48 protein-coding genes and 3 pseudogenes (1 of these 51 running past the window's edge) are annotated in these 57,164 nt (G+C 64.0%); 17 read left to right on the top strand and 34 right to left on the bottom strand.

Going from position 1 to position 57,164, the window contains the following annotated elements; all coding sequences use genetic code 11:
- The 3 genes from ACT2FV_RS14950 to ACT2FV_RS14940 form a co-directional block, all read right to left on the bottom strand.
- A protein-coding gene (locus ACT2FV_RS14950; protein WP_444504202.1) for a catalase crosses the window boundary here: on the bottom strand, positions 1–1,263 show its 5' portion. The gene continues 207 nt to the left of window position 1, outside the view; only the first 1,263 of its 1,470 coding nucleotides appear in the window; its start codon is at positions 1,261–1,263; its stop codon lies beyond the left edge, outside the window.
- 374 nt (positions 1,264–1,637) lie between these two features.
- Positions 1,638–2,570 carry a helix-turn-helix domain-containing protein gene (locus ACT2FV_RS14945; RefSeq protein ID WP_444504201.1) on the bottom strand — a complete coding sequence of 311 codons (933 nt, stop codon included), beginning with the start codon at positions 2,568–2,570 and terminating at the stop codon, positions 1,638–1,640.
- Between the two features lie 235 nt (positions 2,571–2,805).
- Positions 2,806–4,272, bottom strand: coding sequence for an efflux transporter outer membrane subunit (locus ACT2FV_RS14940; RefSeq protein WP_444504200.1), 1,467 nt, complete (start codon positions 4,270–4,272; stop codon positions 2,806–2,808).
- A 98-nt stretch (positions 4,273–4,370) separates the two neighbouring features.
- Between ACT2FV_RS14940 and ACT2FV_RS14935 the strand changes: the two genes are divergently transcribed.
- The 4 genes from ACT2FV_RS14935 (at position 4,371) to ACT2FV_RS14920 (ending at position 10,845) form a co-directional block, all read left to right on the top strand.
- Positions 4,371–4,988, top strand: a complete 618-nt coding sequence (locus ACT2FV_RS14935; RefSeq protein WP_151049994.1) for a TetR/AcrR family transcriptional regulator — start codon at positions 4,371–4,373, stop codon at positions 4,986–4,988.
- A gap of 76 nt (positions 4,989–5,064) precedes the next feature.
- Positions 5,065–6,186, top strand: coding sequence for an efflux RND transporter periplasmic adaptor subunit (locus ACT2FV_RS14930; RefSeq protein WP_444504199.1), 1,122 nt, complete (start codon positions 5,065–5,067; stop codon positions 6,184–6,186).
- Entirely contained in the window at positions 6,183–9,281 is a 3,099-nt protein-coding gene (locus ACT2FV_RS14925) for an efflux RND transporter permease subunit (RefSeq protein WP_444504198.1), read from the top strand. Before ACT2FV_RS14930 ends, ACT2FV_RS14925 begins: the two co-directional genes overlap by 4 nt.
- Positions 9,282–9,819: 538 nt before the next feature.
- Entirely contained in the window at positions 9,820–10,845 is a 1,026-nt protein-coding gene (locus ACT2FV_RS14920; RefSeq protein WP_151050000.1) for an IS110 family transposase, read from the top strand.
- Positions 10,846–11,114: 269 nt separating this feature from the next.
- Here ACT2FV_RS14920 and ACT2FV_RS14915 read toward each other — a convergent pair.
- Positions 11,115–11,423, bottom strand: a pseudogene (locus tag ACT2FV_RS14915) (IS3 family transposase); the annotation flags it as partial.
- Positions 11,424–11,495: 72 nt separating this feature from the next.
- A pseudogene (locus ACT2FV_RS14910) lies at positions 11,496–11,673 on the bottom strand (transposase); the annotation flags it as partial.
- A 195-nt stretch (positions 11,674–11,868) separates the two neighbouring features.
- On the opposite strand from ACT2FV_RS14910, the gene ACT2FV_RS14905 reads away from it, so the two are divergent.
- The 5 genes from ACT2FV_RS14905 (at position 11,869) to uvrA (ending at position 22,211) form a co-directional block, all read left to right on the top strand.
- Positions 11,869–12,177: an H-NS histone family protein gene (locus ACT2FV_RS14905; RefSeq protein ID WP_124627347.1), complete on the top strand. Its 309-nt coding sequence runs from the start codon at positions 11,869–11,871 to the stop codon at positions 12,175–12,177.
- Between the two features lie 106 nt (positions 12,178–12,283).
- A complete protein-coding gene (locus ACT2FV_RS14900; protein WP_059605477.1) occupies positions 12,284–13,198 on the top strand; it encodes a LysR substrate-binding domain-containing protein in 915 nt (304 codons plus the stop codon).
- A 185-nt stretch (positions 13,199–13,383) separates the two neighbouring features.
- Positions 13,384–14,658, top strand: coding sequence for a dicarboxylate/amino acid:cation symporter (locus ACT2FV_RS14895; protein ID WP_174909749.1), 1,275 nt, complete (start codon positions 13,384–13,386; stop codon positions 14,656–14,658).
- Positions 14,655–16,115 carry an amino acid racemase gene (locus ACT2FV_RS14890; protein WP_444504197.1) on the top strand — a complete coding sequence of 487 codons (1,461 nt, stop codon included), beginning with the start codon at positions 14,655–14,657 and terminating at the stop codon, positions 16,113–16,115. The genes ACT2FV_RS14895 and ACT2FV_RS14890 overlap by 4 nt, the downstream gene beginning before the upstream one ends.
- 201 nt (positions 16,116–16,316) lie before the next feature.
- Positions 16,317–22,211, top strand: coding sequence for an excinuclease ABC subunit UvrA (gene uvrA, locus ACT2FV_RS14885; protein WP_444504196.1), 5,895 nt, complete (start codon positions 16,317–16,319; stop codon positions 22,209–22,211).
- 86 nt (positions 22,212–22,297) lie between these two features.
- Here uvrA and ACT2FV_RS14880 read toward each other — a convergent pair whose 3' ends face one another.
- The 3 genes from ACT2FV_RS14880 to ACT2FV_RS14870 all read right to left on the bottom strand — a co-directional run bounded on the left by ACT2FV_RS14880 (position 22,298) and on the right by ACT2FV_RS14870 (position 26,071).
- Positions 22,298–23,239, bottom strand: coding sequence for an amino acid ABC transporter substrate-binding protein (locus tag ACT2FV_RS14880; RefSeq protein ID WP_444504195.1), 942 nt, complete (start codon positions 23,237–23,239; stop codon positions 22,298–22,300).
- 13 nt (positions 23,240–23,252) lie between these two features.
- The gene (locus ACT2FV_RS14875) at positions 23,253–24,560 is read right to left on the bottom strand and encodes a dicarboxylate/amino acid:cation symporter (RefSeq protein ID WP_059605468.1); all 1,308 of its coding nucleotides are present in this window, start codon (positions 24,558–24,560) and stop codon (positions 23,253–23,255) included.
- Positions 24,561–25,153: 593 nt separating this feature from the next.
- The gene (locus tag ACT2FV_RS14870) at positions 25,154–26,071 is read right to left on the bottom strand and encodes a LysR substrate-binding domain-containing protein (protein ID WP_444504194.1); all 918 of its coding nucleotides are present in this window, start codon (positions 26,069–26,071) and stop codon (positions 25,154–25,156) included.
- Positions 26,072–26,200: 129 nt separating this feature from the next.
- Between ACT2FV_RS14870 and ACT2FV_RS14865 the strand changes: the two genes are divergently transcribed.
- Positions 26,201–26,599 (top strand): RidA family protein, encoded by a 399-nt coding sequence (locus ACT2FV_RS14865; RefSeq protein ID WP_444504193.1) that lies wholly within the window; start codon positions 26,201–26,203, stop codon positions 26,597–26,599.
- Between the two features lie 169 nt (positions 26,600–26,768).
- Here ACT2FV_RS14865 and ACT2FV_RS14860 read toward each other — a convergent pair whose 3' ends face one another.
- From ACT2FV_RS14860 to ACT2FV_RS14850, 3 genes are all read right to left on the bottom strand, one after another.
- Positions 26,769–27,212: a hypothetical protein gene (locus ACT2FV_RS14860; RefSeq protein ID WP_444504192.1), complete on the bottom strand. Its 444-nt coding sequence runs from the start codon at positions 27,210–27,212 to the stop codon at positions 26,769–26,771.
- Between the two features lie 30 nt (positions 27,213–27,242).
- Positions 27,243–27,695 (bottom strand): pyridoxamine 5'-phosphate oxidase family protein, encoded by a 453-nt coding sequence (locus ACT2FV_RS14855; protein WP_444504191.1) that lies wholly within the window; start codon positions 27,693–27,695, stop codon positions 27,243–27,245.
- Positions 27,696–28,029: 334 nt separating this feature from the next.
- Complete coding sequence (locus ACT2FV_RS14850; protein ID WP_444504190.1) at positions 28,030–28,935, bottom strand: LysR family transcriptional regulator; 906 nt, start codon at positions 28,933–28,935, stop codon at positions 28,030–28,032.
- Between the two features lie 118 nt (positions 28,936–29,053).
- Between ACT2FV_RS14850 and ACT2FV_RS14845 the strand changes: the two genes are divergently transcribed.
- The 3 genes from ACT2FV_RS14845 (at position 29,054) to ACT2FV_RS14835 (ending at position 32,342) form a co-directional block, all read left to right on the top strand.
- Positions 29,054–29,644 carry a flavodoxin family protein gene (locus ACT2FV_RS14845; protein WP_151050046.1) on the top strand — a complete coding sequence of 197 codons (591 nt, stop codon included), beginning with the start codon at positions 29,054–29,056 and terminating at the stop codon, positions 29,642–29,644.
- A 70-nt stretch (positions 29,645–29,714) separates the two neighbouring features.
- Positions 29,715–30,770, top strand: coding sequence for an aldo/keto reductase (locus tag ACT2FV_RS14840; protein WP_151050048.1), 1,056 nt, complete (start codon positions 29,715–29,717; stop codon positions 30,768–30,770).
- A 132-nt stretch (positions 30,771–30,902) separates the two neighbouring features.
- Positions 30,903–32,342 carry a DEAD/DEAH box helicase gene (locus ACT2FV_RS14835; protein ID WP_174920283.1) on the top strand — a complete coding sequence of 480 codons (1,440 nt, stop codon included), beginning with the start codon at positions 30,903–30,905 and terminating at the stop codon, positions 32,340–32,342.
- 383 nt (positions 32,343–32,725) lie between these two features.
- Here the strand turns inward: ACT2FV_RS14835 and ACT2FV_RS14830 are convergent, their stop codons facing one another.
- From ACT2FV_RS14830 to ACT2FV_RS14800, 7 genes are all read right to left on the bottom strand, one after another.
- The gene (locus ACT2FV_RS14830; protein WP_059605444.1) at positions 32,726–33,010 is read right to left on the bottom strand and encodes a hypothetical protein; all 285 of its coding nucleotides are present in this window, start codon (positions 33,008–33,010) and stop codon (positions 32,726–32,728) included.
- Positions 33,011–33,099: 89 nt separating this feature from the next.
- Positions 33,100–33,315, bottom strand: coding sequence for a hypothetical protein (locus tag ACT2FV_RS14825; protein ID WP_082729005.1), 216 nt, complete (start codon positions 33,313–33,315; stop codon positions 33,100–33,102).
- 361 nt (positions 33,316–33,676) lie between these two features.
- Positions 33,677–34,768: an IS630 family transposase gene (locus ACT2FV_RS14820; RefSeq protein ID WP_108064618.1), complete on the bottom strand. Its 1,092-nt coding sequence runs from the start codon at positions 34,766–34,768 to the stop codon at positions 33,677–33,679.
- Positions 34,769–35,063: 295 nt separating this feature from the next.
- Entirely contained in the window at positions 35,064–35,276 is a 213-nt protein-coding gene (gene rpsU, locus ACT2FV_RS14815; RefSeq protein WP_082728854.1) for a 30S ribosomal protein S21, read from the bottom strand.
- A gap of 279 nt (positions 35,277–35,555) precedes the next feature.
- Positions 35,556–35,840: a hypothetical protein gene (locus ACT2FV_RS14810; RefSeq protein ID WP_124627369.1), complete on the bottom strand. Its 285-nt coding sequence runs from the start codon at positions 35,838–35,840 to the stop codon at positions 35,556–35,558.
- Positions 35,841–36,054: 214 nt separating this feature from the next.
- Positions 36,055–36,396 carry a hypothetical protein gene (locus tag ACT2FV_RS14805; RefSeq protein ID WP_170296447.1) on the bottom strand — a complete coding sequence of 114 codons (342 nt, stop codon included), beginning with the start codon at positions 36,394–36,396 and terminating at the stop codon, positions 36,055–36,057.
- A 145-nt stretch (positions 36,397–36,541) separates the two neighbouring features.
- Positions 36,542–36,745, bottom strand: coding sequence for a cold-shock protein (locus tag ACT2FV_RS14800; RefSeq protein ID WP_059599712.1), 204 nt, complete (start codon positions 36,743–36,745; stop codon positions 36,542–36,544).
- A gap of 1,099 nt (positions 36,746–37,844) precedes the next feature.
- Here ACT2FV_RS14800 and ACT2FV_RS14795 point away from each other — a divergent pair.
- The gene (locus tag ACT2FV_RS14795; protein WP_059599696.1) at positions 37,845–38,069 is read left to right on the top strand and encodes a hypothetical protein; all 225 of its coding nucleotides are present in this window, start codon (positions 37,845–37,847) and stop codon (positions 38,067–38,069) included.
- A 272-nt stretch (positions 38,070–38,341) separates the two neighbouring features.
- Here ACT2FV_RS14795 and ACT2FV_RS14790 read toward each other — a convergent pair whose 3' ends face one another.
- Positions 38,342–38,656 (bottom strand): hypothetical protein, encoded by a 315-nt coding sequence (locus ACT2FV_RS14790; RefSeq protein ID WP_059599695.1) that lies wholly within the window; start codon positions 38,654–38,656, stop codon positions 38,342–38,344.
- A gap of 914 nt (positions 38,657–39,570) precedes the next feature.
- Here ACT2FV_RS14790 and ACT2FV_RS14785 point away from each other — a divergent pair.
- Entirely contained in the window at positions 39,571–39,858 is a 288-nt protein-coding gene (locus ACT2FV_RS14785; RefSeq protein ID WP_444504189.1) for a hypothetical protein, read from the top strand.
- A gap of 132 nt (positions 39,859–39,990) precedes the next feature.
- On the opposite strand, the gene ACT2FV_RS14780 is transcribed toward ACT2FV_RS14785, so the two are convergent.
- From ACT2FV_RS14780 to ACT2FV_RS14735, 10 genes and pseudogenes are all read right to left on the bottom strand, one after another.
- Positions 39,991–40,332, bottom strand: a complete 342-nt coding sequence (locus ACT2FV_RS14780; RefSeq protein WP_059599690.1) for a cytochrome C oxidase subunit IV family protein — start codon at positions 40,330–40,332, stop codon at positions 39,991–39,993.
- 8 nt (positions 40,333–40,340) lie between these two features.
- Positions 40,341–41,048: a heme-copper oxidase subunit III family protein gene (locus ACT2FV_RS14775; RefSeq protein WP_124627380.1), complete on the bottom strand. Its 708-nt coding sequence runs from the start codon at positions 41,046–41,048 to the stop codon at positions 40,341–40,343.
- Positions 41,045–41,659, bottom strand: coding sequence for a cytochrome c oxidase subunit 3 (locus ACT2FV_RS14770; RefSeq protein WP_059599688.1), 615 nt, complete (start codon positions 41,657–41,659; stop codon positions 41,045–41,047). Before ACT2FV_RS14770 ends, ACT2FV_RS14775 begins: the two co-directional genes overlap by 4 nt.
- Complete coding sequence (gene ctaD, locus ACT2FV_RS14765) at positions 41,656–43,416, bottom strand: cytochrome c oxidase subunit I (protein ID WP_151051463.1); 1,761 nt, start codon at positions 43,414–43,416, stop codon at positions 41,656–41,658. Before ctaD ends, ACT2FV_RS14770 begins: the two co-directional genes overlap by 4 nt.
- Before the next feature lie 13 nt (positions 43,417–43,429).
- On the bottom strand, positions 43,430–44,584 hold the full coding sequence (locus tag ACT2FV_RS14760; RefSeq protein ID WP_444504188.1) for a c-type cytochrome: 1,155 nt from the start codon (positions 44,582–44,584) through the stop codon (positions 43,430–43,432).
- A 316-nt stretch (positions 44,585–44,900) separates the two neighbouring features.
- Positions 44,901–45,413 (bottom strand): hypothetical protein, encoded by a 513-nt coding sequence (locus tag ACT2FV_RS14755; RefSeq protein WP_444504187.1) that lies wholly within the window; start codon positions 45,411–45,413, stop codon positions 44,901–44,903.
- A 56-nt stretch (positions 45,414–45,469) separates the two neighbouring features.
- Positions 45,470–45,979, bottom strand: coding sequence for a hypothetical protein (locus ACT2FV_RS14750; RefSeq protein WP_059599685.1), 510 nt, complete (start codon positions 45,977–45,979; stop codon positions 45,470–45,472).
- A gap of 274 nt (positions 45,980–46,253) precedes the next feature.
- Positions 46,254–46,328: pseudogene (locus tag ACT2FV_RS14745) on the bottom strand (CoA transferase); the annotation flags it as partial.
- A gap of 18 nt (positions 46,329–46,346) precedes the next feature.
- The gene (locus ACT2FV_RS14740) at positions 46,347–47,141 is read right to left on the bottom strand and encodes an ABC transporter substrate-binding protein (protein ID WP_444504186.1); all 795 of its coding nucleotides are present in this window, start codon (positions 47,139–47,141) and stop codon (positions 46,347–46,349) included.
- A 111-nt stretch (positions 47,142–47,252) separates the two neighbouring features.
- Complete coding sequence (locus ACT2FV_RS14735; protein ID WP_059599683.1) at positions 47,253–47,546, bottom strand: antibiotic biosynthesis monooxygenase family protein; 294 nt, start codon at positions 47,544–47,546, stop codon at positions 47,253–47,255.
- A gap of 229 nt (positions 47,547–47,775) precedes the next feature.
- On the opposite strand from ACT2FV_RS14735, the gene ACT2FV_RS14730 reads away from it, so the two are divergent.
- Entirely contained in the window at positions 47,776–49,182 is a 1,407-nt protein-coding gene (locus tag ACT2FV_RS14730; RefSeq protein WP_444504185.1) for an HD domain-containing phosphohydrolase, read from the top strand.
- A gap of 78 nt (positions 49,183–49,260) precedes the next feature.
- Positions 49,261–51,033, top strand: coding sequence for a histidine kinase (locus ACT2FV_RS14725; RefSeq protein ID WP_444504184.1), 1,773 nt, complete (start codon positions 49,261–49,263; stop codon positions 51,031–51,033).
- Between the two features lie 18 nt (positions 51,034–51,051).
- On the opposite strand, the gene ACT2FV_RS14720 is transcribed toward ACT2FV_RS14725, so the two are convergent.
- From ACT2FV_RS14720 to ACT2FV_RS14700, 5 genes are all read right to left on the bottom strand, one after another.
- Positions 51,052–52,134, bottom strand: a complete 1,083-nt coding sequence (locus ACT2FV_RS14720; protein WP_151051319.1) for an extracellular catalytic domain type 1 short-chain-length polyhydroxyalkanoate depolymerase — start codon at positions 52,132–52,134, stop codon at positions 51,052–51,054.
- 325 nt (positions 52,135–52,459) lie between these two features.
- Positions 52,460–52,843 (bottom strand): GtrA family protein, encoded by a 384-nt coding sequence (locus ACT2FV_RS14715; RefSeq protein ID WP_124627419.1) that lies wholly within the window; start codon positions 52,841–52,843, stop codon positions 52,460–52,462.
- Positions 52,844–52,858: 15 nt separating this feature from the next.
- A complete protein-coding gene (locus ACT2FV_RS14710) occupies positions 52,859–53,902 on the bottom strand; it encodes a glycosyltransferase family 2 protein (RefSeq protein ID WP_151051303.1) in 1,044 nt (347 codons plus the stop codon).
- A 27-nt stretch (positions 53,903–53,929) separates the two neighbouring features.
- Positions 53,930–55,309 (bottom strand): glycosyltransferase family 87 protein, encoded by a 1,380-nt coding sequence (locus ACT2FV_RS14705; RefSeq protein ID WP_444504183.1) that lies wholly within the window; start codon positions 55,307–55,309, stop codon positions 53,930–53,932.
- Positions 55,306–56,544, bottom strand: coding sequence for a glycosyltransferase family 87 protein (locus ACT2FV_RS14700; RefSeq protein ID WP_444504283.1), 1,239 nt, complete (start codon positions 56,542–56,544; stop codon positions 55,306–55,308). Before ACT2FV_RS14700 ends, ACT2FV_RS14705 begins: the two co-directional genes overlap by 4 nt.
- Positions 56,545–57,164: the final 620 nt, after the last annotated feature.

The following is a 57,164-nucleotide window of genomic DNA, read 5'->3' as shown; positions in this document are numbered from 1 at the left end:
ATCGACGTCCACGCGGTGGTCCCAATGTGCGGCTTCGCCTTCGATTCGCAGCGGCGGCTCGTGAAGATCGGGCCGGACTTCCCACTCGCCGGAACTGTTCGGGTAGTAAGACGGTGTGCCGCCGAGGTTGTCGTCGGTGCGCATGGCGCCGTCGCGGTGGTAGCTATGGAAGGGGCACTTCGGCGCATTGACGGGAATGTGATTGAAGTTCACGCCCAGCCGATAACGTTGCGTGTCGCCATAAGAGAAGAGACGCGCCTGCAGCATCTTGTCCGGCGAAAAGCCGATGCCGGGCACGACGTTCGCGGGCGAGAAGGCCGCCTGCTCGACCTCGGCGAAATAATTGCCCGGATTGCGGTTCAATTCGAGTACGCCTACCTCGATCAACGGGAAATCGCTTTTCGGCCAGACCTTGGTCAGGTCGAACGGGTTGAACGGCAGAGACCTGGCCTCGTCGTCGTTCATCACCTGAATGAAGAGTGTCCAGCGCGGGAAGTCGCCGCGTTCGATGCTTTCGTAAAGATCGCGGCCATGCGTTTCGCGGTCCTTGCCCACGAGCTGCTCGGCTTCGCCGTCAGTCAGATTCGAGATGCCTTGCTGCGTACGGAAGTGGAACTTCACCCACGTTCGCCGATTGTCGGCATCGACAAGGCTGAACGTATGACTGCCGAATCCATGCATGTGGCGATAGCTGCGCGGTATGCCCCTGTCGCTCATGACGATCGTGACCTGGTGAAGCGCCTCCGGCAGGAGCGTCCAGAAGTCCCAATTGCTGTTTGCGCTGCGCAGTCCCGTGCGCGGGTCGCGCTTGATCGCGTGGTTGAGGTCGGGAAAACGCAGCGGATCACGGAAAAAGAACACGGGCGTGTTGTTGCCCACGATGTCCCAGTTCCCTTCTTCCGTATAGAACTTCACCGCGAAGCCCCGGATATCGCGCTCGGCATCCGCGGCGCCGCGCTCGCCGGCGACTGTTGAAAAGCGCATGAATACCGGCGTTGCCTTGCCGATTTCCGAAAAGAGTTTCGCCTTCGTGTAGCGCGTGACGTCGTGCGTTACCGTAAATACCCCGTGCGCCCCCGATCCTTTGGCGTGCATGCGTCGTTCTGGAATGACCTCGCGGTCGAAGTGCGCGAGTTTCTCGATCAGCCAGATATCCTGCAGCAGCGCGGGACCGCGCGGGCCGGCCGTTTCGATGTTCAGATTGTCGGCGACGGGTGCACCCGTCGCGTGATCAAGACGCACAGACGTATCGCGATTTTTCATGCCTCGACTCCAGGAGGGTTGGGCGGACCGGCGCAGCGCCACTCCGTTCCGGGCTGGCGGCCGCGCGAGGCTTTATGGGCAAATCAACGTGCAATTTCGGCAGGAGCGGCGAAAAGAAATGGCCGGACTGCGATGGCCACCCGTTCAATGGGTGACGAGCTGCGGAGGCATCGACGAGTCGATGTGAGAGAAGCGTACCTGTTGGGTGCCCGCGTGATCTTGTATAAAACAACGATTCGATGGACGAATCGCGGGCGACCGTCGAACACCGGGGGCAGTGGTTGAATTCGAATCAGGGAGCGGGGGGCGTAGCGTGTCGACGCATATCGAGCGAGTACCCGCGCGCCGACAACAACGTTTGCATATATCTGGTGCTATCGGTTCCGCTGCGCCCACTCTTTTGGCCCGCACCCTTCGAAACGCGAGAACACGCGCGAAAAATGACTTTGGTCGAAAAATCCGCAGTCCGATGCGATGCTGGCCAGGTTCGCATCGGTTTCCCGCAGCAGCGATTTTGCGCGCTCGATACGGCGCTTGAGTAGCCACTGATGGGGTGTGCTGCCGGTGGAATGCTTGAAGGCTTCGCCGAAGTAGCTGGTGGAGAGATTACATTCGCGCGCGAGATCGGCAATCGACGGATTGTCGTGCAGGTGGGACGCGAAATAATCCTCGATGCGCCGCATCTGCCACGGAGCCAGTCCGGAGCGGCGTGGACGGAGCGCCGGAGCGGCTCGGCCATATCGTGTGACGACGTGTTCGCAAAACGCCAGGGCGAGGTAATCGATGAACAGCGCACTCGTCAGGTTGGGCTGCTGCAGGACTGCCTGCAGCGTATGCGAAAGACTGAACAGCACCGGGTCGCTGGCGCCGAGATGCGGCTGCACGAGTCCACCTATGCGCCGGCGCCGCTTTTGATCGGTGAATTCCTCGATCGCGCCTTGGGCCAGATAGAGCCGCATGGTATCGAACGGCATGTCGAGACGGCGCGTCGGGCTCGAACGCAGGTCGAGCAGATAGCAACTGCCGGGACTGCACGATGCGGAAGCGTCGAGGTTGCCGCTTGAATAACGGAGGCCGGGATCGGGGCCCAGTATCAGCGGCATCTGAAAGACAAAGGCCTCCTCCGGTTGCGGCGTGAGCGAGCGCCCCGGTTGAGGCCGGGGGTTGGTTAACCGTGTGAACGAGATCGGTTGCCCCTGGGAGAAAACGCCGGCCCGCACCGTGGGTGCATCGCGAAGTAGAAACCGTTTGGCGAGGGTGTCGTCTGCAACCGGTTGCCCGAACTCGACAGAATCCTTATCGTTCATTCATCGCGCCCTGGAGTGCGCCCGTACGGGTGTTGTGTGCCTATGCCCGACGGCGGGTTCAAACGAAATCAGACCCAAATTTAGCCCAATTCGATGTCGGTCGCGCGATGGGGGACGTGTCGCGCGAGACGCTGTCCGATTGCGGGCGCGACGCGCACGGCAATGGTGCGGTTCGCGCTTGCGCGAACCCGGAATGCGCGCGGGCTTCGTTGCGCGCCAATGCAGGGCGGCTACGTCAGCGCGACGTCAACGACGTCTGCCCAACGTGCGATGCCGGATCCCAGCCGCCGCCGAGCGCCTTGAACGTCGAGATCGCTGCACGTGCGGATTCCGTCTGTGCTTGTGCGCGCGCGTCGGCGGCCTGGAGCAGGGTCTCGTTGGCGTGCAATACGTCGATGAAACTCGCTGCACCGCTGCGGTACGCGGTCATCGAGGCATCCTTGGCGCGGGAAAACGACGACTCGGCGTTCGACAGCGTGGCAGCCTGCGCCTCTCGATTCACCAATGCCGAGAGCGCGTTCTCGACGTCCTCGGAGGCGCGGAGGACGGCCTGCCGATACGCCGCTAGCGCTTGCGCGTCGGCGCCTTTCGCCGCGTCGACATCGGCGCCGATGCGCGCGAAATCGAACAGGCGCCAGCGCAGCCCAACGAGGCCGGCCGCCTGGTTGGCGCCGCCCGAGAACAACGTACCGGCAGCGGCGGAGGTTGCGCTGCCGAGGAAGGCATTCAGCGAGACCGTTGGGTAGTACTCGCCGATCGCAGCGCCAATGCGCGCATTGGCGGCGGCGAGGTGACGTTCGGCCGCGATCAGATCGGGACGTCTTTGCAGCAGATCGGCTGGCGTGCCCATTTCCGCGAGCGACGGCGCAACGGGGATCACGGATGGCGGGCTCAGCTCTGCCCGGTGCGTGCCGGGAGGGGTGCCGAGCATCACATCGAGGGCGTTCGACGCTGCATCGAGCGCCGCGAGGAGGACGGGCACGCCGGCCTGAACCTGGTCGAGCGCACCTTGCGCCTGCTGAACCTGATAGTCGGCCGCCGCACCCTTCGAATACAGGAGTTTCACGTCTGCGAGAAGCGCCTGCTGCGTCTGCACCTGCCGGGTCGCGATATCCAGACGGGCCTGGAGCCCCCGGATCGTGACGTAGATATCCGCGGTCTGGGCCGCGACGGCAAGTCGGGTGGCGACCGCGGCCGCCTGCGTCGCCGAGTAATCGGCGAGCGCGGCTTCACGCCGACGGCGCAGACCACCAAAAATGTCGATCTCCCAGCCGGCCTCCAGATTGGTTTCGTACTCGGTGCCCCAGCGCTCGTAACCCGGCGTGGCATTGAGCAATTGCCCCAACGGCGTGTCGACGGACTGATAGGCGCGTGCGGCCGACGCGGAAACCGAGGCCGACGGGAGGAGCGCCGCGTTGGCCGTGCCGAGGCGCGCGCGCGCCTGAGTGATCTGCGCGACGGCCTGGGCCAGATCCAGGTTCTGGTCCAGCGCCAGCGAAACGTAATGCGTGAGCAGCGGGTCGTTGAAGCTTTCCCACCATGCGGACAGATCGGCAACCGGAGCCTTTGCCGGGCGGGCGGGCGGCTGGCTCATATAGTGCTGCGCCAGCGGCGCATCCGGACGGTGGTAGTCGGGACCCACGGCGCACGCCGAAAGGGCGGCGACGCTAGCCAGGAGAACAAGGGGACGGTGCAAGGGCATGATCATCTCGGGAGCGGCAACGGGAGAGCGGATGGCGTGACCAATATACAATATGGTCACAAGTTGTCAACTGACGAGTGAGGGACTAAGCTTGAGGCATGAACAAACCGACTCCCTCCGCCTCCCCATCCCGTGGCCCCTCGGACCACGAAGTTCGCGCCCAGATCGTCGACGCCGCAACGGAATACTTCAGCCGCTACGGCTACGAAAAGACCACCGTTTCCGACCTCGCGAAGGAAATCGGGTTTTCAAAAGCCTATATTTACAAATTCTTCGACTCCAAACAGGCGATCGGTCAAGTCATCTGCGCTAATCGCCTCGCCGCGATGATCGCCGCAGTCAGAGAAAACATCGGCGGCGCGCACAGTGCGACTGAAAAATTTCGCTGCATGTTCAAGACCTTACTTGCATCTGGAAGCCAGCTCTTCTTCCAGGATCGCAAGCTCTACGATATTGCCGCCGTGTCAGCCGCATCGCCCTGGCCATCCGTCCAGGGTTATGAGGACGAGATCCGCCAACTCATCACCGATATCCTGCGGCTCGGACGCGAAACCGGCGAATTCGAACGCAAGACGCCGCAAGACGAGGCGGTGAACGCGATCTTTCTGGTGATGAAGCCTTATTTCAATCCCTTGCTGCTCCAGTACAACCTCGAGGGTGCGGAAGAGGCGACGGCCCACCTTGCGAGCCTGGTACTCAGAAGTCTTGCTCCGTGAATCCTCGCGTGACTATTGACTGAATTGGTCACGGGTATCAGAATGAGTGCTCCTGTTCTTTGCGAGAGGGGACCTCATGTTCCGGCGCCATCATTTTGTCTATACATTGGGCGTGGCTTCGCTCGCGCTCGCGGCATGCGGCGAGCATCCGGCTGCTGATCCGCGTACCGAGGCGCCGCTTGTGCGTACAAGCGCCGTTCACGGCGCGGCGGGGGCGAGCCGTTCGTTTTCGGGTGTCGTGGGCGCTCGCGTTCAGAGCGATCTCGGTTTCCGGGTCCAGGGCAAGGTCATCGAGCGCCTGGTCGACGCGGGCCAAACGGTCAAGCGCGGCCAGCCCCTGATGCGCATCGATCCGATCGATCTGGGACTGCAGGCCCGTGCGCAGCAGAAACTCGTGGATGCTGCGCAGGCGCGCGCGACGCAGACCGCCGCCGACGAGGCGCGGTATCGGGATCTCGTCGCAGCAGGCGCGGTCTCAGCGTCGACCTATGACCAGCTCAAGGCGGCCGCGGACTCCGCCAAGGCCCAGCTCGTCGCCGCGCAGGCGCAGGCAGTGCTCGCCAACAACGCTTCCGGATACGCCGTCGTCATGGCGGACGCCGACGGCGTCGTGGTCGAGACGCTGGCGGAGCCGGGCCAGGTAGTCGCGCCCGGACAAATCGTCGTGCGGCTCGCGCATGCCGGCCCCCGCGAGGCCGTCGTCCAGCTTCCCGAGACGCTGCGGCCCGCATCCGGCTCGATTGCCGAAGCAACGCTTTACGGCGCGGACCAGAAGCCTGTTCCCGCCGTCCTGCGCCAGCTTTCCGACTCCGCCGATCGGCTGACACGGACCTACGAGGCGAGGTACGTCCTCGAGGGCGCGTTGTCGAATGCACCGCTGGGTGCGACCGTGACCCTCGATCTCGCCGGCGATGCCGGCCAGGCACCTGCCGCCATGGTGGTACCGGTCGGCGCCGTGTTCGATTCGGGCACGGGCACCGGAGTCTGGACCGTCGACCGATCCCAGTCTCGGGTGACCTGGCGCAAGGTGCGTGTCACCGCATTGAGCGACGACAGTGCGACGGTGACAGGCGATCTTCGCGAAGGCGACCAGGTCGTCGCGCTCGGTGCCCAGTTGTTGCACGACGGAGAGCGCGTGCGTCTCGCCAACGACAAGATGGTCGCCGCATCCGTCTCCGCGCAAGGAGCGACCCAATGAGCGGCTTCAATTTATCGGCTCTTGCGGTGCGGGAGCGCTCGGTCACGCTGTTTCTGATCGTCCTGATCTCGATCGCCGGCGTGATTGCCTTCCTGAAGCTGGGGCGGGCCGAAGATCCGCCATTTACCGTCAAGTCGATGACGGTCATTACGGCATGGCCCGGCGCGACCGCGCAGGAAATGCAGGACCAGGTGGCCGAGCCGCTCGAAAAGCGCATGCAGGAACTGCGCTGGTACGACCGGACCGAGACCTATACGCGTCCGGGGCTGGCCTTCACCACTGTGACCTTGCTCGACAGTACGCCGCCCGCGGACGTGCCCGAGGAGTTCTATCAGGCGCGCAAGAAGCTGCATGATGAAGCGGGCAACCTGCCACCCGGCGTGATCGGCCCGCTCGTCAATGATGAGTATTCCGACGTAACGTTCGCGCTGTTCGCGCTCAAGGCGAAAGGTGAGCCGCAACGATCGCTGGTGCGCGACGCCGAGGGATTGCGCCAGCGGCTCCTTCATGTGCCGGGCGTCAAGAAGGTGAACATCATCGGCGAGCAGGCGGAACGGATCTATGTCTCGTTTTCGCACGACCGGCTCGCGACGCTCGGCGTGACGCCTCAGGAGATCTTTGCCGCGTTGAACAGCCAGAACGTTCTGACGCCGGCCGGTTCGATCGATACGGCGGGAGCGCAGGTCTTCATTCGTATCGAAGGCGCCTTCGACAAGCTGCAGACCATTCGCGACACGCCGATCGTCGTTCAGGGCCGCACACTGAAGCTCTCCGACGTGGCGACCGTCGAACGCGGTTACGAAGACCCGGCCACTTTCCAGATTCGCAACAACGGCGAGCCGGCGTTGCTCCTCGGCGTCGTGATGCGGGACGGCTGGAACGGGCTCAACCTCGGCAAGGCGCTCGACGCGGAAGTCGCAGCGATCAATGCCGGGATGCCGCTGGGCATGAGCGTCACGAAGGTGACCGACCAGGCCGTCAATATCCATTCGGCCGTCGACGAATTCATGGTCAAGTTCTTTGTCGCGCTGCTCGTGGTGATGGTCGTGAGCTTCGCGAGCATGGGATGGCGTGTCGGCATCGTCGTGTCGGCGGCGGTGCCGCTGACTCTCGCGGGCGTCTTCGTCGTGATGGCCACCACGGGCAAAAGCTTCGACCGCATCACGCTCGGTTCGCTGATTCTCGCGCTGGGCCTGCTCGTAGACGACGCGATCATCGCCATCGAAATGATGGTCGTGAAAATGGAGGAGGGCTATAACCGCGTCCAGGCGTCGGCTTACGCCTGGAGCCACACCGCCGCGCCGATGCTGTCGGGCACGCTGGTCACGGCTGTCGGCTTCATGCCGAATGGCTTCGCGCGCTCGACGGCTGGCGAATACACGAGCAACATGTTCTGGATCGTCGGCATCGCATTGATCACCTCGTGGGTCGTGGCCGTCGTCTTCACACCGTACCTCGGCGTCAAGCTGTTGCCCGATATTGCCGTGGTTGAAGGCGGTCACGGTGCCATCTACAACACGCCGAACTACCAGCGTTTTCGCGCGTTCCTGGGACGTGTGATCCGGCGAAAGTGGCTAGTCGCGGGGCTCGTGGTGGGCTTGTTCGTGATCGCCGTGATGGGCATGGGGCTGGTGAAAAAGCAGTTTTTCCCGACCTCAGATCGCCCTGAAGTGCTCGTGGAAGTGCAAATGCCGTATGGCACATCGATCGAACAAACCTCTGCGGCGACGGAGAGGGTCGAGGCGTGGCTCGCGAAGCAGTCGGAAGCGAAGATCGTGACGTCGTACATCGGACAGGGGGCGCCGCGCTTCTATCTGGCGATGTCGCCGGAATTGCCCGATTCGTCTTTCGCGAAGATGGTGATCCGCACGAATGACGAGAAGCAGCGTGAGGCGCTCAAATTCCGTCTGCGCAAAGCCATCGCCGAAGGGCTGGTGCCCGGGGCGCAGGTTCGCGTCACCCAACTGGTGTTCGGCCCTTACTCGCCTTACCCCGTTGCGTTCAGAGTCATGGGCCCGGACGCCCGGACGCTGCGCACCATCGCCGCGCAGGTCGAACGGACCATGAATGGCAACCCGATGATGCGAACGGTGAACGCCGACTGGGGCCCGCGAGTGCCCACGGTGCATTTCACGCTCGATCAAAATCGGCTTGGTGCGTTTGGGTTGACGTCGAGTTCCGTCGCGCAGCAACTGCAATTCCTGCTGACAGGCATTCCCGTCACGCACGTGCGCGAGGACATTCGCTCGGTGGAACTCGTCGCGAGATCGGCGGGCGAGATACGGCTCGATCCGCAGCGTATCGACGGATTTACGCTGATCGGTTCGGCGGGGCAGCGCGTACCGCTCTCGCAGATCGGCAAGGTCGACATCCGCATGGAAGATCCGATTCTTCGCCGTCGCGATCGCACGCCGACGATCACAGTGCGCGGCGATATTGCGGAAGGACTGCAGCCGCCCGATGTGTCGACGGCAATGCTCGCGCAACTCCAGCCGATTATTGCGAAGTTGCCCGACGGTTATCGGATCGAGGAAGCCGGTTCCATCGAGGAAGCCAACAAGGCCACGAAGGCGCTCGCGCCGCTGTTTCCCATCATGATTGCGCTGACGCTGCTCATCATCATTTTCCAGACGCGCTCGATTGCCGCGACCATGATGGTGTTCGCGACGAGTCCGCTGGGTCTGATTGGCGTCGTGCCGACGCTTCTGCTGTTCAACCAGCCCTTCGGGATCAATGCGCTGGTGGGGCTCATCGCTCTCTCGGGCATTCTAATGCGCAACACGCTCATTCTGATCGGCCAGATCGAGCAGAACGCGCACGCAGGCATGACGCCCTTCGACGCGGTGGTGGAAGCCACGATCCAGCGGTCCAGGCCCGTGATTCTGACCGCGCTCGCAGCGATGCTGGCCTTCATTCCGTTGACGCATTCCGTGTTCTGGGGCACGTTGGCTTATACGCTGATCGGCGGGACTTTTGCCGGAACGATTCTGACGCTGGTGTTTCTGCCCGCGATGTATTCGATCTGGTTCAAGATCCGACCAGGGGCAGTGGAAAGCCATTCCGCGCTCGAACCCAACGCCAGCGCGATTATGTAGACATGTTCGCACCCGGGCGATGCGGGTTTCGCCCGGGACCTCTGTCGATGTGGACTGGCAATGAGCCGTTTGGTCCCGAAATGGAAGTCGTGCGGTGAATACAGGTCAGTTTTCTGAAGTCATTTAGACGACTGCAGGTCTGACCGGAAATTCAAATCGACGTTCGGCTGAAGTACTCAAAGATTACTGTCAGGCGCGGGCGATGTCGCTCCCCGATGAGCGGCCGTTCGTCCCACTTTTGCCAAATGACCGCTTCCGAGGTGGAGCGGACGTGTAAATGTCCGTCGGAGCGCGATGGCGAATGGCCAGTCATGGCCGAGGCCGTGTAGAAACGCGTTCGGTCACATAGGCTGAAGCAACTCGTGCTGATGAGAGGCTTCAGACTTTGTCCGACCTCGATGGCCAGGCATTCCCGCGTGTAGTTGTCGACAACGGGCAGAGCCCGAAGGCGTCTCCCGTCGAGGAGTGCGTCTGCAACTAATGGTATGGTCCACCCGCTTCTTCTATCGTAGTGGCGCTACCACCCATGGAGGCTGCCATGAACTCGGTCACGTTAGGAATCGATCTCGGCAAGCGCTGGTTCCACGTCGTCGGCTGCGACGCTGCTGGCAAAGTCGTGCTGCGCGAGAAGTTGGGGCGTCATCAACTCCTGCAGCTTATGGCACAACATCCACCGTGCCTTGTCGGCATCGAAACATGCTGTGGCTCGCAGTATCTGGCCCGCAAATTTCAGGGCTTCGGGCACGACGTCAAACTTCTGCCAGCACAGTACGTCAAGCCGTTCGTCAAATCGCAGAAGAACGACTTTAACGACGCTCAGGCTATTGCCGAAGCTGTCCGACTTCCGACGATGCGGTTTGTGCCGCTCAAGTCAGAGGAACAGATGGATGTCCAGGCGCTGCATCGCGCCCGCGAACGCATGCTCCAGCAACGCCTGGCCTTGACCAACCAGATTCGCGGACTGCTGCTGGATCGCGGCATCGAGATTGCACAGGGGTTCTATGCGCTTCGCACCGTGTTGCCCGCTCTGCTCGAGAAGGAAGACTCCGGCTTAACTTCCATGATGCGCGATCTTGGACGCATGCTGCTCGACATGTGGAACCGCACGGAAACAACCATTGAACAGATGAACGACCGGCTCAAATGTCTCTCACGTGAGAGTGACCTTTGCCGACGCCTTCAAACGATTCCAGGTGTCGGTGTCTTGCTGTCGACCGCCATCGTCTCCGCAGTCGGCAATGCATCAACGTTCCGGCGGGCACGCGATCTCGCCGCCTGGGTAGGGCTGGTGCCACAGCAGCATACAACCGGCGGCAAGCCACGTTTGCTAGGTATTACAAAGAGGGGAAACAGTTATCTGCGTCGCCTGTTCGTGCAGGGCGCCCGCGCGCTATGGGTATGGAAAGACAAGCATCCCAACGATCCGATCCAGCACTGGCTAATCCAACTTGCCGAACGCCGGCATGCGCACATTGCGGTCTGCGCTCTGGCAAACAAACTCGTACGCATTACATGGGCTGTCATGCGAAGCGGCGCGGAGTTTAACCTGCACCATCACACCTGAGGCATACCAGACGGATCGCTACCCTTGATGCAACGTCCTTCCGCAGCTCGCGCAGCCAATCAGCATGGCGCAAACGACCATCCGTCGCTTCCCCAAACCCGTCTGGACTTCCGGCAGACATCATGCCGCGCCACTAATTGGGACGGAAGCGTGCGACTACATCATGCAGGCCAGATCCGGCTTCGATTGGATCGCTATAGGCCGGATAGATAAACGCGAGTCGTCTATCGCCACCAGTCTGCGCTTGCGGTTTGCGGGTGGACCATAGAGAAATCCATGCTCCAGATTTCGTTGATCGCGGTCACGATGTGCTTGGGCTGTCTCAGCCGAGCCCGTTTGTTACGTCGCGGCCGCTTGTGCCGCAGTGACAGGCCCTCCGCACGATACAACCCGTAGACGCGCTTGCAATTGTCTCGCCAGCCTTCCCGTTGCAGGATCATGTGAACGCGCCGATACCCGTAGTGCACGCGCATAGCGGTGATCTCCTTGATACGCACGAGCAGCGCCGATGAATCACGCGCAACCGACTGATACCGATACAGCGAGCGAGACATGCTAAACAACGCGCAGGTCTTGGTCAGACTCGTTCGATTGCGATCACGCAATTTATCGATAGCGCTCGCCTTGCAAAGCCGGGGCGGACCATACATTTTTTGCGAGTAGGTCCATGCCCTTGTCCAGGCTCAGATCCGCCACGAGCCGCTTCAGCTTCGCGTTCTCCTCTTCGAGCTCGCGCAAGCGGCGCAACTCAGAAGGCCCCAACCCTCCGAATTTCTTCTTCCAGTTGTAGAAAGTCGCCTCGCTGATTCCGAGCTTGCGACAGACCTCTTCGTCGAGCTGCCGTTCTGAACGACGTTCGCACGCGTTTCGCCGACGCATCCGATACGTAGGGAGACAGGCCTCGTGCCGCGTCGATCGGTCGAGCGGTCGAGCGTGACACCACCCGTTGACAACACAACGAACCGTTCGGGGCTTGCGTTCCGTTCGGCTTTTCATGGCGCCGGAGCAATTTGGAGGAAAGGGATGTCGGGCTATCGCGAATTGAAGGCGCAAGCCGATGAACTGATGAAACGTGCCGAGGAAGCGCGACAGGCTGAACTCGAGACCGTGCTGCAGGAGGTCCGTACCCGTGTCGCCGAATATGGGTTGACCCCGAGACAGATATTCGGCCGTCAGGGCAGTGCCGCAAGGGCGGCGCGAAAAACGGCTGCCGTCGCGCCGAAGTACCGCGATCCGAACACCGGGGCGACGTGGTCCGGCCGGGGACGCGAGCCGGCATGGATCAAGGGGAAGCGCCGCGAGCGCTTCCTGATCGAACGCCAGGAGGGTTGAACGCGACATCGCGCGATGCCCATAAAATGGAGGCGTCCGCCGACCCGTGCTTCGCCAGGACCCTGGCGACGAGCGGGCCGGCTTACCCGCGACCTCCAAGGCCACTATGGAAATCAAATGGATCGAGGATTTCCTCGCGCTCGCGCAATACCAGAGCTTTTCCCGCGCGGCTGAATTTCGCAACGTCACGCAGTCGGGCTTCAGCCGCCGCATCCAGTCGCTCGAACAGTGGATCGGCTCCGAGCTGATCGACCGCAGCAGCTTTCCGCCGGTGCTGACGCCGGCAGGGCGCCTGTTCCGCGAAACGGCCGAGGACGTCATCAGCCGCCTGTACGATACCCGCGCGATCATCCGCACCGAGCAGCGGATCGCCGGCAAGAGCCTGCAGATCGCCGCGGGCCACACGATCGCGCTGAGTTTCCTGCCGGCCTGGCTCAAGGCGCTCGCCCCGCATTTCGGCGAAGTGCGGGCGCGTGTCATTCCGACGAACGTCCACGACTCGATCCTGATGCTCGTCAACGGCAACTGCGAGCTGATGTTTGCGTATCACCATCCCGAGCTGCCGCTCCATCTCGACCCGGCGAAGTACGAGCACCTGACAGTGGGCCTCGACACGCTGATGCCGGCGTGCCGGCCGAACCGTCGATCGGCGCCCGCGTTTCGCCTGCCCGGAACGAAGCAGAATCCGCTGCCGCTGATTACCTACACGGAAACCAGCTACTTCGGCCGCTGTCTCGCGCTGCTGCTCGGCCGCGCACCGGATGCGCCGGCCTTGCAGCTGCATTACGAATCCGACATGGCCGAAGTGCTCAAGAAGCTCGTGATGGAAGGCGAGGGCGTCGCGTGGCTGCCCCGGAGCGCGATCGCCGCCGAACTGGCGGCCGGCGACCTCGTGCCGGCCGGCCCGGCGGCGTGGAACCTGGAAGTCGAGCTGCGCGTGTATCGCGACGTGTCCAATCGCAGCGAATTCCTGGACTCCCTCTGGCAGCATCTGCGCGCGGCGCCTGCCCGGCTCGGCTGAATCAGGGTTTTCCCGCGTTATGCGACGCTCGCATACCGCCATGTTGCACTGGCATCACGATTTTTTCGGCCGTTCCTACCATTCGTTCCAACGGCACATGCGACGCGTGACCTGCGTCGCGCGGCCTTCTTCGCAGCGCGCTCGCCGCCTTCCGGCGGCCGAGTGCCACCCAAGGACGAATGGACATGAAAAATCGCCTCACCTTAAGCATCGCAGTCGGCATGATCCTCGGTGTCATCGCCGGTTATGCGTGCCACGCCAACATCACCGACCCGGCCACGCTCAAGACGATCGCCGGCTACTTCTCGATCGTCACCGACATCTTCCTGCGCCTGATCAAGATGATCATCGCGCCGCTGGTGTTCGTGACGCTCGTGTCCGGCCTGGCCGGCATGGACAGCGGCGAGGATGTCGGCCGCATCGGCCTGCGCTCGATCGGCTGGTTCATCTGCGCGTCGCTGATTTCGTTGATTCTCGGCCTCGTGATGGCCAATGCGCTGCAGCCGGGCGCCGGTCTCAACCTCACGGAGACCGCCGGCGAGGTCAACACCGGACTGAACACTGCCGCGCTGAACGCCCGGGACGTGATCACGCATGCGTTCCCGACCAGCCTGCTCGACGCGATGGCGCGCAACGACATCCTGCAGATCCTGGTGTTCTCGGTCTTTCTCGGCGTTGCGCTGAGCGCGTTGAAGCGTGACCAGCGCGTCGGCGCCGTGATCCAGGCGATCGACGGGATGGTGCCGGTGATGCTGCGCCTGACGAACTACGTGATGCGCGCGGCACCGCTCGGCGTGTTCGGTGCGATCGCGTCGTCGGTCACGCTGCGCGGGCTCGACGTGATCTACACGTACGGGAAGCTGATCGGCGCGTTCTATCTCGGCTTGCTGGTGCTCTGGGCGATCCTGATCGGCGTCGGCTACGTGTTTCTCGGGCGGCGCGTCTGGCGCCTGCTGAAGGTCGTGCGCGAGCCCGCGCTGATCGCCTTCTCGACCGCCAGCAGCGAGGCCGCCTATCCGCGCCTGACCGAGCAGCTCGAGCAGTTCGGCGTCGACAAGAAGGTGGTGGGCTTCACGCTGCCGCTGGGTTACGCGTTCAACCTCGACGGATCGATGATGTATCAGGCGTTCGCGGCCATCTTCATCGCGCAGGCGTTCGGCGTGCACATGCCGCTGTCGGAGCAGGTGTTCATGCTGCTGGTGCTGATGTTGAGCAGCAAGGGCATGGCGAGCGTGCCGCGCGGCTCGGTGGTCGTGGTCGCGGCGGTCGCGCCGATGTTCCATCTGCCGGTGGCCGGCGTCGCGATGGTGCTCGCGATCGACCAGATCCTCGACATGGGCCGCACGATGACGAACGTGATCGGCAACAGCGTGGCGACGGCGGTGATCGCGAAGTGGGAGAGCCGGCGCGCCGCGCAGTCGCAGGGTGCCGTATTCGACCAGCCGGAGCTGAACGCATGATGTGCACGGATAGCGTGAATGCCCGGCGGAAATTCGGCGTGGTCGGCGGCCTGGGGCCGCTGGGCAGTGCCGACGTGTTCTTCAAGATGGTGAAGGCGACGCCGGCGTCGTCCGACGAGGAACATGCCGAGATGATCTTCGAGCAATACCCGTTCAAGGGCTCGGGGTCGGGCAGCGCGGCGACCATCGAGCGCAAGCTGTACGTGTTCGACATGATCCGGCAGTTCGAGAAGCGCGGCGTGACGACGGTCGTGCTGCCATGTTTCCTGAGCCACACGTTCATCGACGAATTGAAGGCGAATACGCACCTGCCGATCGTGGACATCGTCGAAGCCGTTCGCTACCACGTGCGGCGCAAGTACCCGGACGCGACGCACATTGGCGTGCTGGCTTCCGACTACGTGCGGGACAAGCGACTCATCGAGACGTATTTCCCGTCACCGCAGTTCGACGTCGTTCATCCGCGGACGCATGACGGGATCGATCTCGTGACGGAAGCCATCTACGGTGCCGACGGCATCAAGCGCGGCAATCTGTGCGGCCGGCCGGTCGAACTGCTGCGCCGCGCATGCGAGGACCTGATCGATCAGGGCGTGCAGGTGATCGTCCCCGGCCTGACCGAGATCGCGCTGGTCGCGGGCGAAATCGGCCCGCTGCGCGTGCCGGTCGTGGATTCGAACCTCGCATATGCGCAGTACGCGGTGACCGGGCACGCCGGCTCACGCGCGGCGCCGTTCAAGGTCGGCGTGGTCGGCGGCGTCGGGCCGGCCGCGACGGTCGATTTCCTGGACAAGATCGTGCGCAACACGCCGGCGTCGCGTGATCAGGAACACATCAAGCTGCTGGTCGAACAGAACCCGCAGATTCCCGACCGGACCGAGAACCTGATCGGCACCGGCGCGGACCCGACGATCTCGTTGTACGCGACCTGCAAGAAGCTCGAGGACGGCGATGCCGACGTCATCGCGATTCCGTGCAACACCGCGCATGCGTTCGTCGAGCGGATCCAGCCGTACCTCGGCATTCCGATCGTCAACATGTTGACCGTCACGGTCGCCTACCTGCGCGACACCTATCCGGCGCTGCGGGAGGTCGGGGTGCTCGCGACGTCCGGCACGATCGAAAGCGGGGTCTACCGGAAGGCGCTGGAGTCGCAAGGGCTTCGGCAAGTCGCGCCGGGGCCGGCATTGCAGGCGCGCGTGATGGCAGCGATCTACGGGAAGCGGGGCGTCAAGGCCGGCTTCACGTCCGGACAGTGCGAGGAAGATATCGGGGCGGCCATCGAGGCGATGATTGCCGAGGGCGTGAGCGTAATCGTGCTCGGCTGTACGGAACTGCCGCTCCTGCTTCCTGGCGGTGAATATGTTGCGCGGAACGGGAGGCGCGCGACGCTCGTCGATCCAACTGATGTACTGGCCCGCACGTGTATTGCGTATGCGATGGCGGGCGGCGGGTGAGCCGCGGTTTGCCCCGCAGAAGTCGACGGCGCACGCCGCTCGGCCTGCTCGTGGAAAACTGTATGAATATACAGTATAGTATCCGTCGAACTCGAGCGGCGCGGGCATGACCCGTGCGGCACGTGCGCCGCGCCTGCGGGCATCCGCCGCAGCGTTCCGGCACCGTGAATTCCGGCTAACTCATCCAGACGGGCAGGCAAATTGTCATCCAGCAATCTGATCCGCATTCGCGGAGCACGTCAGCACAACCTCAAGAACCTCGATCTCGACCTGCGCACCGGCGAAATGACGGTCGTCACCGGCCCGTCGGGCTCCGGCAAGTCGAGCCTCGTGTTCGACACGCTGTACGCGGAAGGCCAGCGGCGCTACGTCGAAACCTTCAGCGCGTATGCGCGGCAGTTCCTCGACCGGATGGACCGCCCGCAGGTCGAGCGCGTCGACGGCGTGCCGCCCGCGATCGCGATCGACCAGACCAACCCGGTCCGCAGTTCGCGCTCGACCGTCGGCACGATGACCGAGCTCAACGATCACCTGAAGCTGTTGTACGCGCGCGCGGCCGAGCTGTTCGACCGCCAGACCGCGCGGCAGGTGCGGCATGACACGCCCGAGACGATCTACGCGGAACTCGTCGAGCGCACGCGCGCCGACGACCCGCGTGTCGTCGTCACGTTCCCGGTCGAGCTGCCGGAAAGCGCGTCCGAAGAAGAAGTCACGCAGTGGCTGTCCGCGAGCGGCTACACGCGCGTGCAGGCGCAGCGTGAAGTCGCGTCGCCCACGGGCCCGCGCAAGCTGCTCGACGTGGTGGCCGACCGCTTCCGCGTGCAGCAGGCCGACAAGGTGCGCGTGGTCGAGGCGATCGAGGCGTCGCTGAAGCGCGGCGGCGGCCGCGTGAACGTCTACGTGCTCGCGCCGGAAGCGGAAAACGCGCTGGCCGAGCCGCAGGTGTGGCGTTTCTCCACCGGGCTGCACGACCCTGACAGCGACCTGCGCTACGCGGAGCCGCAGGCGGCGCTGTTCTCGTTCAACTCGGCCTACGGCGCATGCGAGACCTGCCGCGGCTTCGGGCGCGTGATCGGCGTCGATCTCGGCCTCGTGATCCCCGACGCGCGCAAGACGCTGCGCGGCGGCGCGATCAAGCCGATGCAGACGCCCGCCTGGAAGGAGTGCCAGGACGACCTGATGCGCTACGCGGCGAAGGCGGACATCCGCCGCGACACGCCGTGGTCCGACCTGGCCGACGCCGAGCGCGACTGGGTGATCAACGGCTCGCCGGACTGGAACGGCAAGTGGCAGAGCCAGTGGTACGGCGTGAAACGCTTCTTCGGCTATCTCGAATCGAAAGCGTACAAGATGCATATCCGCGTGCTGCTGTCGAAGTACCGCAGCTACACGCCGTGCGAGGTCTGCGGCGGCGCGCGCCTGAAGACGGAATCGCTGCAGTGGCGGCTCGGCTCGAAGGCGAACGCCGATACGGTGCTGGCGCCCGCGAATCGCTTCATGCCGCGCGGCGTCGACTGGACGCGCGCGCAGCTCGAGGCGCTGCCGGGCCTGACGGTGCATGACCTGATGCTGCTGCCGATCGAGCGCATTCGCCGCTTCTTCGACGAGATCACGCTGCCGAGCGCGCTGCTCGACGATGCATTGAAGCTGCTGCTGGCCGAGGTGCGCACGCGCCTCAAATACCTGTGCGACGTGGGGCTCGGCTACCTGACGCTCGACCGGCAGAGCCGCACGCTGTCCGGCGGCGAGGTGCAGCGGATCAACCTGACCACGGCGCTCGGCACGTCGCTGACCAAAACGCTGTTCGTGCTCGACGAGCCGAGCATCGGCCTGCATCCGCGCGACCTCACGCGGATCGTCGAGGCGATGCAGCGGCTGCGCGACGCGGGCAATACGCTGGTCGTCGTCGAGCACGATCCGTCGGTGATGCTCGCGGCAGACCGGCTGATCGACATGGGGCCGGGTCCCGGCGAGCGCGGCGGCACGATCGTCTACGACGGCACGCCGGGCGACATCCGTTCCGCGCACACGCTGACGGGCGAATATCTCGGCGGCCGCAAGCACGTTGCGCATGCGTCGAACTGGGCGCGCCGCCCGGTGGACGCGAACACGCCGCGCATCGTGCTCGAAGGCGCGACCGAGCACAACCTGCGCGACGTGACGGTCGAGATTCCGCTGCAGCGGCTCGTGTGCGTGACGGGCGTGTCGGGTTCCGGCAAGTCGACGCTGCTGCAGGACGTGCTTTATCCGGCGATGGCGCGCCATCACGGCAAGGCGACCGAGTCGCCCGGCGCGTTCCGCAATCTCACGGGCGCCGATCAGGTCGGCGACGTCGTGTTCGTCGATCAATCGCCGATCGGCAAGACCACGCGCTCGAACCCGGCCAGCTACGTCGGCGCGTTCGACGAGATCCGCAAGCTGTTCGCGAAGGCGCCGCTCGCGCTGCAACGCGGCTACGGCGCCGGCACGTTCAGCTTCAACTCGGGCGACGGTCGTTGCCCGACCTGCGGCGGATCGGGCTTCGAGCACATCGAGATGCAGTTCCTGAGCGACGTCTATCTGCGCTGCCCGGATTGCGACGGCAGCCGCTACCGCGCCGAGATTCTCGAAGTGCGAATCGAACGCGACGGCCGCGCGCTGAACATCGCCGACGTGCTCGACCTGACCGTCAGCGAAGCGGCCGCGTTCTTCGCGGCGGATGCCGAGGTGCTGCGCGTGCTGCAGCCGATCGTCGACGTTGGCCTCGAATACGTGAAGCTCGGCCAGCCGGTGCCGACGCTGTCGGGCGGCGAAGCGCAGCGGCTGAAGCTGGCCGGCTTCCTCGCCGAATCGGCGGCCGCCGCGGGCGGGCGCCGGGTCGCGAGCGAGGAGGCGCGCATCGCGCGCGCGAAGCTGTTCATGTTTGACGAGCCGACCACCGGGCTGCACTTCGACGACATCGCGAAGCTGATGCAGGCGTTCGGCAAGCTGCTCGCGGCCGGACATTCGCTGATCGTGATCGAGCACAACCTCGACGTGATCCGCGCGGCCGACTGGCTGATCGATCTCGGCCCGGAAGGCGGCGACGGCGGCGGCCTCGTGCTGTGCGCGGGCACGCCCGACGACGTGAAGGCGTGCGCGCAATCGCACACCGGCGTCGCGCTGCTGCAGTACGACCGCGCGATGGATGGCGAAACCGCGCTCGCCGACGAAGGCGTGCCGCTGCAGGCCGTGCTGAACGCCGCCCGCGAGCGGCGCGCGATCGAGGGCGAGGACGTCGTGCGGATCGTCAACGCGCGCGAGCACAACCTGAAGGCACTCGACGTCGACATCCCGCACGGCAAGTTCAACGTGATCACCGGCGTGTCGGGGTCCGGCAAGTCAACGCTCGCGTTCGACATCCTGTTCCACGAAGGCCAGCGCCGCTACCTCGAATCGCTGAACGCGTATGCACGCTCGATCGTGCAGCCGGCCGGGCGGCCTGAAGTCGATGCGGTGTACGGCATTCCGCCGACGGTGGCGATCGAGCAGCGGCTGTCGCGTGGCGGCCGCAAGAGCACGGTCGCGACCACGTCCGAAGTCTGGCACTTCCTGCGGCTGCTGTACGTGAAGCTCGGCCTGCAGCATTGCATCCACGACGGCACGCCCGTCACGTCGCAAACCGTCGAATCGATCGCCGCGCAGCTGCTGCGCGACCATCGCGGCGAGCACGTCGGGCTGCTCGCGCCGCTCGTCGTCAACCGCAAGGGCGTCTATACCGACCTCGCGAAGTGGGCGAAGGCGCGCGGCAGCACGCATCTGCGCGTGGACGGCGAGTTCGTGACGGTCGATCCGTGGCCGAAGCTCGATCGCTTCCGCGAGCACACGATCGAATTGCCGGTGGCCGACATCGTCGTGTCGCCGGACGACGAGGCCGAGTTGCGGCGCGTGCTCGACGAGACGCTCGAGCTCGGCAAGGGCGTGATGCACCTGCTCGCGCCGCTCGACGGGCTGCACCACGCGATGCAGAACGATCATTCGACCGCGCGCGTCGGCGAGATCAAGGTGCTGTCGGTCAAGCGCGCGTGCCCGGTGTGCGGCACGAGCTACCCGGAACTCGATCCGCGGATGTTCTCGTACAACAGCAAGCACGGCTGGTGCACGACCTGCGTCGGCACCGGGGTCACGCTCACGCGCGAACAGCGCGCGGCATACGACGATACCGTGCTCGCCGGAGACGATCGCGGCCGCGAGCAGACTTTGCCGTCGGACGAGCAGGAACCGGAAGGCGTCGGCAACGAGCCGTGTCCGGATTGCGGCGGCACGCGCCTGAATCCGTCCGCGCGCGCGGTCACGTTCGACGCGCATCCGATCGTCGAGGTCGCGCAGTGGACGGTGTCCGATACGCGCCGCTGGATCGACGCGCTGGAACTGACCGGCCGCGACGCGCAGATCGCGCGCGACATCGTCAGCGAGATCGGCAGCCGCCTCGCGTTTCTCGAGGAAGTCGGGCTCGGCTACCTGAGCCTCGATCGTGCGGCGCCGAGCCTGTCGGGCGGCGAAGCGCAGCGCATCCGGCTCGCGGCGCAGCTCGGCAGCAACCTGCAGGGCGTGTGCTATGTGCTCGACGAGCCGACGATCGGCCTGCATCCGCGCGACAACCAGATCCTGCTGGACGCGCTGCGCAAGCTCGGCGACAAGGGCAACACGCTCGTCGTCGTCGAGCACGACGAGGACACGATTCGCCGCGCCGATCACATCATCGACGTGGGCCCGGGCGCCGGCAAGCGCGGCGGCACGCTGGTCGCCGAAGGGGCGGTCGCCGATCTGGCCGCACAGCCCGATTCGGTCACGGGCCGCCTGCTCGCGCACCCGATGACGCACCCGCTGCAACCGCGCCGTGCGGTGAGCCTCGCGGGCAAGAAGGGCGCACCGGCGGTGCCGGAGGGCTGGCTGACCGTGCACGGCGCGACGCTGCACAACCTGCATGACGTCACGGTCGGGATTCCGCTCGCGCGGCTCGTCGCGGTGACGGGCGTCAGCGGTTCGGGCAAGTCGACGCTCGCGCGCGATGTGCTGATGACGAACCTGCTCGATGCGGTCGGCCGCTCGGTGCTGTCGTCGCCGGCCACGCGGCGCGCGCGCAAGGCCGCGCAGCAGGATGCGCCGGCCACCAACCGCCGCTCGAGCGTGCTCGCGCGTAGCGCGCCGCGCCCGTCGCTGAACGTCACGCATGCGTGGCAAGGCTGCGAGTCGCTGAGCGGCTGGGAACAGATCGACCGCGTGCTCGAAGTCGACCAGACGCCGATCGGCAAGACGCCGCGCTCGTGCCCGGCTACCTACATCGGCGTGTGGGACACGATCCGCAAGCTGTTCGCCGATACGCTGGAAGCGCGCGCGCGCGGCTACACGGCGTCGCGTTTCTCGTTCAACACCGGCGACGGGCGGTGCCCGGCCTGCGAAGGGCAAGGCGTGCGCACGATCGGGATGAGCTTCCTGCCCGACGTGAAGGTGCCGTGCGACGTGTGTCACGGGCAGCGCTTCAATCCGGAGACGCTCGCGGTCACGTGGCGCGGCCGGAACATCGGCGACGTGCTGACGATGGAAATCGACGAAGCCGTGGAGTTCTTCGCGCCGATTTCGAACATCGCGCATCCGCTGCAGCTGATGAAGGACGTCGGCCTCGGCTATCTGACGCTCGGCCAGCCGTCGCCGACGCTGTCCGGCGGCGAGGCGCAGCGGATCAAGCTCGTCACGGAGCTCACGAAGGTGCGCGACGACATCACGCGGCGCGGCCAGAAGGCGCCGCATACGCTGTACGTGCTCGACGAGCCGACGGTTGGTCTGCATATGGCCGACGTCGCGAAACTGATCCGTGTGCTGCACCGGCTGGTCGACGGCGGGCATAGCGTCGTCGTGATCGAGCACGACCTCGACGTCATCGCGGAAGCCGACTGGATCATCGATCTCGGGCCGGAAGGCGGCGTGGGCGGCGGCACGATCGTCGCGGCGGCGCCGCCGGAAGGGCTCGCGCAGGTGAAGGCGAGCCATACCGGGCAGGCGCTCAAGCCCGTGCTGGCGCGAACGGCGACGGAAGACGATGAGGCGGCGCGGCAGGGAGAAGCGCGGGTCGGTTGAACGCGGTGCATCATGTGAGCGGCCCCGGTGTCTGATCAGGCACCGGGGCCGCTTTTACGTTCGTCCGTGCGGTCAGCCGCGCAATCTCATTCGCCCTTGACGCCGATCGTCTCGATGATGGTCTCGAGTTGCGGGCTCATCGGCAGGTTGAGGCTCATGCCCGACGGAAGCGGACGCAGGAACCAGCGCTTGTACTGACGCGTGATCTCGCCGTCGACGGCCAGTTCCTCGAACGTGCTCTTCACGACCTGCGCGAGTTGCGGATCGTCCTTGCGGAACATGATTCCGTACGGGTCGTATGACAGGAAATCGCCAACCACGTCGTACTGGCCACCCTTGCCCGCATTCTCGGCAATCAGGCCGTACAGCAGCACGTCGTCCGTCGCGAACGCATCGGCCTGACCATTCGCGACGAGCGCGAAGCCCTGCGCATGGTCCGGCACCACCTGCAGCTGGATCCCGAGCCTGAACCGCGCGTCCAGGTCGCGCAGCGCCTTCTCGTTGGTCGTGCCGGCCGTCACCGCGACCTTCTTGCCCGCGAGATCGCGGAACGAGCGAATCGGCGAGCCTCGCTTCACCATCACCTTCGTGCCGGCCACGAAGATGATCGGCGAGAACGCCACGCGCTTCTGGCGCTCCAGGTTGCTCGTCGTGGAGCCGCATTCCAGATCGACCGTGCCGTTGACCACCGCGTCGATGCGGTTGTCGGAAGTGACCGGCACCCAGCGGATCGTCAGGCTCCTGTTGACCGCATCCTCGATCGACGACACGAGCGCCTTGCAGAGCTCGATCGAATAACCGATCGGCTGTTTGCGCGCATTCAGGTACGAGAACGGGATCGACGCGTCGCGATAGCCGAGCGCGATCGTGCCGCTGCTGCGCACCTTCGCGAGCGTGCCGGTCAGTTGGGCCGGCGCGAACGGCTCGACGCGCGGCGTCGTGGACGGCGCATCTTCCGCGTGCGCGGCTGCGCCCGCGGCAAGCAGGCTTGCGAGCGCGAGCGCACGCCAGAATTGCTGCATCTTCATCGTCGGGCCTCCGTCAGACATCCGCCGGGTGCGCGATCGTCCCTTCCTGCTCCGCGTCGATGCGCGCCAGGTTGGCCTCGGCTTCCGCCTCGGACATGAGCTGGCCTTCCCACTTCGCGACCACTGCGCTGGCGATCGAGTTGCCGACCGCGTTGGTGGCCGAGCGGCCCATGTCGAGGAACGTGTCGACACCGAGGATCAGCAGCAGCCCGGCTTCCGGAAGCCCGAACTGGTGCAGCGTGGCGGCGATCACGACGAGCGATGCGCGCGGCACGCCGGCCATCCCCTTCGACGTCAGCATCAGGACCAGCAGCATCGTGATCTGCGTGCCGAGCGACAGGTGGATGTTGTACGCCTGCGCGATGAACAGCGCCGCGAAGGTGCAGTACATCATCGAGCCGTCGAGATTGAATGAATAGCCCATCGGCATCACGAAGCTCGAAATTTTGCGGCGCACGCCGAAACGGTCAAGCGCGTCGAGGATCTTCGGATACGCGGCTTCGGAGCTGGCGGTCGCGAACGACAGCATGAACGCTTCCCTGATCAGCACCAGCAGCTTGAATACGCGGCGGCCGAGGAACAGCAGCCCCGCACAGACGAGCAATGTCCAGAGCAGGAACAGGCTGACGTAGAAGTCGCCCATGAACACCGCGAACTTCAGCAACACCGACAGCCCGTTGACGGCGACGGTCGCGGCCATCGCGGCCAGCACCGCGAGCGGCGCGAGCTTCATCACGTAGCCGGTGATCTTGAGCATCACGTGCGACAGCTGGTCGATCGCGGCCACGAGGATCTTGCCGCGTTCGCCGAGCGCCGCGAGCGCCACGCCGAAGAACATCGAGAACACGACGATCTGCAGGATCTCGTTGTTGCTCATCGCCTCGGCGAACGATCTCGGCACCATGTGGCCGACGAAATCCTTGAGCGTGAACTTGGAGGTCGCGAGATTCGCCGATGCGCCGATGTCCGGCAGCGGCAGGCCGAGGTTGTCGCCGGGGCGAAGCAGGTTCGCCATGAACAGCCCGAGCAGCAGCGAGATCAGCGACGCGGTGACGAACCAGCCGATGGATTTCGCGAATACGCGCCCGACCGATGCCGCGTCGCCCATGTGCGCGATGCCGACGACCAGCGTGGAGAAGACGAGCGGCCCGATCACCATCTTGATCAGGCGCAGGAACACATCGGAGATGAGCGAGATGTATCCGGCGATCTCGGCGGTGGCCTTTTTGTCAGGAAAGCTCATGAAGATCATGTAGCCGATCAGGATGCCTGCCACCATCGCGATCAGGATCCAGACGGCTGCAGCATTTTTTTTCTGCATCGTGAGCCTCCCTTGCACCGGTTCCGCAACCGGGGATGGAAGGACGATACAGGACGCGAAAGACGATGAACAGTGCAACCGGGGGCGGGTTTGCGCGAGCGCCGCGTCGCGACCGATTGCCTCCCCGAAGATTGCACCGGTGGCGCTGCGATGCCCGGGGCCGGCGCAACCCGGTATCGGATTTGTGCGGAGCAGCACGCCGCCGGTTCGATGGTCGTTGAATCCCGACGGCGGTCTCGCCGTGGGGCACGCGCGCCGCGCCGGCTTCCGGCTGCGGGAGATGGGCCGCGCCGCGCACTTCGAATCGCTGTGCGGGTGAGCGCCGCCACTCATGCAGCGCACAACATTCGGAAGCAGACAGGTGCAACGCAGCGCAGCAGTGCCCGTCGAGGAATTTTTCCCGGCGCTGAAAGGCGTGCGGCGCAATAGGTTCGGGCTATGACCGGCAGAGCCGATCGACACTTGTCACCTGGCCTGGCGGGTTTCCGCGTGTAATGGCCTGCGAAGCCGCATGAGGCGGGCCGCGCATGACAAAGAGCGATCTTGCCGGCATCGGGACGGATGTGGGTCGCTCATGGTGACGCCGCACACGTTCATTGCCGGTCCACCGGAGCCGGTTCATTCATCAGTTCGACAACCCAGTCGATAAACACACGCAGTTTTGCGCTGACGTGACGGTTCGGCGGATACGCGATGTATAGCGGCATTGGATCGAGTTGCCAGTCCTCGAACAGCGTGACGAGTTCACCCCATGCCACGGGGGTTTTCGACATATAGCGTGGCAGCCACATGATGCCGAGGCCCGCCACACCGGCCGCGAGATAGGCATTGCCGTCGTCTACGGCAAGTGCGTAACGGCCTTGCACCTTGACCGTCTCGTCGCCGCGATGCATGTCGAGCGGATAGAGTCGGCCAGCGCGCCCCCATGAGAACCCGACGGTGCGGTGATGCGAGTTGTCGAGTTCCGCGGGATGCGAAGGCGTGCCCGCCAACGCGAGATATCCGGGCGACGCGAAGACACCGAGTGAAAGATCGGCCACCCGTCGGGCGACCATCGATTGATCGGTCGGCTCGCCACCGCGCACGACGCAATCCACGTTCTCTCCGATGATATCGACGGTGCGGTCGCTCACGCCCATGTCGAGCTGGATGTCGGGATAGCGGGCGAGGAATGCCGGCAGCGCCGGGATCAGGATCAGGCGCGCGAACGGGCTCGGCACGTCCACGCGCAGGCGGCCGCGCGGCGCCGCCGATGCACTCGACAGGCTCGTCTCGGCGTCGTCCATATCGGCGAGCAGCCGGATCACGCGCTCGTAATACGCGACGCCGTCAGGCGTGACGTTGATTCTGCGCGTCGTCCGGTTCAGGAGCCGAACACGCAAGCGCGCCTCGAGCTGCTGGACCAGCTGCGTGACCGTGGTCTTGCTCATGCGCAGCGTTTCGGCCGCCTTCGTGAAGCTGCCTGACTCGACTACCCGGACGAAAGCGCGCATCGCGTCGAAGCGATCCATGCGTGTCTGCCTCGCGATTGAATTGTTTGCATTTTACAAATAGTCATGGACAGGGTTGGCGGTTTATCGCGTGTGCGTCGGTGCGTAAAGTGGGGCGATCGAAACCAATGATCGTCAATGGAGGTGAAGATGGGCAAGCGCGATGTGGTGTTTCCGCCGGGACGTCAGGCGCTGTATGAGCGCAACAGATACGCTCCGGCCGTACGGGCGGGCGGCTTGCTGTTCGTATCCGGGCAGGTCGGCAGTCGCGAGGACGGAACGCCCGAGCCGGATCTGCAGGAACAGGTGCGGCTCGCGTTTCGCAATCTGAATGCGATCCTGCACGAAGCGGGTTGCTCGTTCGACGATGTGGTCGACGTCACGGTGTTCATGGTCGATCCGCAATCGACGTTCGAGCGCATCTGGCAGGTCGTGCCTGAATTCTGGGGCGACGCGCCGCATCCGACGCTCACCGCGGTTGGCGTGACATGGCTTTACGGCTTCGACTTCGAGATCAAGGTCGTTGCGAAACTTCAGATCGTCAGCTGACGCTTCAGTCGGGCGACTATGAGGCGATGGTCGGGACCGTGCTGGCGTTCAGCCGGATTGCCAGGTCGTGCAAACGATCATGTTGGGGAAATTCGGTGGATCTGGTCGGAAGCGACGTCGGCCCTCGCATGTGCGAGCACGGCGTTTCGACATGACGCTGCAATCGCGGTCACGTGATCGATCCGGTTCGGTGACTGCTCGCCTGCAGAAATGGAAAGCCTGCAAAGCAAAGTTGGCTTGCGAGGCCGATCGCGCCGGGCACAGACCAGAAGCCGGCAAAGTACTCGAGCACCGTCCTTCTGAACAGGAGCCCGTTAATGCACAATTCCGCAAGCATCAATATGGCGAGGGCGATTGCGCCCATCAGCAACGCCTCGTTGGTATCTGTCAGCATGTCGTGCTTTTTCGCGCTCCAGTGCGACAGGTACCAACTCGCGGCAAGCATGAATGGCGCTTCGAGCGATACCGCCGCCGTCTCTCCCAGGAGCTGCACAAGCAGCAGGACGCGAATCGCTCCGAAGGCGAAGCCGATCACAAAAACGGTCAATGCATAAACGCAGCCCGCTTCGGCGCAGGTTGCCCACCTGAGGCTACGATGCGAGCAGCGCGTCACGGCGTTTCACGTGTTTGACGGGGAGGGACACTAGCAAGTGTACAGATCGGTGTGCCCGAAGCCCTGCGAGTAATCGAGTACCGAAATGACCGTCGGAATCACGCGAAATATCCGGACTTCGTCAGGAGACGGCATTGGCATTGGCGGCGCTTGCATATCCGGATACTTCAGTGGAAGCATGCGCAAGACCTTCTCTGCTTCGACACGATCCGTCACGGGTCGTGCGTGCGCCGCCATCGACAAACCTGTAATCGCCATCAGATCTGACGTGTCGTGATCGATCGTGAGCGATACCCGGTCGTCTCGGGCCAGATTGGCCGCCTTCTGGCTTTCCAGTCCGCAAAGGAAGTAAAGCGTCAGTCCCTGGCTCACGTACCCGACGGTGGTCGCCTGGGGCCAGCCGTCCGGCCGCAGCGTGGCGATCGTCATGACTCGATGCTGATCCAGCAGTGACAGGATCTTTTGCTTGATCAGCTCGTCCATGGATCACCTTCCCGTTCGTGAAATCCGATCCTGTACCAGCGGGTCATTCGGCGCTTGATGCAAATCAAATTCCTAACACGACGATGCACACTGTCGTCAGTAAATGCGGAAATTCGCGGCACGCGCGCAGCGGCGGAAGGCCGGATTGGTGTGCGAAAGAAGCCGGGGTTTGAAGTGCGTGAATGGCCGTTTCGGACAGAGGCGAGTGGCCGGAGCGGATCGCGGAAGATCAATGGTCCGCACCATGGCGTCCCGTTGCCGACAATCCGTGCGTCGGCGCTACCTCAGCGGCCACTCCGCCTCGCAAGCCGGTTCGTTACCCGCCACACCGCCCTCAATCGAAATAAGGCTGCAGCACCCCCTCGATCCAGTCCATGAACGCCCGGACGCGCGGCGACAGATTGCGCCGATGCGCCACGACGAGCGACGCCGCGAGGGGTTCGGGACGCAGATCGGGCAGCACCTCGACCAGCGCGCCGCTTTCGATATGATTCGCGACCCCGGAATACCCGGCCTGGATCAACCCGATGCCCGCAAGCCCGGCTGCGTGATAGGTCTGCACGTTGTTGACCTGCATCGCGCTCGGCAATGCAAGCGTCGCATAGCCGTCGCCGCTCGGATATTCCCACCCGGGATGCCGGTCGCCGAGTGTCAGCGCGTAGTGGACCATGCGGTGTCCCTGATCGAGGAGATCGTCGAGCGTTTGCGGCACACCATACCGCGCCAGATAGCCGGGACTCGCCGCATTGATCATGCGCAGGCGGCCCAACGGTCGGGCAATCAGCGTCTCGTCCACGATCGGCCCCAGCCGGATCACGCAATCGAATCCTTCCTGGACGAGATCGACACGTCGATCGGTGCTCGAAAGTTCCAGTTCCAGCTCCGGATGCACCGCCATCAGTTGCGGCAGCGCGGGAACCACGACATTGCGCGCGAGCTCGGTGGGCATGTCGACGCGCAATCGTCCGCGCAGGCGCGTGCCATTGCCGGAAAACATCGACTGCAGCTCCTGTACTTCGGCCAGCAGGTCCCGTGCGCGCGCGTAAAAGGCGCGTCCGTCCTCGGTCAGTTGCACGCTCCGCGTCGTCCGATGCAGGAGCGCGACGCCCATGTCGCGCTCTAGCGCGCGGATCACCATCGACACACGTCCTTTCTGGATGCCCAGGCTTTCGGCTGCGCGCGTGAAGCTGGTCATCTCGGCGACACGAGCGAAGATCAAAAGCGCATCGAGGTTTTGCATTGTTCACCCTGGGAGTAACAGAACGTTCAATCGATCGTCATTTATAACTCAATTTCGACTCAGTAAAGTGCTGTCCGATGTCGTCCCCCGACGACCACCTGAACGAAAGGGCGCAACCATGACACAGCACATCTCTCCGGTTAAAACGATCGTCGTCTATCACTCCGGCTACGGGCATACCGAACGCATGGCGACGGCTGTCGCCGAGGGTGCCGGCGGCGTTCTCGTCGCAATCGACGCCGATGGCAACATCGCACAGGACGCGTGGGACGCGCTTGCCGGCGCGGACGCCATCCTGTTCGGCTCGCCGACCTACATGGGCGGTCCCAGCTGGCAGTTCAAGAAGTTCGCCGATGCATCGTCGAAGGCCTGGTTCGAAGGCGCATGGCGCAACAAGATCTTCGGTGGCTTTACCAACAGCGCAAGCATCAACGGCGACAAGCTCAATACGCTCGAATACTTCGTTCTGCTTGCCGGGCAGCACGGCGGCATCTGGGTGAGCATGGACATCAAGCCGGCGAACCTGAAGGCGTCGATGCGTGACGACCTGAACCGCATGGGCTCCTATATCGCGCCGATGGCGCAGACGCCAGCCGATGCGTCGCCCGATGAAATGTCGGCAGGGGACCTCGAGACGGCTCGCCGCTATGGCGCGCGGGTCGCAACAATCGCCGGACAATTCCGGGCAGGACACGCTCGCATCAACTGAAATCCGGTGTGCGGGGCGCCCGGAACGGGCGCCGCTGCACTCTTTCCCGCCGATCTCGAAGGAAACGGCCATGAAATACAAGCAACTGGGCCGCACCGGCCTGTACGTCTCCGAGCTGTGTCTCGGCACGATGACGCTGGGCGGCAATGCCGATGCCGGCATGTGGGCTGCCATCGGCGCGGTCGGCCAGAACGATGCGACCCGACTGATCTCCCGCGCACTGGACGAGGGAATCAACTTCATCGATACCGCCGACATTTACTCCTTCGGTGAATCCGAACGACTCGTCGGACAGGCACTTCGGGACCTGGGCGTCGCACGCAGCGACATCGTGCTGGCGACGAAGACCGCGGGCGTGATGGGCACGAAGCCCAACGATCAGGGCGCGTCGCGCGGCCACATCATGGATTCCGTGCAGCGAAGCCTGGAACGGCTGCAGGTGGACCATATCGACCTCTACCAGATCCACGCGAACGATCCCGTGACACCGATCGACGAGACGCTGCGGGCGCTCGACGATCTGACGCGTCAGGGGCTGGTTCGCCATGTCGGCGTCTCGAACTGGCGCGCCGGAAAGATCGGCAAGGCGCTCGGGCTCAGCGCAGCGCTCCATGCGACGCGCTTCGAGACGCTGCAGGCGTACTATTCGATCGCCGGACGCGACGTGGAGCGCGAGCTGGTGCCGCTCGCGATCGATGAACAGATGTCGCTCCTCGTCTGGTCGCCGCTCGCCGGCGGACTCCTTTCGGGGAAGTTCGGCCCTGGGGCGCCGACCGCAGACGGTTCGCGACGCAGCCATTTCGATTTTCCGCCGGTCGATCTCGAGCGCGCCTGGCCATGCGTGGCAGCGATGCGCGCGATCGCGGACGCGCGAGGCGTGTCGGTCGCCCGGATCGCGCTCGCGTGGCTGCTCGGCAAGCCGCATGTCACGAGCGTCATCATCGGCGCGAAACGCGTCGAACAGCTCGAAGACAATCTCGGCGCGGTCGATGTCGTCCTGACGGAGACCGAGCTTGCGCATCTCGATGCCGTGAGCGCGTTGCCTCCCGACTATCCCGGCTGGATGATCGATCGTCAGGCGGCGGGCAGGCTGCCGCGGCCTTTCGCGCGTGCCGTGTCGAAATAGGGCGGCCGACAGGCGGCCCTTGTCATGCTCGAAGGGATCGCCCGACGCTCAATGCTGCCCCGCACCGGGCGTCCGTGCGCCGCGATCATCGCGGCAACCGCTAGAATTGCGGTTTTAGCCCGGAACACGTCCATGTCTTTTGCTTCGCTAGGCCTGATCGATCCCTTGCTGCGTAATCTGCAGGGCCTCAATTACCAGACACCCACGCCGGTGCAGGCCAAGGCGATTCCCGCTGTGCTCGGTGGCAAGGACGTCATGGCTGCGGCACAGACCGGGACCGGCAAGACGGCGGGTTTCGCGCTGCCGCTGCTGCAACGGCTGGTTCAGCACGGGCCGGCGGTGTCCAGCAACCGCGCGCGCGTTCTGGTGCTGGTGCCCACGCGCGAACTGGCTGAACAGGTGCACCAGAGTTTCGTCGAGTACGGCAAGGGCCTCGACTTGCGGTTTCTGGCCGCCTATGGCGGCGTGAGCATCAATCCGCAGATGATGAAGTTGCGCAAGGGCGTGGATGTGCTCGTCGCCACGCCGGGCCGTCTGCTGGACCTCAATCGCCAGAACGCCGTGCAATTCGATCAAGTCCAGACGCTGGTGCTGGATGAAGCCGACCGCATGCTGGATCTGGGCTTCGCACGCGAACTCAACGCCGTGTTTGCCGCGTTGCCCGTGCAGCGCCAGACGCTGCTGTTCTCCGCGACGTTTACCGACGACATCCGCGCGATGGCGGCGAGCATTCTGCGCAGTCCGGTCGATATCAGCGTCAGCCCGCCCAATGTAACCGCCAGCAGGATCAAGCAGTGGGTGGTGCCGGTGGACAAGCGGAACAAGCCTGACCTCTTCATGCACCTGGTGGCCCAGAACAACTGGGACCACGCGCTCGTGTTCGTCAAGACCCGCAACGGCGTGGATTACCTGGCGGCCATGCTGAACGATGCGGGTTATGCGGTCGACACCATTCATGGCGACAAGCCGCAACCTGCGCGCCTGCGTGCGCTCGAGCGCTTCAAGACGGGCGAAGTGCAGATGCTCGTCGCGACCGATGTGGCCGCGCGCGGGCTGGATATCGACGACCTGCCGCTCGTGATCAACGTCGACCTGCCGATCGTCGCGCAAGACTACGTGCACCGTATCGGCCGTACCGGTCGCGCGGGTGCAAGCGGCGTGGCGGTGTCGCTCGTGTGTGCCGATGAAGCACCGCAACTGGCCGCGATCGAAGCGCTGATCCGGCAGACACTACGCCGTGAGGAAGAGCCGGGTTTCGAAGCCGAACACCGCGTGCCGGAAACCAGCGCGACGGGGCAGATCATCAAGAAACCCAAAAAGCCGAAGAAGCCCAAGGTGCCGCAAGCGGGGGCGGGCGCAATGCCGGCGGCTGGCAAGAAGCCGCGACCGAAAGGTGGAGAAGGCAAGCGCAAGCCCGCGGGGCAGCGCGCCGCGGCTGCGGGCAAGGGGGCGAGCCTGTCGAACGGTAGCCCGTTCAGCGTGCAAAAGCCGCGCGGCAAACCCGCCGGCAAGACGGCGGCGGGCTCGCGGAAGCCGGCTGGCAAGCCCGTGGGTGGTCGCGGTACGCGCTGATGCTGACGGTGGGGCGAGCCACGCTGGCCGCATTTCTACCTGTCGCCGTCTCGTGGGTTGCCCCAAAACAAGACGACGATTACACAGAACAACAATGCGCCCACCAAAACAAAATTCATGCTGCACCTTGCCTGAAGTGGACGGAATGGTTCGATCTCGGGCGGCCCGTCTGATGAAAGCCAAGTGGCCCGCATTTAGTTAACGGGTAATGGCGCGGTTGGTCTACGTCAAGCAGCGTAGTTTTTTGATGCACGTCAAACAAATTCAGGAGCCGGGCACCTCGTCCGAATGCATTTCCCTTGGAGACTGCGCCGGTGTCGTCTTCGCGCTTCGGCATCTTGCAGTAGTGTACGGGACGTCATGCGCCATCCGGAACGGCGATCTCAGAGAATGGCAAGGAGCCGCAGCTGATGCTCGGTCTCGGTTCCTGTTATCAGTGTGTAGAACCGTGCCTCCCGACGTTCGAGCACTGAGAGATTCTGTGCGTCGGAAAACATGTTCCATTCGTCACCGTCGATACGTTCGAGTTTTCCATGAGTCCGTGCAAAAGCAAGCAACAACCGACTTGCTTCGCGTCGGATAACGATGCGTTCCATATTCAACACATAGGGGCGCCAGCCGCCCAGAAGAACGACGTAGTGAGGTATAGCGCTTTGGTTGATTGTCATCGCCGGCGTTGCCTTTTTCTCGAGATGGCGTCAGCTGATCGGAGCCCGTCGGCCATGTGCTTCGCGTTCGCGCGTTGACATGCCCGTCTTCAACCGAACTGTGAAGTCAGCCATCCTTCCGCCCATTTGGTTGCGTACGCAACTGCATCATCGCGACGCTCGAAAGCAGCCATATCCCCGCTAGCGTGCACCTCTCGCTCCGCTCCGTCCACAAGTATCGTGATAATCCGCACGTGTGCGACGTACTGCCGATCGGCCCTGCGTGGTGTCGGATCGATTCGGAACCGAGTCGAATTGAAGAGCATAAGTGCCCCCACATTCATGGTTGTCGCGAGTTGTGCTGTCGAGGGCACAGCGCGAAAGAGAGCCATCCACAATGAAAAATCATCCGACCCTCGACAATCGAGCTTGCCATGAACGCTTCGTTTCGCTGGCTTGCTGCTGCCCGATGCTCATCCTCATGCTTTTGCGGTTACTGCCAGACATGCTTCCGAAGGTATCGGATGCACGTTAGTCGCAGGCTCAACCGATTCGCGAGCGCGCGGAGTCGTCCATGGAGCCGACGGACTTCACTATCTGGAGAGTGGCGTGACCTGTCCAGACACGATCGCGCCACGCGCATTTCGCGCGATGGACGTCAAGCCTTCCCTGCAGTGATTCGACGAGCTAGTGTCCTGTTCCGCTGATTCGCGAGCAAAGTCGATGCAGCTTTTCGAGGATGGAATCGGCTGAGGCGGTCCAGACGAACGGTTTGCAGTTTTCGTTGTAGTGGGAGACGAATTGATCGATTCGCTTGACCAGTTGTTTGACCGAGCCGAACGAGCCTCTACGGATCGCTTTGTCGGTGATCAGCGCAAAGAAGCGTTCGACCTGGTTGAGCCACGAACTGTAGGTGGGAATGAAATGCATATGCCAGCGGGGGCGTGCCGCCAGCCACGCCTTGACCTTCGGATGCTTGTGACTGCCGTAGTTGTCGACGATGCAGTGCACGTCGAGTTCGGCTGGCACGGCCTTGTCGATTTCGCGCAGAAACGACAGGAATTCCTGATGTCGATGACGCGGCTTGCAGGTAGCGAGCACGGCGCCATTGAGCACATTCAGGGCGGCAAACAGCGTCGTGGTGCCATGACGGACGTAATCGTGAGTGACGCCTTCAACGTAGCCGAAACCCATCGGCAGCATGGGTTGCGTGCGCTCGAGCGCCTGACATTGGCTCTTCTCGTCCACGCACAGCACCAGAGCGTTCTCCGGCGGACTGAGGTACAAGCCGACCACATCGCGCAGTTTCTCGATGAAGAACTGATCGGTCGAGAGCTTGAAGCTTTCACTTCGGTGCGGCTGCAGACCCAGCAGTTTGAAGTAACGGTGCACGCTCGTCGGCGAGATGGCGGTTTCGGCGGCAATCGTGCGCACGCTCCAGTGAGTGGATCCATCTGCCGGCTTCGTGTGCAGGGTCTTGTGAATCAGTTGGGCCAGCCGTTCGTCGTCGATGGTGCGTGGCTTGCCGGGACGTACTTCGTCATAGAGTCCGTTGATTCGCTGATCCAGAAACCGCAGACGCCACTTGCCCACCGTGGCACGCGTGAGTTGCAGGCGTTGCGCGATCGCGCTATTGGGCTCGCCGTCAGCCGCCGCCAGCACGATGCGCGCCCGCGAGACCAGCGCAGCCGAAATCGAGCGAGAGCGCGCTATCGACATCAGTTGCGAACGCTCGTCTTCGCTCAGCACCAGTTCCGCCTTCGGTCGTCCCATCACCATGCTGACGTCTCCCGTTCCGTTGACGTCAACATGCTACGTGAACATAGACCAGTTAACAACGGAACAGGACACTAGAAAGGCGACAGCCACTCACGAGTTTTCCTTTGGGTGACGAGTTGCAGGGCAATGTATCGTCATGACCGGTCAGGAAGATGCGGCTGGCGCACTCACATCCGAATGCATGGAAGTTCGGCAGTAGCGTCACCCCGTCCTTCTTCCGATCGAAATCTGCGTCGCATTTCGTCATCATGAAAAACGGAGGGACGTTGGCCGGCAGGCCGAACACGATGTTCCCCTAGTACATTTTCCGAGGCGGTAACATGCGCTTCGCCCGTAGGCGCTGCCGTGCGACGGCGCTGGCCTTCTTTCGCTTGCGTTCTGTCGTGGGCTTTTCGTAGCTGGTTCGACTGCGCAACTCGCGAATCAACCCTATTTTCTCGATGCTGCGACGGAATCGCCGCAGCGCGACGTCGATCGGTTCGTTGACTTTCAATGTTACGGTCGTCACGGATGTCCTGTTTGTGAGTGTTCGAATGAAAAATTGACGGATCGTGCCATGACGATGCTCGGACTCGACATTCCGAATGTCCGGCGCCAATCGAAAGAGCACGTACCGCTATGTACATCTGCACGCTTGCCGACGACACAGCGCCGCACGCGAGATTCTGGCGAGCGAGATCGTGTCGGTCCACGCGATCTCGTGCGGTCTGTTCGATTCGAGCAGTGTGCGTCGGCGATCATTTCGTTATCCTGGTCGATGCAGATCGCATCGACATGGCGAGCTGCCTCAACCTGCGTTTGAAAGGAACGCGTGTGTTTCGCGATTGTCGTCGATGATGGTCTCGGCATAGCGTAGCGATGCGCGACGTGCGTCACCGGCGGTATCGAACGGCGCATTGTCGCGAAGCCTGAAAGTCTGGCTTTGCGTCATCGTGTCGGTGGCATCGCGAAGACAAATCCTGACTGCCGCATCGAAGCCGGCATCATGGCTGTGCGGGGCGCCACTCGTCGCCGGAACATGCTGGTAAATCAGTGGATGAATTTCGAATCCACGGTAGAAATGTGTGCTCATGACATGCTCCTGACGTTCGGCCACAGCGAATGCTGCGGCCGAACTCGTCCGGCCGATCGCCGTCCATCGTAGGGCGGGCCGACGGGTTGAAGAGGATAACGTTGCAGCGCGGAGGCGGGGCGGTGCCGCAAGCGGGAAGCGGTGGAGGGGGAGCGCTCGGAGGGCGGGTGATCGCTCGGATGAGCCCATCATACGCGCATCGTTTGTCGGGCGTTCAACTGATTCCGTATTGCATCCAACAGCGCACGATGGTGATGCCACAGGCGTGTGATGTCGGGCTGCGAAGCCAGCTTCGCTTCACGCCGAAACCGCATTTCACGACCGCGGCGGCTGCTTGTGCGGCGGCGATCTCGATTGCTATCGCGGAGACGTCGTGCGCTTCTTTTGATGCGATTTCGCGACTGAAGACTGTTTGGGCGGCACCCAGTTCAACGCCGTGCCGAGCCTCGGCAACATCGCTGGTTGTTTGGCGCGTGGAGGCGTCTTGCGCGACCTGATGTGCATGGTTTTCCGATCGCGTCTGAACACGCGCATTGTGACGGGCATTGGGTTGCACGCAGATCCAGTGTCCCGATGCGAAACGGACGGCCCGGTCGGGCCTGCATCGAAACGTGTCGTGTCCGCGACGGAGGTGCGTGATGCAAAGGAGCGACGACAGTGACGCGCCGCTCCGTGAGCGAGGCTGTGAGGGCTTAAGAAGGTTACAGCGGGGTGATGTTCGCTGCTTGCAGGCCTTTGGGGCCGGTCTTGGCCTCGTAGCTGACTTTCTGTCCTTCGGCAAGACTCTTGAAACCATCGCCACGAATCTCGGAGAAGTGAGCGAACAGATCGTCACCACCACTGTCGGGCGTGATGAAGCCAAAACCCTTGCTATCGTTGAACCACTTGACGGTACCGGTATCCATGTTAGATCTCCTGAGAATGAACGAGCGTATGCGCCGACGATGGGCGCCGAAAATAATCAAGGAGGGAAAGGACAACGAGTACCGCGGGCCGCGGTCAATGATGGGCAGCAATCGCGCTTCTTGAATACTTCATCGCCGACAGTACGCGCCGTCAGGAAGGGTGTCAAGCGCTTTCGGTCGAGGGGATGAACATGGCCCTTGTCCGTTTCTGGTCGATTTCGAGCCGGATTGAGCGTTGCCGGTCGAGTCGAGGAACAAGCGCGGCACACATTTTTGCGAAGACGGATTTGCCTTGAATGGTCGACGCGCGCGGCCTGGATAGCGGAATCGTGATTTGCACCATCCACTGCGGCCGTCTTTTTGCTGCAACCTGCGGTGCGCCACGCCAAGTGGGGAAACATCGTCTCGACCGTCGAACTGACTGGCTGGCGAAACAGTTACAAGATACCTGTTGACCTGGGGGCTACCCGGCGGTTAGTGTGTCGTCCGAAGTTCAAGAAGTTCGATTGCTGTTCATCAATTGCTCGTCCCTCAACGGTATCGTTGTCCTCCCCCTCCTTGACGCTTCGCGCCCTCTTTAGCAGGGCAGATATTCGTATTTCTCTCTCAAGGATTATTCATGGATACCGGTACGGTCGAGTGGTTCAACCGATAGCAACGGCTTTGCCTTCATCCCCCCCGACGAGGTCGGCGACGACCTGCACGTTCAGCCTCCCCAGGCTGGAGCAGCGGGCTTCAAGACTCTGGCTGGAAATAGGAAGGCGCGTTTCGGAACGAAGCAAGACCGACAGGTTCTGCTAGCGCCGAACATCAAGCCTCCGTGAGGTCTGAAGCTCCGGCTTCCCGTGAGGGACGCCGTGTCGCAGCGACATGCACGCGAAGCTTTGCCCCTCCCCAGTTGGAACGAGCGCTCCTGCTGCATCTCTGCTCGTTGCGCAGCGTGCCGAACGCCATACACCTCGTTGCACACTTCTCCCTGGCTGCAACGCCTTTTTGTCACTTCCCGCTTGCTTTGGATTCGGCGCGAAATGACTTTGAATCAGTGCGCCCGTGCGCGTCTCGCACGGAACGCACCTACTCGAACATCACTAAAACTAAAATGCACGACAAACAAGTTCAGCTATACAACGGCTATGCGGTTCAACCTTCGGCGCATCGCTTGCCCGATGGAACCTTTTCATCCAATCTGCTGCTCGACCGCACCGGTTGCGCGCGTACAGAAGGCCGCTACCAGTTCTACTCGCTCGATTACTTCGCGAGTGAAGAGCAGGCGCTTCTGCATTCGGCACGCTGGGCACGCAACTGGGTCGATACACGCGGTTGATCCCCGCATGAGGAACCGGTGCTGGTCAGGATCGTATGGGCGGTTTGATTCGCGATCGAGCCGCTTGCTTTTCAGCGACCGATATACCGCTACGCAGCGGTAACGGTCGAGCTGCCGGTCATCTCGATGTCATCCTGAGGATCGCAAAATTTCGCGAACGGATCGGGCGGTGTTGCCGTTTGTCGCGTTCGTCGACGAGTCGCTTATTCAGGCGGCATTCGCTCGTGATCGTCAAGTCGCGGGTATGGCACGTTGGCGCCGCTAAGGCACCATCATCGAGGATGCTTCATTTCCTCGGATTCCACCGCGGCGATTCGTTCTTCGCTTGCGGAAACAGAGTCCATGGCTTCGTCGATCGATGCCAATGCATACTCGCAGGCCAGTTTCGTTTCTTCGACCGCAGGCTCTGGCTCCTCGTCTTCGCTGGGCGGAGGGGAAAGCATGTCTTCAAGCATCATCGCAAGTTCAGGGGTGTCCCATTCCTCGCCTCTTTGTTCCTTCTTCTTTATATAGTGCCGGATTTCCGCGTCCTGATCCGGCGAGAGTGGAAGGTGTCGAAACGTGTTGCTCGGGTTGGCGTCGATCATGATATTGCTCCGAAGGTTCAGCGATGACGGTGACGGAACAGTTTGCTATTTGCCGCAGCGCGCATCCTGAATTCGCTCGAGGCGGGAAAAAAGCTCGTCAACCTGGAGCGTGAGGACCCTGTTTTGGCCGGATTGCGTGCGGAGTTTGCCGAGCCTGACTCTCCAATACGCAGGATCACTTACAGACGATTTGTTGACGAACGCATGTTGTGCGTGCTCGAGCAGTCCGATCGCTCGCCTGATATGGACCAATTCGCGTTCCGCTTCACAGTACCAGCTCATGTTTGCCGCCGTTGATTATGAATTGCATCTTGTTTTTCTGTCCCGCAGGAACTCTCGAGTTCACTCAAGAGGCGGTGCAGGAGCCGATTCCGGGCAGTGCGGCTGTCGCACGGCTCGACGGTGTGGGGAGAGGGGAAAATGTGGTGCGCAAGCAAGGGCACGACACCATCTGGAGCGGGCGAGCAGTCGATCTGCAAACGGGGCTCGGATGAGACCATCATACGCGCATCGCCGGTCGGACAACCGCTTTATTTCGGCTGCGACGAAGCGCGCTTATCCGATGTCGCCGTTGCACGCCGGCGCGCGAACCTCGAGGGCGTGGCGGAGTAGGGCGAAGGCCGTCGAGCGACCATGCCGGAAGCTCGCGAGGAATTGAATTTTGCGCCATATGACGTGATAACGCTCTTCGAGAGGAGGTACGCAGAGGGAAACGCAATCGCGGATCCGGATCATGCGTGTGCCGGGTTCGATGGCGGATAGCCGCTGTCATGTGCGGGCAGCGATCCGCTGGCAAACCCGGTGATCGCGATACGCGCGAGGGCACCTTCGGTCGCACCAGTTCGAAAAAAATCGGGGCGTCCTGCGTTGCCGGTTCCCGTGTATAGTGGGCTTCCCCGTGTGGAGTGACCAACATGTCGACATATCCGTTTCTTCTCTACAAGGGGTACGAACTTCATCCTCTTGTCTTCCCCCGCACGTTCGATCGCTTTGACAGGCATTCCCGTTACGCCGAAGGGTATGACATTGCAGTGCGAATATGTCGTCCGGCCTCGATTGAAAGCTCACCTGCCAGCCGCGTTTTCAGGCTGAACCAGCCCGATACTTTCTCCGATTTTGGCGTGGCGAGGCGCGCCGCCCGGCAGCAGGGAAAGGACATCATCGACGGGAAAGTGAGCGGGGCTTCAGTCGTCGACTTGTGAAAGTGCGACGGGCATGCAAGGCGAGCCCTCTCCCGCGCATGTTCGCGAGCGCCCGGTGAGCTGTTATCGATGTGCTTCCTGGCGTGATTTTCACGGACGGTTGCCCGATCGCGTGACAGCAGTCGGGCGTCGTCAACGAAAGAACAGTTCCCGCATGCCAAAGGTGTGGTGCGCTTCGGCCGCCATCAGCACCATGAGCACCAGCAGGCACAGCGGCGGTATCAGGATCGCGTACACCAGCGCCAGCCGCTCCCACATCATGTGCATGAAGATCGATACGATCAGCCCGGCCTTGGCGATCATCAGCACGACGATCAGCACCCATCGCAACAGGCCCTGCACGTGGAAGTAATCCACGAGATACGACAACGTGCTCAGGACGAACAGCAGGCCCCAGATCTTCAGGTAGATGCCGATCGGGTGCTGCTGGCCGTGCGCGGCGTCGGGTCGATCGGCGGGATTGGTGTGGTCCATGATCTGCCTCACCACAAATAGAACAGCGCGAAGATGAACACCCACACCAGGTCGACGAAGTGCCAGTACAGGCCGGCGATCTCGACGATCTGGAAGTTGCCGTGCTCGGTGAACCCCGGCTGCAGGATCTTGCGCGCGATCAGCAGCAGGTAGACCACCCCGCAGGTCACGTGAAAGCCGTGGAATCCGGTGATCATGAAGAAGCAGGCGCCGAACTGCGTGGCGCCCAGCGGGTTGCCCCACGGGCGAATACCTTCATGGACGATCAGCTTGGTCCATTCGAAGGCCTGCATCGACACGAAGGTCACGCCGAGCAGCGCGGTCGCGAGCAACAGTGCGGCGGCGCGCCTCGCATTGCGCCGGTAGCCGAAATTGACTGCCATCGCCATGGTGCCGCTGCTGGTGATCAGCGTGAACGTCATGATGGCGATCAGCAGCAACGGCACGTCGACGCCCGCCACGGTGAGCCCGAACACCTTGGACGTGTCGGGCCACGGCGCCGTGGTCGACATGCGCACCGTCATGTAGCCGATCAGGAAGCTGCTGAAGACGAAGGTGTCCGAGAGCAGGAAGATCCACATCATCGCCTTGCCCCACGGCACCTTGAAGGCTTCGCGGTCGGCCGACCAATCCGTGACGATGCCGCGCCAGCCGTCAGGACCGGCGTCGGCGGGCGGAGGGGCAGCGGATTCGGGCGGGAGCGTAGGCGAAGTCATGGCGCGGCTCCATATAGCGGCCCGCAGATGGTGGCAACAATCGCGGGGGTGAGCCACCACATCGCCGCCAGCAGCACGAGCCAGACCGCCAGCAGGAAATGCCAGTAGAGGGCGCACAGGGAAATGGCGCGTTGAGCCCGGAACGGGTCCATATGCCGGCGTTGCGCGATCGTCACGGCCCAGGCCGCCAGCCCGCCGAGCACGTGCAATCCGTGCAGGCCGGTAAGCAGGTAGAGGAAGCTGTTGGAAGGATTGGCGATGAGGGTCTGCCCGGCCGCCGACATCATGCGCCACGCGGTCAGTTGCCCGATCACGAACACGGCGGCCAGCACGCCGCCGCATACCAGCCACGCCGTGCGGTGCACGGTCAACTGCCTGGCACGCTGCATGGCCACGCTTGCCAGCGCGAGCGCGCCGGTGTTCCACCACAGCAGCGCGGGATGCGGGATCGGCTGCCAGTCGGGCTCGCGCATGCGCATGCCGTAAGCGAGCAGCAGCAGTGAAAACAATGCCGTTGCCACGGCCATGAACACGATCAGGCCGATGCGGCTCGCATTCGGCACGACGGGCGGCGACGTGTCGGGAACGAAGGTGCGCGGCAGCGTGGTCATTTGCGTGCCTCGCCGGGTTGAAGCGTCGGGGGGGGCGGTTCCGGTTCCGGTGCCGTCGCGGGCGGCTGGTTTTGCGGGACGAAGTCTTCCGTTTGTCCCGGCGGGCTGTATTCGTACGCCCAACGGTAGACGACGGGTTGCGCGGCGCCCCAGTTGCCGTGCGTCGGCGGCGTTTGCGGCGTTTGCCATTCCAGCGTGGTGGCCCGCCAGGGGTTGCCGTCGGCACGCTTGCCGCGCACGAGGCTCCACGCCAGGTTGTACAGGAACAGCAACTGCGCCACCGCCACGATCAGCGCGACGACGGTGATGAAGGTGTTGAGCGTCTGAGCCGAGTGCGGAATGAAGCTGTAACCCTCGTACGAGTAATACCGCCGAGGCATGCCGAGGATGCCGAGATAGTGCATCGGGAAGTAGATCGCGTAGGTGCCGACGAAGGTGGCCCAGAAGTGCGCGCGCCCGAGCGTGTCGTCGAGCATGCGGCCCGTCACCTTCGGATACCAGTGGTAGATGCCGCCGAACACCACCAGGATCGGCGACACGGCCATCACCATATGGAAGTGCGCCACCACGAAGTACGTGTTCGACAGCGGAATGTCCACGCTCACGTTGCCGAGATAGAGCCCGGTCAGCCCGCCCAGCACGAAGGTGCTGATGAAGCCGATGGCAAACAGCATCGGCACGGTCAGGTGGATATCGCCACGCCACAGCGTCAGCACCCAGTTGTAGACCTTGAGGGCGGTCGGGATGGCGATGATGAGCGTGGTGGTCGCGAAGAAGAAGCCGAAGTACGGATCCATGCCGGCGATGAACATGTGGTGCGCCCAGACCACGAAGCTCAGTGCGCCGATGATGACGATGGCCCACACCATCATCCGGTAGCCGAAGATGCTCTTGCGCGCATGGGTGCTGATGAGGTCCGACGCGATGCCGAAGGCCGGCAGCGCGACGATGTAGACCTCCGGATGCCCGAAGAACCAGAACAGGTGCTGGAACAGCAGCGGGCTGCCGCCGGCATGCTTGAGCGATTGCCCCATCGACACCACGGCCGGTATGAAGAAACTGGTGCCGAGCGTTCGATCGAGCAGCATCATCACCGCCGACACGAACAGCGCCGGAAACGCGAGCAGCGCCATGATGGTTGCGATGAAGATGCCCCACACCGTGAGCGGCATGCGCATGAGCGTCATGCCGCGGGTGCGGGCCTGCAGCGTGGTGGTCACGTAATTCAGGCCGCCCATGGTTGCCGCGACGATGAAGATCGCGAGCGATACGAGCATCAGCTCGATGCCCCATTCGACGCCCGGCGTGCCGGGCAGGATGGCCTGGGGCGGATAGAGCGTCCAGCCCGCGCCGGTCGGCCCGCCCGGCACGAAGAAGCTCGCGACCAGCACCAGCACGGCCAGCAGGTAGACCCAGTAGCTCAGCATGTTGAGAAACGGGAACACCATGTCGCGCGCGCCCAGCATCAGCGGGATCAGGTAGTTGCCGAAGCCGCCCAGGAACAGCGCGGTCAGCAGGTAGATCACCATGATCATCCCGTGCATGGTGACGAACTGGTAGTAGTGGTTGGCGTCGATGAAGCTGAACTTGCCGGGAAAGCCGAGCTGCAACCGCATCAGGTCCGACAGGACGAGGCCGACCAGACCGATGGCGATGGCCGTCAGCGAATACTGCACGGCGATGACCTTGTGGTCCTGGCTCCAGACATAGCGGGTCCAGAAGCTTTTCGGGACGTGATCCATGTGCGCGTAGGGCATTGCGTCTGCTCCGCTAGGGCTGGCGGTTGGCCGCGGTGCTGGCGGCCGGGCCGCCTAGCGATTCGATGTAGGTCACGAGCGCGGTCAGCTCCTGCTCGCTCAGGTCGAAATGCGGCATGATCGGTGCGTACCCCTTCACGACGCGGGCCGTCGGGTTGCGGATGAACGCGCGCAGATAGGCTTCGTCCACCTTCGCGGTGCTGCCGTCGGCCATCGTTTCGGTCTTGCCGTACAGGCCCTTCCAGGTCGGGCCCACGCGCGGACTGCCGTCCACGGTATGGCACGCGAAACAGCCCTTGGCTGCCGCGAGCGCCTTGCCCTGGTCGGCGAGCGCCTGGGCGCTGCCGCCTGCCGTGGCGGCAGCGGCCTGCACGCCGGCCTGCTGCCGCTGCGCGAAGGTGGTCTGCTGCGCCAGCCATCGCGAGAACGATGCTTCGTCTTCCACCACCACCACGCCGCGCATGTTCGAGTGCCCGATGCCGCACAGCTGCGCGCACAGGATGTCGTAACGTCCCGCCTTGGTCGGTGTGAACCAGAAGGTCGTCACCATGCCGGGGACCATGTTCATGCGCGCACGGAACGGCGGCACATAGAAGTCGTGCAGTACGTCGAGCGACCGTGTCAGAACCTGGATCGGCCGGTTCAGCGGGAGGTGGACCTCGGGCGTCTCGATCAGGTAGTTGTCGCGGCCGTTGGGGTCGGCGGGGTTCAGGCCGAACGGGTTGTCGTTGCTGACGTAGCGCACGTCCGTCGTACCCAGCTTGCCGCCGGGGCCGGCGAAGCGGAAGCGCCATTGCCATTGCCGGCCGAGCACTTCCATCTGCAGCGCGTTGCGTGGCGGCCGGATGTAGTCCGCGTAGACGAAGAGACCGGGTGCCAGCAACGCCGCCACGCCGACGGCGGTCAGACCGATCAGCCACCATTCCAGCCGCCGGTTGTGCGGCTCGTAGGCCGCGCGATGCCCGCCGCGGTGGCGGTAGCGGATCAGTGCGATCGCGATGAACAGGTTGATCGCGATGAAGAATGCGCCGGTGATGACGAGCGTGATCGTCAGCATGTCGTCCATGCGCACCCAGTTCGACGCGATCGGCGTGATCCACCAGGGACTGGCAAAGTGAAACCCCACCGCCAATGCGATGATCACGATCAGGGCAATCGCAAGCGCCATGGGCCGCCTCGCCGCGCCTCACTCGCCGGAGCCGCCAACCCGCGCTCCTGGCATCGTCGTGCCGCCTTGCCGGATTTCGTATTACATTTTGCCGGCAGTCCACCAACACTGATTCGCCAAGCGTCGTCGGCGGCTCTAAAGAAAAGGTAGTCCGCGCCTGTGCATCGTGCAAGGCAGCGCAAGGGGGGAGGCACGCTCCCATACCCGCATGCATCGCACGACAGACGATGCCGCCCGCCGCGACGACGAGCAAGACGGCCGCCTTCTGCATGGATTGTCGAGGCGGCCGTCTCGCGCGGCGCGACGAACCGGCGTGTCAGTGCATCGCGTTCTGCTTGCGCCGTTCGAGCATGCCGTAGACAACGGCGGTCACCACACCGAACAGCAGGTTGGCCAACAAGGGTCCGGATCCCCGCTCCGAGATGAACCACGGGAACACGGCGGTCATCACGTAGAAGTTCCATACGTACGCGACGATCCCGAAAGCCAGGCCGATGACGGCCTCCATGCCGACGCTCGAATCGAAGCGGAACGGGGCCATGATCGCGGCGAGGATCATCCCCATGATGGCGCCGAGCACATAGTGCAGCAGCAGCGCCATTCCCACGATGCTGAAGCTGAACACCGACATCTGTTCGAGCGCACCGCGGCCCATCACCATCGCCGCGATCTTGTGGGTCGGTTGCCACGGGCTTTCATCGAGCACCATCGTCGACCAGAAGAATTCGAGCACGATCACCAGGGCGCCACCCGCAAGACCGGCTACGGCAGCGGCGAGCCAGTCCGGCATGCGCCGTTGCAAATGGTGTGATTGAATGTGCAGTTCCATAGAACCTCCTTGCTGAAGGATCAACCTCAGCACTCAGGCAGGCCGGTTTTCGGGTGTCAGGGGAAAACCGGTGACGTGGGTTCGCCGCCTTCCAGATCCGCATTCGGAAAATGTCGGGCGATCATCTGCTCGATTTCCTGCTCTCGCAATGCCGGCACGTCGGCCATGATCAGGATCTGGCCTTCCTTGATCGCTTCACGAAACCGCTCGAGTCGCGCGTTCGGCTCGGCGATGCCGATCATCCCGGCCGTCCACGCGCCGAAGCCCGCTCCCACCATCGTCAATGCGACGACGGCGCCGCCCGCGATCACGAGCTCTGCAGGGGGGTATACGAGCGCGACGAGACCGATGAGCGCGCCCGTCGCGCCGCCGAGTGCGACACCACGCTCGAGCGCATGCACGACATCGCTGCTCTGCAGCAAAGACGCTTCGGGTAACTCTTCAAGCGTGACACTGTGATCGGCGAGGACGTGGATATGGCGCCAGATGATGCGCGCGCGGAGCAAGTCATCCACGACCGCCTTGGCCATCCGCGTGTCGGGTACGAGGAAATAGAGGCGCCTCATGTCGGCCCCCTTTTTCAGTCTGGAGTACGTTCTATTTTATGTCACCATCGGCAGCGTGGTACCTGTGCGCGCGTACGTGGTTACACGCGATCACGCTTCAGTGCAGTCGGTCATCGTGCGAGTGCGCGGCAAATGAGGCGAACAGCACATCAGCGGAAATCTGCACGGAACCCTTTTTCTCGAACACTTCGCTCAGCGCGGAAAGGCCCGGTCAGACCGCACCGGTGGCGTGCAACGTGTGAATCTTTTCATCGGCATAACCGAGTTCGTGCCGCCCGGGCATCACGGTCTTCCCGTCGCCGGCCGTGAACGGACCGTACGGAAAGATCGTCGCGTGCGACGCACCGGATCCCGTCGATGACGACGTTCAGCCCCGCGAGCGACGTGTCGAGTACGAGGTGGTGCTGGGGGTGACTGGCAGCGCCGATCTGGCGCGCGGTGCGACCGACGCACCGACGATTCCATGCCGCCTCAGCGAATCCGCGACGAAGCCCGACGCCTTCATCTCCTCGACGAACGTGCCGAGCAACGCGGCGGCCGCTTCGCCGCGGCTCTTCGGCACGCCCATCGCCTGGCGGATCACCATGAAGCGCTCGTCGAGCAGGCGCAGGCCCGTCGTCTTCGCCGCGTCGGCCTCGAGCTGCTGCTTCACGCCCGCCGCGACTTCGAGCTGCTGCTCGACGAACGTCGACACCACGGCCTGCGATGTCGGCGCGCGCACGATCTGCGCGGCTTTCAGTTCGCGCGTGAGGAACAGGTCGTACGCGCTGCCCTTGCCGACGGCCACGCGGTTGTGCGGCTGGTCGACGTCCGCGTTGCCGCGGATCGGCGAATCGTCGCGCACCAGATAGAAGCCTTCGATCAGCACGTACGGTGCGGTGAACGCGACCGTTTCGCCGCGCAGCGGATCGACCGCGAAGAAGCCGAAATCGGCGCGCTCTTCGGTCAGCGCCTGCACCGACTTGCCGGCAGCGTCGAACACGACGAGTTCGAGCTCGGCCGACAGCCGCTCGGCAAACGCACGCGCGAGGTCGATCGATACGCCGAACGGCTCGCCCGTGGCTGGGTCGCGGTTCGCGAGGATCGGATTGCCGAGATTGATCGACGCGCGCAGCTTGCCGGTCGGGGTGAATGCGGAGAGGACGGAAGGGTCGACGGTCATGAAAGGGCTCGTAAGGAATCGGATGTGCGGGAACGGCGAACGGTCAGCGCGCCGAGGCAGCATCATCCGTGACGGATCGGTTGGCTCGTTGCGGCGGTTGCTTCGTCTCGACTACTTCACCGCGACTTCCGTATGCACGACTTGCGGCGGGCTCTTGAAGAACGGCCCGGCCAGCTGACGCCACGCCTGGAAGTCGTCCGATTGCCGGAAACGCACCATGTGATCGTCGACGGTGTCCCATTTGACGACGAGCAGGTAGCCGCCGCTGCGCTCGATCACGCGGTGCAGTTCGGCGCCGCCGCAGCCGTGCGCGCGGGCGAACAGCGGAAGTGCCTGGCGAACCGCCGCTTCGAATTGCTCGGCCAGCGACGGATCGATTTCGAGCGATGCCATTTCCAGAATCATGAATGCTCCATACGGGGTGAATGATGCGACAGGGCGCGCCATGATCGACGCGTCCCGCAACGATACCGGAAGTCCGCATCACGTGTTCCGGATGGCCGGCTCGCGCGCGGCCTACCGTGCGATGGGTGCCGCTGATCGGCTCATGCGCGTCAGCGTTTTCCCTAATGTGGAATACGCGGCACGAGCCGATGTCACAGAGGTAGTGAAGATAAACAATCCGAGGACAGCCATGACGACATCCGCGATGAACGGAACGAATGATGCACCACCCGAAACGATCGCCGAGGCCGCATCCGACACCCCGGCCGCCGCCCCGTCGATCCTGCTGGTCGACGACGAGCCGAGCGTGCTGTCCGCGCTCAAGCGCGTGTTGCGGCCCGCGCGCTACACCATCCTGACCGCCGAAAGCGGCGAGGCCGCGCTCGACATCCTGGCGTCGACCGAAGTCGACCTGATCGTGTCGGACATGCGCATGCCGAACCTGAGCGGCGCGGCGTTTCTCGCCCGCGCTCGCGCGCTTTACCCGGACACGATGCGCATCCTGCTGACCGGCTATTCCGACATCGCGTCGATCGTGGAGGCCGTCAACGAAGGCGGCGTGTATCGCTACCTGAACAAGCCGTGGGACGATCATGACCTGCTGATGACCATCGAGCAGGCGCTCGAACAGCGGCGCCTTCGGGGCGAGGCCGCGCGGCTGGCCGCGCTGACCGAAGCGCAGAACGAAACGCTGCGCCGCTTCAATACGGAACTCGAAACACAGGTCCGCGCGCGCACCGAGGAGCTCGGGCAAACCGTGATGTTTCTAGAGGCGGCGCAGCACGACCTGGAAAGCAGCTTCACCGCGATGGTGCAGGTCTGCGCGAGCATGATCGAGATGCGCTGCGGGTCGGCGAGCGGGCATGCGATGCGCGTCGGCGAGATCGCGCGCCGTCTCGCGCTGTCGGCGGGGATGAGCAGCCTGCACGCGCAGGACGTGTATTTCGCGGGACTGCTGCACGGCATCGGCAAGCTGTCGCTGCCCGACGAGCTGTTGCACAAGCCGCTCGTGAAGATGACGACGGACGAACACAGCCTGTTCCAGCAGCACCCGCTGCGTGCGCAGATGGTGCTCACGCCGGTTGCGCAATTGCACAAGGTCGCGTCGATCGTGCTGCACCAGTACGAGCGATTCAATGGACGCGGCACGCCGGACGGGCTCGCGGGCGACGCGATTCCGCTCGGCTCGCGGATCGTCGCGATCGCGCGCGATTTCGAAGGGTTACGCAACGGCGAGATCGGTTCGCCGCATTCGGTCGAGCAGGCGATCGACGTGCTGCACTCTCAGGCCGGCGTGCGTTACGACCCGCTGCTCGTCGCGCGCTTCATCGAACTGATGCGGGATCCGGCAAGCCTGCGCATCGCGGCGTCCGTCGCGGAGATCCGGTCCGAGCAACTGCGCGAGGGGATGCAGCTCGCGGACGATCTGCGCACGCATCGCGGGGTGCTGTTGATGACGAAGGGCAGCGTGATGTCGGCGCACCAGATCGAGCTCGTGCGCCGTTTCGAGGCGCGCGAAGGCACGACGTTCGACATTCTCGTGATGACCGGCGCCGCCGCGTCGACGCAGGCGCCGGCCGGCACGTCGCCTGCCTGACGCTGCGCCGGCCGGGCCGTGGCGCGCGAGCGGTCGCGCGTCGCCGCAACGCGTTCATTTCGACTGGGGCGCTCGATCATGCATGGCACCTACAACCTGCTGCTTGTCCTGCTGTCGCTCGTCATCGCGACGCTGGCGTCCTATACGGCGCTCGACCTGGCCGCGTTCATTTCGCTGCTCGACAACCCGACGCTCAAGCGCGCGTGGCTGGCCGGCGGCGCGGCCGCGATGGGCACCGGAATCTGGTCGATGCATTTCGTCGGCATGCTGGCGCTGTCGCTGCCGATTCCGCTCGGCTATGCGCTGCCGGATACCGGCGCGTCGCTGGCGATCGCGGTGCTCGTGTCGTATTTCGCGCTGAACGTCGTCACGCGCGCGCGGTTGAGCCGCCGGCGCCTGCTGGCGGGCGGCGTGCTGATGGGCGCCGGAATCGTCGGAATGCATTACACGGGCATGGCCGCGATGCGCATGGCGCCCGGCATCCGCTACGATCCCGCGCTGTTCGCGGCGTCGATCGGCGTCGCGGTGATCGCATCGACCGTCGCGCTCTGGATGGCGCAGACGTTGCGCGCGCAACAGGCGCGCCATGCGACCGAGCAACGCATCGGCGCCGCGCTGATCATGGGCATCGCCATCACGGGCATGCACTACACCGCGATGGCGGCCGCGCATTTCGCGCCGGATGCGCGCTGCGGCGCCGCCAACGGCATCGATGCGCCGTGGCTCGCGACCACCATCGCACTGTTCACGATGGCGACGCTGATCGTCACGCTGCTCGTCTGCCGCTTCGATGCACGCACGACCTTTCTGCGCGGCATGACGGACACGCTCGAACGGCTGGTGCGATTGCGGACCGCGGAACTCGAAACGGCGTTGCGGCGCTACGAGCAGACGACGGCGATGCTGCAGCGCACGCGCGAGAACATGGCGACCGAAATCGACGAGCGCCGGGCGGCGCAGAGTCGGCTCGAACAGGAGAAGGACGAACAGCGGCGGCTGCTGCGGGCGCTCGAGGAAACCCACGTGCAGTTGCTGCAATCGGAAAAACTCGCGTCGATCGGCCAGCTCGCGGCCGGCGTCGCGCACGAGATCAACAATCCGATCGGCTTCATCAGCGCGAACCTCAATACGCTCAGGACGTGGGTGCGAAGCCTGCTCGCCGTGATCGCCGCGCATGACGCCGCGCTCACGCAGCTGGAACCGGCGACGCGCGATGCGCTGACGGCGATGCGCGGCGAGGCCGATCTGGACTACGTGCGCGACGAGATCGTGACGCTGATCGACGAATCGATCGACGGCGCGGTGCGGGTGCGGCGCATCGTGCAGGACCTGCGCGATTTCTCGCGGCCGGGCAGCGGCGAGTGGAGCGTGGTGGATATCCACGCGGGCCTCGAGAGCACGCTCAACGTCGTACACAACGAGCTCAAGTACAAGGCCGACATCGTCCGGGAGTACGGTGACGTGCCGCAGGTCGAATGTCTTCCGTCGCAGTTGAACCAGGTATTCATGAACCTGCTCGTCAATGCGGCACATGCGATTCCGTCGCGCGGCGTGATCACGATCCGTACGTCGAGCGACGGCGAACAGGTGTCGATCGCGATCAGCGATACCGGCACTGGCATGACGCCCGACGTCGTTCGGCGGATTTTCGATCCGTTCTTCACGACGAAACCGGTCGGGCAGGGCACGGGGCTGGGGCTGTCGGTGTCGCACGGCATCGTCGAGCGCCATCGCGGGGCGATCGACGTGACGAGCGAGCCGGGGCGCGGCACGACGTTCTGCGTTCGACTGCCGATCCGGCGCGCCGAAGGCAGCGCGGACGCGGCGGCGGCAGTCGAGCAACGGGCATAAGCGACAGGCGACGCGTCGTCACCGCACCCGCTTGCGCCGCCGCCTGCGAAAGAAATTCCAGAACATCGCGGTCGCGTCCGGCCCCGTCGCGGAGTGGAACGCTTCGCGCGGATCGCCGCCACTCCACGCGTGCGCCAGGCGGCGGACGATGCAGACCCGGACGATCAGCCGGCCGCCGCGCAGATAGTCGGTGTAATCGGCATCGTCATGCGCGTATGTATGTTGCTCGCCGACACGCAGTTCGCCCTGTTCGTCGACGAGCCGATTGATCCGCGCGAACGCGACGCCGAGCTGCCGTGCGTTTTGCTCGGCGACGACCGTATCGAGTCCGCCATGCACGACGAGCGCGGGCATGCCCGGATAAGCACCCACGTCGACGCAGGCGTCGACGACGCTTATCGGATCGTCGCGCAGGCCGCGGCGCATCAGGCTCATCGCGGCCATCGTCGACAACGGCGGCGCGATGGCCGGACCGGAGTGCAGGCCGACGGCCGCGAACAGATCGGGAGACTCGATCGCCAGCCGTGCCGCCAGTCCCGCGCCGGCCGACATGCCGGCCAGGTAGATCCGGTCGCGGTCGAACCCGCGCGCCCGCACGATCGCGTCGATCAGTGACGCGATCGCCGGGGCCTCCGACTGAGACGCATCGCCGTGCCAGTTCCAGCAGCGATGCGAATGGGCTGTCTTCGCCTGTTCGGGAAACAGCACGGCAAACCCGGCGCGCTCGGCGATGCGGCAGATGCGCGTGCCCGCGGCAAACGACTCGGCCGACTGCTTGCAGCCGTGCAGCATCACGACGACGGGCATGCCGTCACTCGCCGCCGAAGCGGCGGGCAGGTACAGCGCGTACGCGAGATGGTTGACGAGGCGGCCGGCGGTCGGGCGCGCGGAATGAAACGAGCGCAGCCACGTGCCGGGTGCCTGGTGTGGCGATGTCCGTGCGGGCGGCGCCGGCGCGCGCACGCGATGCGTGGTTCGGGCGGTGGCCGCGCGCTGGGTGGACGGCGCCGGTTTGGTTGTCTTCCTTTTGGGGCGCGTAGTCGCCGCGGCGGAAAGCAGATCGAACGGCCGCAGCCAGAGGCTGGATTTTTTCCTGGGCATGGACGGATCTCGTGCCGGCAGCTCGCGCGACAGCATGCGGCGAGCCCGGCCGCTGGATGGACGGCGAATGCGGGCGGCAGCGCACAATGCGTGCCGCAGGAAGCGTCCGCGTCGGCGTGCCTCGGCACGGCCGATACGGGGAGCGACTGACCGACAGAACACCACGCCGCGCGACATCAATCCGGCAGCGTCCCGATTCTGGTCGGCCACGCACCATGCTAACAGGCGTCGCTCGCCTCGGGTGCGATGGTTCCGTGACCAATCGGTGAATGCTCCGACCCCACTGCCGACGGATGTCGGTTGCGTGCGAGCGGATGCCGACGCTTCACCGATACGTCCACAACCGGTGCATCACGAACATGGTCGGCGGGATCAGCAGCGCGATCGCGACGATGGCCCAACCGCGAGGCACGTCGAGCAGTTCGGCGGTGCGCGCGAGCAGCATCGTTTCGGCGAAGCCGGCCAGCGCGGCGGTCAGATAGCGCAGCAGGTTGCGCGAACGCACGGTCGACGAGAAGCTCCACAGCGTGTTCGCGAGATACGAGAACGCCGTCGCGCAGACGAACGCGACGGCGTTGGCGATTACCTGAGTGGCATCGAACAGCGCGTACATCGCGGATGCGATCAGCACGTGCAGCGCGGTCGAGCCGAGCCCGGACAGGCCGAAGCGCGCCAGCCGCACGCGCTCGGCATAAAGCAGCTCGAACATCGCTACCTCCGCGCTTCAGCGCTCACCCACCCGCACGCGGGCCGGCTGCGCGCGGCGGCGTGCGTTCGGGCGTCGCGCATCGCGCGCAACCGGCAGTTCGATCACCTTGGCGTGCGTCTGGTAGCGACGGCGAATCAGATAGACGGGGCGTTGCTTCGACTCGTCGTAGATGCGTCCGATGTACTCGCCGACCACGCCGATGCCGACGAGTTCGATCCCGCCGATGAACAGCGTCACCGACAGCAGCGACGGATAGCCGAGCACCGGGTTGCCGAACAGCAGCGTGCGGCCCACGATGAACGCGCCGTACAGGAATGCGAGCGCGGCGATACAGAGGCCGATGTAGGTCCAGCTGCGCAGCGGCACGGTGCTGAAGCTTGTGATTCCCTCGAGCGCGAAGTTCCACAGCTTCCAGCCGGAGAACTTCGAGTGCCCGGCGCTGCGCGCTTCGCGCTGATACTCGATGATCACGGTCTGGTACCCGACCCATGCGAACAGCCCCTTCATGAAGCGATGACGCTCGGGCAGGCTGCGCAGCGCATTCACGACCTTGCGGTCCATCAGCCGGAAGTCGCCGACGTTCTCCGGCAGCTTCACGTCCGACAGCAGGTTGTGCACGCGGTAGTAGATCGCGGCGGCGGTGCGCTTCGAGAACGAATCGCATGCGCGATTGCTGCGCTTCGCGGCGACGACTTCCACACCGTTGCGCCAGTGCTCGAGCATCACCGGAATCAGGCTCGGTGGATCCTGAAGGTCGGCGTCGAGCGGAATCACCGCGTCGCCGCCCGCCTCGTCGAGGCCGGCCGTCAGCGCCGCTTCCTTGCCGAAGTTGCGGGTGAGATCGATGACGCGCACGCGGCGGTCGGTCATGCTGACCCGGATCAGGCGTTCGAGCGTGTCGTCGCGGCTACCGTCGTTTACGCAGACGATCTCGAAGCGGATCGCATCGAGACCGGCCATCAGCGGAATCACGACGTCGAAGAAGCGTTCGACGGCCTCGCCTTCGTTGTAGAACGGTACGACCAGCGAGACGAGCGGTGTGTAGAGTGGTTCGCGCATGATGAGTTCCCCTGTAAGACGTGCGTATCAGCGGCCGGCACCGAAGGTGGGGCGGCCGGCGCGGCGCAGTCCGTGCGCCGGGCGGTGGTGTGAGCGGACCGGATGCGGGAACCCGGTCTCGGTCGAGTTGTCGTGTGCGTCGGGCATCGACGGCACGTCGTGTCTTTCTTGTGCAATCCGGCTGACGAGCAGCGCCAGCGACGCCAGCGTGACGAGCGGCATGAACTGGAACGACAGATGCGTGACGATCGCGAGACCGGCGAGCGGCGTCGCCCACATCAGCATCAGCCATTCGCGATCGAAGCGTCGCCAGCCGTGCGTCCACGCATAGCGCGCATACCACGCGATCACGAGCCCGTACCAGGTCAGGTCGTAGTCGTACAGGTACGGGCTGACGATCAGGCATGCGCAGGCGAGCGTGGCGGCGCGCAGCGCGTACGAACACGCGCCACGCCACGCGTACACGACGGCGATCGCGGCGGCCGCGGCAGACAGCAGCTGCAGGCCGCGCGCGACATAGGCGGGCCAGCCGGCGAGGGTGGCGAGCGCGAACACGGTCGGCATGCGCGCGAGCTTGACGTGGCCCGCGTCGACCATCTGATACGCGTCGTTGATGCCGTGCACGAACGCGATCCACGACTCGATCCCGAACGCAAGCGTCGTCAGTACGACGCCGACGGCGATCGTCGCGGCCCATGCGGCCAGTGCGCGCCATTGTCCGGCGCAAAGCAGCGCGAGCGGGAACAGGACCGCCATCTGCGGTTTCATCGTCAGCAAACCGAAGCAGATGCCGGCGACAACGGGGCGGCGATTCAGCGTCAACAGTCCGACGCCGGCGAGCGTCGCGGTCAGCAGGCTCGTCTGCCCGACGATCACCGTGAGGAACGCGCCGGGGAACGCGAGCGCGCAGAGCAGCGCGGCGTCGCGCTGCACGGTGGCGCGGATCGTCACCGCGAACAGCGTGTAGGTAACACCGAGCCACAGCACCAGCGCGAGCAGGTAAGGCATCCAGCCGAGCGGCAGCACCAACAGCAGCATGGTCGGCGGATAAAGCCACGGCAGCGAGCCGTCCGCGGCGTTCATCATCGGGATCGCGAGTTTCTCGATCGCGAAGAGCGAGGAGAACTGCCATGCGTCCACCGCATGCCCGAGCGCGGCGAGCCGTGCGGCGCTCCAGATCGGCGCGAGATCCTGCGCGAGCGGTTCGGGCACGGACGTATGCGACCCATGCACGCGTGCGAGATAGATGCAGATGAACAGCAACTCGGTGAACAGTACCGCTGCCGCATAGAGGCGCACCCGATCACGATTGAGCCAATGCGGGAACCGGCGCGGGCCGGCGATCGGCAGTTCCGGATGGGCGTCGATGGCCGAATCGACATGCAGAAGGGAGAGCGGCGATTTCATTGCGCATTCCGCGACGCGAGGGTCGAGCGACGCACGACGACGAACAGGACGGCGAGCAGCACGACCGGGCCGATCTGCGGCAGCCTCGTGATCCGGTTGAACACCTCGAATATCGGCAGCAGCCACGCGAGCACGATCACGATCTGATCTCCCGGCAGCCAGCCTTCGTCGAGACCGTGGGCGATCAGGCAGAAGACCGCGATGCCGAGCCAGGCCAGCTCGTAATGCCACAGATAGGGTGTCGACAACAGTGTGGCGACCGCCAGCGCCGCGCCGCGCAGCCGCATGTCGTTCGTGCGACGCCAGACTTGAACGGCGGCGGCGATTGCGAGCAGCCCCACGGCGGCTTGTGCGGCAAGCGAGACCGGAATCGATGCACCCGCGAGGCGGAGGGCCGCGAACGGCGTTGGGGAAACGAACCAGTAGGCCGGCAGGGTGAAATGCATGCCGCGCACGATCGACATCGCATGGGCCAGGCCGTTCAGGGAGCCCGTGCCGGTCAGTGCAATGCCGGCCACCGTGAACAGCGTGGTCGTGATCGCTGCCGACATGAAGGTTCGCCACGAGCGCGTCGCGATCAGCACGAACGGAAACACCAGCGCCATCTGCGGCTTGATGGCGAGCAACCCGATCAGCATGCCGGCGACGACCGGGCGTCGGCCGAGGAAATGCAGCGCGAGTGCGGCGATGCCGGCGGTCAGGATGCTGTTCTGCCCGTACAGGACGCACGCGAACACGCCCGAATAGGCAAGCACGGCGAGCGCGGCGGCGCGCGGAACGGGCAGGTGCGCACGCAGGCCCGACAGTCGCAGGACGGCATACGCATAGCATAAAAGGCTGCCCGCAAAAAAGAGGAAATACGCGGGCAGGAAAGGCACGAGGGCAACCGGCGCGATGAACAGCAGCATCGTCGGCGGATAGAGCCAGGGCAGCGATTGGTGACCGATATAGGAACCGAACCGCGCTACCTCGGCATGGGAGAAGAAGACCGGATCATAGGTCGCTGCGGCATGGCCTTGCAGCACGAGCTGCGACGCGGTCCAGAAGACGGAGAAGTCGACGCCCGGTCGGGCAGCCGTCTGTGACGTGAAGGTGTCCGTAACGACGCCCCATGTGATCAGAAAGGCCACGCAAAGCAGCAGCATGACGCAGCTGTACGGAACGATCCGGTCAGCTGTCAGCCATTGAGCACAGCGTTTGGCGCGATAGCGCACTCCACGATTGGCCGTGTACATGATGCCCCGTTTGCAGTGAAGGCTGCCTGGTCTTGCGCAGCCATTTTGTGTTGTCGTGTGTCCGGATCGAATCGCGCTCGATGGCACTGTCCGGTGAATGCATTGTTGGAGAAAAAATCGTGTGACGCAAACCGCGGGCTGAATCGCGAAATGGCGATTCGACGGCGACATGGCCGAAAAGCGGGTTTTTACGTCTGAGAAATCCGTACCGGCGCAAATGATGTTTCTCGCTTGAAACATTCCGTGTTTTTCACCGGTCCCACGGTGTGCGGAATGCGCGTCGGGCGACGCGCGACCCGGATTCGGGAAAATCCCGAGAAAATTTTTTGGGGCCCTTGCACAGCACGACGGCGCCCTGCCGGCACGCGGCGCCGGCCGGCACGCGTATATCAAATCTGAAACATTTTGTGCGGCGCGCCGAAACCCGATCGACGGATGAATCGACGGAACCCTTGCTGCGCCTCGTTTTCCCTCCGGCTGGCCTGCTCTTTGCGTCAAGGTCCGCACGACAGTCGACGACGTGATGAACGACCGGTTGAAGCAACAGGCTGACAAGACCGGACTCAATCACCTGCGGAAAGCAACGGATCGAGGGCGCGTCGGGGAATACGCCGCCCAGG

Origin of the sequence: Burkholderia sp. PR2 (genome assembly GCF_052372875.1) — a bacterium.
Lineage (GTDB): Bacteria > Pseudomonadota > Gammaproteobacteria > Burkholderiales > Burkholderiaceae > Burkholderia > Burkholderia diffusa.
The sequence above is the reverse complement of the archived record's forward strand: the minus strand, read 5'-3'. Positions and strand labels throughout refer to the sequence as shown.

Excerpts from the sequence above, each read along its gene's own strand:
- ACT2FV_RS14870 (WP_444504194.1), bottom strand. The coding sequence starts at position 26,071 with ATGGATCGCTTCGACGCGATGCGCGCTTTCGTCCGGGTAGTCGAGTCA.
- ACT2FV_RS14795 (WP_059599696.1), top strand. The coding sequence starts at position 37,845 with ATGCACGACAAACAAGTTCAGCTATACAACGGCTATGCGGTTCAACCT.
- ACT2FV_RS14780 (WP_059599690.1), bottom strand. The coding sequence starts at position 40,332 with ATGGACCACACCAATCCCGCCGATCGACCCGACGCCGCGCACGGCCAG.
- ctaD (WP_151051463.1), bottom strand. The coding sequence starts at position 43,416 with ATGCCCTACGCGCACATGGATCACGTCCCGAAAAGCTTCTGGACCCGC.
- ACT2FV_RS14820 (WP_108064618.1), bottom strand. The coding sequence starts at position 34,768 with ATGGTGATGGGACGACCGAAGGCGGAACTGGTGCTGAGCGAAGACGAG.
- ACT2FV_RS14720 (WP_151051319.1), bottom strand. The coding sequence starts at position 52,134 with ATGCCCAGGAAAAAATCCAGCCTCTGGCTGCGGCCGTTCGATCTGCTT.
- ACT2FV_RS14865 (WP_444504193.1), top strand. The coding sequence starts at position 26,201 with ATGGGCAAGCGCGATGTGGTGTTTCCGCCGGGACGTCAGGCGCTGTAT.
- ACT2FV_RS14880 (WP_444504195.1), bottom strand. The coding sequence starts at position 23,239 with ATGAAGATGCAGCAATTCTGGCGTGCGCTCGCGCTCGCAAGCCTGCTT.
- ACT2FV_RS14800 (WP_059599712.1), bottom strand. The coding sequence starts at position 36,745 with ATGGATACCGGTACCGTCAAGTGGTTCAACGATAGCAAGGGTTTTGGC.
- ACT2FV_RS14850 (WP_444504190.1), bottom strand. The coding sequence starts at position 28,935 with ATGCAAAACCTCGATGCGCTTTTGATCTTCGCTCGTGTCGCCGAGATG.
- ACT2FV_RS14835 (WP_174920283.1), top strand. The coding sequence starts at position 30,903 with ATGTCTTTTGCTTCGCTAGGCCTGATCGATCCCTTGCTGCGTAATCTG.
- ACT2FV_RS14755 (WP_444504187.1), bottom strand. The coding sequence starts at position 45,413 with ATGGAACTGCACATTCAATCACACCATTTGCAACGGCGCATGCCGGAC.
- ACT2FV_RS14775 (WP_124627380.1), bottom strand. The coding sequence starts at position 41,048 with ATGACTTCGCCTACGCTCCCGCCCGAATCCGCTGCCCCTCCGCCCGCC.
- ACT2FV_RS14730 (WP_444504185.1), top strand. The coding sequence starts at position 47,776 with ATGACGACATCCGCGATGAACGGAACGAATGATGCACCACCCGAAACG.
- ACT2FV_RS14905 (WP_124627347.1), top strand. The coding sequence starts at position 11,869 with ATGTCGGGCTATCGCGAATTGAAGGCGCAAGCCGATGAACTGATGAAA.
- ACT2FV_RS14890 (WP_444504197.1), top strand. The coding sequence starts at position 14,655 with ATGATGTGCACGGATAGCGTGAATGCCCGGCGGAAATTCGGCGTGGTC.
- ACT2FV_RS14935 (WP_151049994.1), top strand. The coding sequence starts at position 4,371 with ATGAACAAACCGACTCCCTCCGCCTCCCCATCCCGTGGCCCCTCGGAC.
- ACT2FV_RS14785 (WP_444504189.1), top strand. The coding sequence starts at position 39,571 with ATGTCGACATATCCGTTTCTTCTCTACAAGGGGTACGAACTTCATCCT.
- ACT2FV_RS14740 (WP_444504186.1), bottom strand. The coding sequence starts at position 47,141 with ATGACCGTCGACCCTTCCGTCCTCTCCGCATTCACCCCGACCGGCAAG.
- ACT2FV_RS14920 (WP_151050000.1), top strand. The coding sequence starts at position 9,820 with ATGAACTCGGTCACGTTAGGAATCGATCTCGGCAAGCGCTGGTTCCAC.
- ACT2FV_RS14830 (WP_059605444.1), bottom strand. The coding sequence starts at position 33,010 with ATGACAATCAACCAAAGCGCTATACCTCACTACGTCGTTCTTCTGGGC.
- ACT2FV_RS14855 (WP_444504191.1), bottom strand. The coding sequence starts at position 27,695 with ATGGACGAGCTGATCAAGCAAAAGATCCTGTCACTGCTGGATCAGCAT.
- ACT2FV_RS14825 (WP_082729005.1), bottom strand. The coding sequence starts at position 33,315 with ATGCTCTTCAATTCGACTCGGTTCCGAATCGATCCGACACCACGCAGG.
- ACT2FV_RS14750 (WP_059599685.1), bottom strand. The coding sequence starts at position 45,979 with ATGAGGCGCCTCTATTTCCTCGTACCCGACACGCGGATGGCCAAGGCG.
- ACT2FV_RS14700 (WP_444504283.1), bottom strand. The coding sequence starts at position 56,544 with ATGTACACGGCCAATCGTGGAGTGCGCTATCGCGCCAAACGCTGTGCT.
- ACT2FV_RS14790 (WP_059599695.1), bottom strand. The coding sequence starts at position 38,656 with ATGATCGACGCCAACCCGAGCAACACGTTTCGACACCTTCCACTCTCG.
- ACT2FV_RS14735 (WP_059599683.1), bottom strand. The coding sequence starts at position 47,546 with ATGATTCTGGAAATGGCATCGCTCGAAATCGATCCGTCGCTGGCCGAG.
- ACT2FV_RS14875 (WP_059605468.1), bottom strand. The coding sequence starts at position 24,560 with ATGCAGAAAAAAAATGCTGCAGCCGTCTGGATCCTGATCGCGATGGTG.
- ACT2FV_RS14940 (WP_444504200.1), bottom strand. The coding sequence starts at position 4,272 with ATGCCCTTGCACCGTCCCCTTGTTCTCCTGGCTAGCGTCGCCGCCCTT.
- ACT2FV_RS14725 (WP_444504184.1), top strand. The coding sequence starts at position 49,261 with ATGCATGGCACCTACAACCTGCTGCTTGTCCTGCTGTCGCTCGTCATC.
- ACT2FV_RS14930 (WP_444504199.1), top strand. The coding sequence starts at position 5,065 with ATGTTCCGGCGCCATCATTTTGTCTATACATTGGGCGTGGCTTCGCTC.
- ACT2FV_RS14715 (WP_124627419.1), bottom strand. The coding sequence starts at position 52,843 with ATGTTCGAGCTGCTTTATGCCGAGCGCGTGCGGCTGGCGCGCTTCGGC.
- ACT2FV_RS14760 (WP_444504188.1), bottom strand. The coding sequence starts at position 44,584 with ATGGCGCTTGCGATTGCCCTGATCGTGATCATCGCATTGGCGGTGGGG.
- ACT2FV_RS14770 (WP_059599688.1), bottom strand. The coding sequence starts at position 41,659 with ATGACCACGCTGCCGCGCACCTTCGTTCCCGACACGTCGCCGCCCGTC.
- ACT2FV_RS14710 (WP_151051303.1), bottom strand. The coding sequence starts at position 53,902 with ATGCGCGAACCACTCTACACACCGCTCGTCTCGCTGGTCGTACCGTTC.
- ACT2FV_RS14900 (WP_059605477.1), top strand. The coding sequence starts at position 12,284 with ATGGAAATCAAATGGATCGAGGATTTCCTCGCGCTCGCGCAATACCAG.
- ACT2FV_RS14895 (WP_174909749.1), top strand. The coding sequence starts at position 13,384 with ATGAAAAATCGCCTCACCTTAAGCATCGCAGTCGGCATGATCCTCGGT.
- ACT2FV_RS14925 (WP_444504198.1), top strand. The coding sequence starts at position 6,183 with ATGAGCGGCTTCAATTTATCGGCTCTTGCGGTGCGGGAGCGCTCGGTC.
- ACT2FV_RS14810 (WP_124627369.1), bottom strand. The coding sequence starts at position 35,840 with ATGAGCACACATTTCTACCGTGGATTCGAAATTCATCCACTGATTTAC.
- ACT2FV_RS14705 (WP_444504183.1), bottom strand. The coding sequence starts at position 55,309 with ATGAAATCGCCGCTCTCCCTTCTGCATGTCGATTCGGCCATCGACGCC.
- ACT2FV_RS14840 (WP_151050048.1), top strand. The coding sequence starts at position 29,715 with ATGAAATACAAGCAACTGGGCCGCACCGGCCTGTACGTCTCCGAGCTG.
- ACT2FV_RS14845 (WP_151050046.1), top strand. The coding sequence starts at position 29,054 with ATGACACAGCACATCTCTCCGGTTAAAACGATCGTCGTCTATCACTCC.
- ACT2FV_RS14945 (WP_444504201.1), bottom strand. The coding sequence starts at position 2,570 with ATGAACGATAAGGATTCTGTCGAGTTCGGGCAACCGGTTGCAGACGAC.